The 50234-nt window shown below is 73.9% G+C and carries 47 protein-coding genes, 1 pseudogene and 1 riboswitch; of the genes and pseudogenes, 14 read left to right on the top strand and 34 right to left on the bottom strand.

What is annotated here, in order from left to right:
- From AB0B76_RS34545 to AB0B76_RS34520, 6 genes and pseudogenes are all read right to left on the bottom strand, one after another.
- Nucleotides 1-1644, bottom strand: a pseudogene (locus AB0B76_RS34545) (hypothetical protein); the annotation flags it as partial.
- 35 nt (nt 1645-1679) lie between these two features.
- Nucleotides 1680-3038 carry a GH1 family beta-glucosidase gene (locus AB0B76_RS34540; protein WP_360383232.1) on the bottom strand — a complete coding sequence of 453 codons (1359 nt, stop codon included), beginning with the start codon at nt 3036-3038 and terminating at the stop codon, nt 1680-1682.
- A gap of 22 nt (nt 3039-3060) precedes the next feature.
- Nucleotides 3061-4203 carry a sugar ABC transporter permease gene (locus AB0B76_RS34535; protein ID WP_360383230.1) on the bottom strand — a complete coding sequence of 381 codons (1143 nt, stop codon included), beginning with the start codon at nt 4201-4203 and terminating at the stop codon, nt 3061-3063.
- The gene (locus AB0B76_RS34530; protein ID WP_360383228.1) at nt 4200-4946 is read right to left on the bottom strand and encodes an ATP-binding cassette domain-containing protein; all 747 of its coding nucleotides are present in this window, start codon (nt 4944-4946) and stop codon (nt 4200-4202) included. Before AB0B76_RS34530 ends, AB0B76_RS34535 begins: the two co-directional genes overlap by 4 nt.
- Nucleotides 4934-6010 (bottom strand): substrate-binding domain-containing protein, encoded by a 1077-nt coding sequence (locus AB0B76_RS34525; protein ID WP_360383226.1) that lies wholly within the window; start codon nt 6008-6010, stop codon nt 4934-4936. Before AB0B76_RS34525 ends, AB0B76_RS34530 begins: the two co-directional genes overlap by 13 nt.
- Before the next feature lie 78 nt (nt 6011-6088).
- Complete coding sequence (locus AB0B76_RS34520) at nt 6089-7333, bottom strand: ROK family transcriptional regulator (protein WP_360383224.1); 1245 nt, start codon at nt 7331-7333, stop codon at nt 6089-6091.
- A gap of 103 nt (nt 7334-7436) precedes the next feature.
- Here AB0B76_RS34520 and AB0B76_RS34515 point away from each other — a divergent pair, with 103 nt between their 5' ends.
- From AB0B76_RS34515 to AB0B76_RS34500, 4 genes are all read left to right on the top strand, one after another.
- Complete coding sequence (locus tag AB0B76_RS34515; RefSeq protein ID WP_360383223.1) at nt 7437-8681, top strand: ricin-type beta-trefoil lectin domain protein; 1245 nt, start codon at nt 7437-7439, stop codon at nt 8679-8681.
- A 19-nt stretch (nt 8682-8700) separates the two neighbouring features.
- Nucleotides 8701-8865 carry a hypothetical protein gene (locus AB0B76_RS34510; RefSeq protein ID WP_360383221.1) on the top strand — a complete coding sequence of 55 codons (165 nt, stop codon included), beginning with the start codon at nt 8701-8703 and terminating at the stop codon, nt 8863-8865.
- Between the two features lie 121 nt (nt 8866-8986).
- A complete protein-coding gene (locus tag AB0B76_RS34505) occupies nt 8987-9376 on the top strand; it encodes a hypothetical protein (protein ID WP_360383219.1) in 390 nt (129 codons plus the stop codon).
- Complete coding sequence (locus AB0B76_RS34500) at nt 9369-10229, top strand: hypothetical protein (protein WP_360383218.1); 861 nt, start codon at nt 9369-9371, stop codon at nt 10227-10229. The genes AB0B76_RS34505 and AB0B76_RS34500 overlap by 8 nt, the downstream gene beginning before the upstream one ends.
- 12 nt (nt 10230-10241) lie before the next feature.
- Here the strand turns inward: AB0B76_RS34500 and AB0B76_RS34495 are convergent, their stop codons facing one another.
- The 5 genes from AB0B76_RS34495 to AB0B76_RS34475 form a co-directional block, all read right to left on the bottom strand.
- Nucleotides 10242-10742, bottom strand: coding sequence for a nuclear transport factor 2 family protein (locus AB0B76_RS34495; protein WP_360383216.1), 501 nt, complete (start codon nt 10740-10742; stop codon nt 10242-10244).
- On the bottom strand, nt 10735-11607 hold the full coding sequence (locus tag AB0B76_RS34490; protein ID WP_360383214.1) for a TIGR03619 family F420-dependent LLM class oxidoreductase: 873 nt from the start codon (nt 11605-11607) through the stop codon (nt 10735-10737). The genes AB0B76_RS34495 and AB0B76_RS34490 overlap by 8 nt, the downstream gene beginning before the upstream one ends.
- Before the next feature lie 50 nt (nt 11608-11657).
- Nucleotides 11658-12614 (bottom strand): ribonucleotide-diphosphate reductase subunit beta, encoded by a 957-nt coding sequence (locus AB0B76_RS34485; RefSeq protein ID WP_360383378.1) that lies wholly within the window; start codon nt 12612-12614, stop codon nt 11658-11660.
- A 122-nt stretch (nt 12615-12736) separates the two neighbouring features.
- Nucleotides 12737-15022: a ribonucleoside-diphosphate reductase subunit alpha gene (locus tag AB0B76_RS34480; RefSeq protein ID WP_360383212.1), complete on the bottom strand. Its 2286-nt coding sequence runs from the start codon at nt 15020-15022 to the stop codon at nt 12737-12739.
- A 138-nt stretch (nt 15023-15160) separates the two neighbouring features.
- Nucleotides 15161-15369, bottom strand: a riboswitch (cobalamin riboswitch).
- 55 nt (nt 15370-15424) lie between these two features.
- Complete coding sequence (locus AB0B76_RS34475) at nt 15425-17683, bottom strand: DPP IV N-terminal domain-containing protein (RefSeq protein ID WP_360383210.1); 2259 nt, start codon at nt 17681-17683, stop codon at nt 15425-15427.
- 177 nt (nt 17684-17860) lie between these two features.
- Here AB0B76_RS34475 and AB0B76_RS34470 point away from each other — a divergent pair, with 177 nt between their 5' ends.
- The gene (locus AB0B76_RS34470) at nt 17861-18580 is read left to right on the top strand and encodes a helix-turn-helix domain-containing protein (RefSeq protein WP_360383208.1); all 720 of its coding nucleotides are present in this window, start codon (nt 17861-17863) and stop codon (nt 18578-18580) included.
- On the opposite strand, the gene AB0B76_RS34465 is transcribed toward AB0B76_RS34470, so the two are convergent.
- Both AB0B76_RS34465 and AB0B76_RS34460 read right to left on the bottom strand, forming a co-directional pair.
- Entirely contained in the window at nt 18567-19661 is a 1095-nt protein-coding gene (locus AB0B76_RS34465) for an AI-2E family transporter (RefSeq protein ID WP_360383207.1), read from the bottom strand. The two genes, AB0B76_RS34470 and AB0B76_RS34465, sit on opposite strands and share 14 nt — an antisense overlap.
- Before the next feature lie 28 nt (nt 19662-19689).
- Nucleotides 19690-20430, bottom strand: coding sequence for a dienelactone hydrolase family protein (locus tag AB0B76_RS34460; RefSeq protein ID WP_360383206.1), 741 nt, complete (start codon nt 20428-20430; stop codon nt 19690-19692).
- A 57-nt stretch (nt 20431-20487) separates the two neighbouring features.
- Here AB0B76_RS34460 and AB0B76_RS34455 point away from each other — a divergent pair, with 57 nt between their 5' ends.
- Entirely contained in the window at nt 20488-21495 is a 1008-nt protein-coding gene (locus tag AB0B76_RS34455) for a helix-turn-helix domain-containing protein (RefSeq protein ID WP_360383204.1), read from the top strand.
- Here AB0B76_RS34455 and AB0B76_RS34450 read toward each other — a convergent pair.
- The 3 genes from AB0B76_RS34450 to AB0B76_RS34440 are packed head-to-tail and all read right to left on the bottom strand — an operon-like array spanning nt 21472 to nt 23793.
- Nucleotides 21472-22275 (bottom strand): MerR family transcriptional regulator, encoded by an 804-nt coding sequence (locus AB0B76_RS34450; RefSeq protein WP_360383203.1) that lies wholly within the window; start codon nt 22273-22275, stop codon nt 21472-21474. The two genes, AB0B76_RS34455 and AB0B76_RS34450, sit on opposite strands and share 24 nt — an antisense overlap.
- A gap of 18 nt (nt 22276-22293) precedes the next feature.
- The gene (locus AB0B76_RS34445; RefSeq protein WP_360383201.1) at nt 22294-23055 is read right to left on the bottom strand and encodes an ABC transporter permease; all 762 of its coding nucleotides are present in this window, start codon (nt 23053-23055) and stop codon (nt 22294-22296) included.
- Nucleotides 23056-23064: 9 nt separating this feature from the next.
- A complete protein-coding gene (locus tag AB0B76_RS34440) occupies nt 23065-23793 on the bottom strand; it encodes an ATP-binding cassette domain-containing protein (RefSeq protein WP_360383199.1) in 729 nt (242 codons plus the stop codon).
- Between the two features lie 69 nt (nt 23794-23862).
- Between AB0B76_RS34440 and AB0B76_RS34435 the strand changes: the two genes are divergently transcribed.
- Nucleotides 23863-24714 (top strand): NAD(P)H-binding protein, encoded by an 852-nt coding sequence (locus AB0B76_RS34435; protein ID WP_360383198.1) that lies wholly within the window; start codon nt 23863-23865, stop codon nt 24712-24714.
- On the opposite strand, the gene AB0B76_RS34430 is transcribed toward AB0B76_RS34435, so the two are convergent.
- The 5 genes from AB0B76_RS34430 to AB0B76_RS34410 all read right to left on the bottom strand — a co-directional run bounded on the left by AB0B76_RS34430 (nt 24707) and on the right by AB0B76_RS34410 (nt 28111).
- Nucleotides 24707-25438: an SDR family oxidoreductase gene (locus tag AB0B76_RS34430; protein WP_360383196.1), complete on the bottom strand. Its 732-nt coding sequence runs from the start codon at nt 25436-25438 to the stop codon at nt 24707-24709. The two genes, AB0B76_RS34435 and AB0B76_RS34430, sit on opposite strands and share 8 nt — an antisense overlap.
- Nucleotides 25435-25734, bottom strand: coding sequence for an antibiotic biosynthesis monooxygenase (locus AB0B76_RS34425; RefSeq protein WP_360383194.1), 300 nt, complete (start codon nt 25732-25734; stop codon nt 25435-25437). Before AB0B76_RS34425 ends, AB0B76_RS34430 begins: the two co-directional genes overlap by 4 nt.
- 36 nt (nt 25735-25770) lie before the next feature.
- Nucleotides 25771-26658: a TIGR03620 family F420-dependent LLM class oxidoreductase gene (locus tag AB0B76_RS34420; protein ID WP_360383192.1), complete on the bottom strand. Its 888-nt coding sequence runs from the start codon at nt 26656-26658 to the stop codon at nt 25771-25773.
- 40 nt (nt 26659-26698) lie between these two features.
- On the bottom strand, nt 26699-27892 hold the full coding sequence (gene nhaA / locus AB0B76_RS34415) for a Na+/H+ antiporter NhaA (RefSeq protein ID WP_360383190.1): 1194 nt from the start codon (nt 27890-27892) through the stop codon (nt 26699-26701).
- A 75-nt stretch (nt 27893-27967) separates the two neighbouring features.
- A complete protein-coding gene (locus AB0B76_RS34410) occupies nt 27968-28111 on the bottom strand; it encodes a hypothetical protein (RefSeq protein WP_360383188.1) in 144 nt (47 codons plus the stop codon).
- A 61-nt stretch (nt 28112-28172) separates the two neighbouring features.
- Here AB0B76_RS34410 and AB0B76_RS34405 point away from each other — a divergent pair, with 61 nt between their 5' ends.
- Entirely contained in the window at nt 28173-29267 is a 1095-nt protein-coding gene (locus tag AB0B76_RS34405; protein WP_360383187.1) for a hypothetical protein, read from the top strand.
- A 54-nt stretch (nt 29268-29321) separates the two neighbouring features.
- On the opposite strand, the gene AB0B76_RS34400 is transcribed toward AB0B76_RS34405, so the two are convergent.
- Nucleotides 29322-30278 (bottom strand): MBL fold metallo-hydrolase, encoded by a 957-nt coding sequence (locus AB0B76_RS34400; protein WP_360383185.1) that lies wholly within the window; start codon nt 30276-30278, stop codon nt 29322-29324.
- A gap of 74 nt (nt 30279-30352) precedes the next feature.
- A complete protein-coding gene (locus AB0B76_RS34395) occupies nt 30353-31225 on the bottom strand; it encodes a serine hydrolase (protein WP_360383183.1) in 873 nt (290 codons plus the stop codon).
- Nucleotides 31226-31249: 24 nt separating this feature from the next.
- Here AB0B76_RS34395 and AB0B76_RS34390 point away from each other — a divergent pair, with 24 nt between their 5' ends.
- The 3 genes from AB0B76_RS34390 (at nt 31250) to AB0B76_RS34380 (ending at nt 33759) form a co-directional block, all read left to right on the top strand.
- A complete protein-coding gene (locus AB0B76_RS34390; protein ID WP_360383182.1) occupies nt 31250-32233 on the top strand; it encodes a LysR family transcriptional regulator in 984 nt (327 codons plus the stop codon).
- Nucleotides 32234-32305: 72 nt separating this feature from the next.
- Nucleotides 32306-33046, top strand: coding sequence for a glycosyltransferase family A protein (locus AB0B76_RS34385; protein WP_360383180.1), 741 nt, complete (start codon nt 32306-32308; stop codon nt 33044-33046).
- A complete protein-coding gene (locus AB0B76_RS34380; protein WP_360383179.1) occupies nt 33043-33759 on the top strand; it encodes a polysaccharide deacetylase family protein in 717 nt (238 codons plus the stop codon). The genes AB0B76_RS34385 and AB0B76_RS34380 overlap by 4 nt, the downstream gene beginning before the upstream one ends.
- Nucleotides 33760-33762: 3 nt before the next feature.
- Here AB0B76_RS34380 and AB0B76_RS34375 read toward each other — a convergent pair whose 3' ends face one another.
- On the bottom strand, nt 33763-34527 hold the full coding sequence (locus AB0B76_RS34375) for a BTAD domain-containing putative transcriptional regulator (RefSeq protein WP_360383178.1): 765 nt from the start codon (nt 34525-34527) through the stop codon (nt 33763-33765).
- Nucleotides 34524-34724 carry a hypothetical protein gene (locus AB0B76_RS34370; protein ID WP_360383177.1) on the bottom strand — a complete coding sequence of 67 codons (201 nt, stop codon included), beginning with the start codon at nt 34722-34724 and terminating at the stop codon, nt 34524-34526. The genes AB0B76_RS34375 and AB0B76_RS34370 overlap by 4 nt, the downstream gene beginning before the upstream one ends.
- A gap of 187 nt (nt 34725-34911) precedes the next feature.
- Between AB0B76_RS34370 and AB0B76_RS34365 the strand changes: the two genes are divergently transcribed.
- Nucleotides 34912-35682 carry a LuxR C-terminal-related transcriptional regulator gene (locus tag AB0B76_RS34365; RefSeq protein WP_360383176.1) on the top strand — a complete coding sequence of 257 codons (771 nt, stop codon included), beginning with the start codon at nt 34912-34914 and terminating at the stop codon, nt 35680-35682.
- 82 nt (nt 35683-35764) lie between these two features.
- Nucleotides 35765-36634, top strand: a complete 870-nt coding sequence (locus AB0B76_RS34360) for a hypothetical protein (RefSeq protein WP_360383175.1) — start codon at nt 35765-35767, stop codon at nt 36632-36634.
- 11 nt (nt 36635-36645) lie between these two features.
- Here the strand turns inward: AB0B76_RS34360 and AB0B76_RS34355 are convergent, their stop codons facing one another.
- The 8 genes from AB0B76_RS34355 to AB0B76_RS34320 form a co-directional block, all read right to left on the bottom strand.
- Nucleotides 36646-37530 (bottom strand): ROK family protein, encoded by an 885-nt coding sequence (locus tag AB0B76_RS34355; RefSeq protein WP_360383174.1) that lies wholly within the window; start codon nt 37528-37530, stop codon nt 36646-36648.
- Nucleotides 37531-37543: 13 nt separating this feature from the next.
- A complete protein-coding gene (locus AB0B76_RS34350; protein ID WP_360383375.1) occupies nt 37544-38185 on the bottom strand; it encodes a 4'-phosphopantetheinyl transferase superfamily protein in 642 nt (213 codons plus the stop codon).
- Nucleotides 38185-39891, bottom strand: a complete 1707-nt coding sequence (locus tag AB0B76_RS34345) for a bifunctional diguanylate cyclase/phosphodiesterase (protein ID WP_360383173.1) — start codon at nt 39889-39891, stop codon at nt 38185-38187. The genes AB0B76_RS34350 and AB0B76_RS34345 overlap by 1 nt, the downstream gene beginning before the upstream one ends.
- Before the next feature lie 61 nt (nt 39892-39952).
- Nucleotides 39953-40756 (bottom strand): SAM-dependent methyltransferase, encoded by an 804-nt coding sequence (locus AB0B76_RS34340; protein ID WP_360383172.1) that lies wholly within the window; start codon nt 40754-40756, stop codon nt 39953-39955.
- A 100-nt stretch (nt 40757-40856) separates the two neighbouring features.
- Nucleotides 40857-44831 carry a tetratricopeptide repeat protein gene (locus tag AB0B76_RS34335; RefSeq protein WP_360383170.1) on the bottom strand — a complete coding sequence of 1325 codons (3975 nt, stop codon included), beginning with the start codon at nt 44829-44831 and terminating at the stop codon, nt 40857-40859.
- Nucleotides 44828-45238 (bottom strand): hypothetical protein, encoded by a 411-nt coding sequence (locus tag AB0B76_RS34330; RefSeq protein WP_360383169.1) that lies wholly within the window; start codon nt 45236-45238, stop codon nt 44828-44830. The genes AB0B76_RS34335 and AB0B76_RS34330 overlap by 4 nt, the downstream gene beginning before the upstream one ends.
- A 51-nt stretch (nt 45239-45289) precedes the next feature.
- Nucleotides 45290-46231 (bottom strand): NAD(P)-dependent oxidoreductase, encoded by a 942-nt coding sequence (locus tag AB0B76_RS34325; RefSeq protein ID WP_360383168.1) that lies wholly within the window; start codon nt 46229-46231, stop codon nt 45290-45292.
- Between the two features lie 61 nt (nt 46232-46292).
- A complete protein-coding gene (locus tag AB0B76_RS34320; protein WP_360383167.1) occupies nt 46293-47195 on the bottom strand; it encodes a LysR family transcriptional regulator in 903 nt (300 codons plus the stop codon).
- 84 nt (nt 47196-47279) lie between these two features.
- Here AB0B76_RS34320 and AB0B76_RS34315 point away from each other — a divergent pair, with 84 nt between their 5' ends.
- Nucleotides 47280-48005: an alpha/beta hydrolase gene (locus AB0B76_RS34315; RefSeq protein ID WP_360383166.1), complete on the top strand. Its 726-nt coding sequence runs from the start codon at nt 47280-47282 to the stop codon at nt 48003-48005.
- A 360-nt stretch (nt 48006-48365) separates the two neighbouring features.
- Here AB0B76_RS34315 and AB0B76_RS34310 read toward each other — a convergent pair whose 3' ends face one another.
- Nucleotides 48366-49466, bottom strand: coding sequence for a hypothetical protein (locus tag AB0B76_RS34310; protein ID WP_360383164.1), 1101 nt, complete (start codon nt 49464-49466; stop codon nt 48366-48368).
- Between the last annotated feature and the right edge of the window lie 768 nt (nt 49467-50234).

Below are 50234 nucleotides of genomic sequence, written 5' to 3'. Positions count from 1 at the left end.
CCAGTCGTGCCAGTCGCCGTGCCACCAGGCGCTGTAGACGCCGCCGTCGTCGCCGACGGCGAAGAGGTCCATCTGGTCGGGGTTGCGGGAGTTGACCGCGATCGGGGTGCCCTGGCTGAAGGTGCGGGTGCCGATGCGGAACCAGTCGTGCCACTCCCCGTGCCACCAGGCGCTCCAGAGGCCGCCGTCGTCGCCGACGGCGAAGAGGTCCATCTGGTCGGGGTTGCGGGACAGCACGGCGATCGGGGTGCCCGGGGCGAACGTACGGGTGCCGATCCGGAACCAGTCCTGCCACTCGCCGTGCCACCAGGCGCTGTAGACGCCGCCGTCGTCGCCGACGGCGAAGAGGTCCATCTGGTCGGGGTTGCGGGAGTTGACGGCGATCGGGGTGCCCGGGCCGAAGCCGCGGGTGCCGATGCGGAACCAGTCGTCGTGCCACTGCCCGTTCCACCAGGCGCTGCGCACGGCGCCGTCGGCGGCGACGGCGAAGAGGTCCATCTGGTTCGGGTTGCGGGACAGGGCGGCGACCGGGGCCCCAGCGCGAAAGACCGCCGGCTGTACCCCGACCGGCGGCTCGGGCTCGCCGCCGGCCCCGGCGGCCGCCCGGCGCTGCTCGATCACCAGGCGCAGCCAGTCGAGCAGCCCCTGGTAGGCCGGGTTGCGCGCGGCGAGCTGCTCGGCGAACGGCAGCAGGTCCAGCACGGCCCGCAGCGCCTCGACCGGCGGCAGCAGGCCGGAGACGACCGCGACCTCGGTGATCAGCTCGGCGAGCAGCGCGTCGGGGGCGGCGGGGGCGATCGCGAGGTGCCGCCGGACCGCCTCCCGGGCCGGCGGCTGCGCCTCGGCGTGCTGCCCGGACGCCTCGAGCCGCTGCGCGAACACGACGAGCGCCCACGCGAACCGACCCTGGTAGTCGAGGTTGCCCGGGTTGCGGGCGGCGAGCGCGGCGGCGGACGGCAGCATGGCGCGGATGGCCTCGGCCCCCTCGGCCGCCGGCAGCTGCCCGGAGATGACCGCCAGCTGCACGATCATCTCGAAGATGAGCGCGTCGGACGCGGCCGGGGCGAACTGCAGGAACCGGGCGATGGCGGCGCGGGCCGGCGGCACCGACTCGTCGTGCTGACCGGCCGCCTCCAGGCGCTGCGACAGCACGACAAGCGTCCACGCGTACCGGTACTGGTATTCGGCATTGGCCGGCTCGCCGGCCACGAGCCGCTCCGCGACCGGCACCAGGCCGCGCAGCGCCGTGGCCGCCTCCGCCGGGGGCAGCTGCCCGGAGATGACGGCGACCTGCACGAGCATGTCGAACGCCAGCCCGGCCGGCGTGTTCGGTCCGAGGCCGAGGAACCCGGCGATCGCGTCCCGGGCCGGCTGGACCGAATCGTCGTGCCGGCCGGCCGCCTCGAGGCGCTGCGAGAGGACGACGAGAATCCACGCGTACCGGTACCGCATGTCGAGGTTGCCCGGGTTGCGGGCGGCGAACCCGGCCGCGTACGGCGTGATGGCCTGCATGGCGGCGACGCCGTCGGCGGCGCCCACCTGCCCGCTCAGGACGGCCACGTCGACGACGAGGTTGAACAGCCGCGTGTCGTCCGCGGTCGCCGCTTCATCGATCAGTGCCTGGATGCTTGCCGCCGGATCCATCCCCGCTCGCCCCCTGTCAGGTCATGCGCGCTTCCTCATGACGGATGCGGCCGGAGGGGGTCTGATACGAGGCCGTTGTCGCGGATGACGCCGGCGTACCAGTGGGCGCTGCGCTTCGGCCGGCGCGACTGGGTGGGGTAGTCGACGTAGTAGATGCCGTAGCGCACGCCGTAGCCCGAGGCCCACTCGAAGTTGTCGACGAACGACCACGGGAAGAAGCCGAACAGCGGCACGCCCCCGTCCAGCGCCTCGTGGGCCGCGCGGAGGTGGCCGTCGAAGAACGCGATCCGCTCGTCGTCGGCGATCTCCCCGTCGGGGCCCGGGTAGTCGTGCAGGGCCAGGCCGGTCTCGGTGACGACGAGGGGGAGCGGCGTGTACTCCTTCGCGACCCGCCGCAGGATCTCGGTGAGGCCCTCCGGGTGCACGCCGATGCCGGTCACCGTCGGGTGCTCGGGCGGGACCCGCAGCCAGCCGCGGTCCGGGTCGGCCGGGTCGGCGCGGGCGTGGTGGCGTTCGTAGTAGTTGATGCCGAAGAAGTCCAGCGGCGCCGCGATCGCCTCGAGGTCGCCGTCGCGGACGAAGCCGAAGTCCGTGACCGGGGCGTAGTGCGCGGCGGCGTCGCCGGGGTAGGCGCCGCGGAACAGCGGGTCGAGGTACATCCGGTTCTCGTGCAGGTCGAGGCGGCGCGCGGCGGCGAGGTCGGCCGGGTCGGCGCTCGCGGGGTGCACGGAGGTCAGGTTGCAGGTGATGCCGACCTGCCCGCGCACCCCGCCGGCGCGCAGGGCCGCGACGGCCCGGCCGTGGGCCAGCAGCAGATGGTGTACCGCGGTGACGGCGACCCGCTCGTCGCGCAGCCCGGGGGCGTGGCGGCCCTCGAGGTGCCCGACGACGGCCGCGCAGTAGGGCTCGTTCAGCGTGAGCCAGTACGGAATCCGGTCGCCGAGGCGTTCGTGCACGGTGGCCGCGTAGTCCGCGAAGTGCTCGGCGGTGTCGCGGTTCGCCCAGCCGCCGCGGTCCTGCAGGGCCTGGGGGAGGTCCCAGTGGTACAGCGTCACCATCGGGGTGATGCCGCGCTCCAGCAGCCCGTCGGTGAGCCGGTCGTAGAAGTCCAGGCCGGCCGGGTTGACCGCGCCGGCGCCGGACGGGAAGACGCGGGGCCAGGCGACCGAGAAGCGGTAGGCGCCGACGCCGAGCCCGGCCAGCAGGTCGAGGTCGTCTCGCCAGCGGTGGTAGTGGTCGCAGGCGATGTCGCCGGTGTCGCCGCGCCGGACCGCGCCCGGGGTGTGGCTGAACGTGTCCCAGATGGACGGTCCGCGGCCGTCCTCGGCGACGGCGCCCTCGATCTGGTACGCGGCGGTGGCCGCACCCCACAGAAATCCGTCGGGGAAGCGCATGGTTGTGCCTTTCTGCGAGGAGCTACTCGGCGGAGCCGCGGGCGAGGCGCCGGCGGCGGCCCACCGCGTCGAGCACGACGGCGACGACGAGGATGACGCCGGTGGCGATGTTCTTCACGGCGGCCGGCTCGCCGAGCAGGTCGAGGCCGTTCTGCACGCTGCCGACGACGAGGGCGCCGAGGATCGCGTGGGAGATGCGCCCGCGGCCGCCGAAAAGGCTGGTCCCGCCGATCACGGCCGCCGCGATCGCATTGAGCTGCAGGGTTCCGCCGCCGAGGGCGTTGGACGCGGAGAACTGCCGGGACGCCTCGACGACGCCCGCGAGCGCGGCGATCGCCGAGACGAGCACGAAGACGACGACCACCGTGCGCGCGACCGGGATGCCGGCGCGGCGGGCCGCCTCCCGGTTGCCGCCGATCGCGGTGACGTGCCGGCCGAACGGGGTGCCGGTCATGAGCACGCCGGCCGCCCCCGCCAGCGCCAGGAGCAGGACGAAGACCCAGGGGATCCCGAAGTACGAGTTCAGCAGCCACGTCACGGCGCCGACGAGCACCGCCACGGCCGCCACGGCGATGACCTCGGCCCGCGCGGGCGGGTTGGCCAGGCCGTGCCGGGCGCGGCGCCGCCGCCGCAGGGCCCGCAGGCCCGCGAAGCCGGCGACGACCAGCAGCGCGAGCACCCAGCCGAAGCCGGGCACGACGTAGCTGGAGGCGATCGAGCGGATCGCGGTGTCCCGGATCGGGATCTGCCCGCCGTCGCCGACGAGCGCGAGCTGCACGCCCTGCCAGACGAGCAGGCCGGCGAGGGTGATGATGAACGACGGGATGCCGGCCGCGGTGATGACGACGCCGTGCAGAAGGCCGATCACCGCGCCGGCGAGCACGGCGGCGGCGATGGCGAGCCACGCCGGCGCCCCGTGGTCGGCGATCAGCCGGGCCAGGACCGCGGCGCTGACGCCGGCGACCGCGCCGACCGACAGGTCGATCTCGCCGAGGACGAGCACCAGCACCATGCCGACGGCGAGGGTGCCGAGCACCGCGATCTGCAGCAGCAGGTTGGACAGGTTGCGCGCGGACAGGAAGTTGTGGTTGAGCGCCTGGAACAGCGCCCACACCACGACCAGCCCGACCAGGACCGTGGTGGTCCCGCTCGCCCGGCGGATCATGAGCGGCTCCCGGTGATGGCGGCGACCACGTCGTCGGTGGTGTCGGCGCCGGGTCGGAACTCCCCGGCGTTGCGGCCCAGGCGCAGCACGCTGATCCGGTCGGCGACGGCGAACACGTCGGCCATGTTGTGGGAGATGACCACGACGGCCAGCCCGCGGTCGCGCAGGCGGCGGATGAGGTCGTACACCATCGCCGTCTGCGCCACCCCGAGCGCCGCGGTCGGCTCGTCGAGCAGCACGATCCGGGAGCCCCACAGCGCGGCCCGGCTCACCGCGATCGCCTGCCGCTGCCCGCCGGACAGCGCGGAGACCGGCTTGTCCAGGTCGGGCAGGTGGGCGGCGAGGTCGGCGATGACCCCTGCGGCGTGGGCCTGCATCGCCTCCCGGTCCAGCAGCGGCGAGTACCGGCGGCGCCGCTCCCGCCCGAGGTACAGGTTGGCGGTCACGTCGAGGTTGTCGCACAGGGCCAGGTCCTGGTAGACGGTCTCGATGCCCAGCGCCGAGGCCTCCTTGGGCGTGCCGACGGTCACCGGCTCGCCGTCGAGCAGGATCTGCCCGGCGTCGATGCGGTGGGTGCCGGCGATGGCCTTGACGAGCGTCGACTTGCCGGCGCCGTTGTCGCCGACCAGGGCCACCACCTCGCCGGCGGTGGCCGTGAAGCCGACGTCGGTGAGCGCCGCGACGCGCCCGTACCGCTTGACCACGCCGCGGAGCTCGAGGGTCGGGGGATCTACAGGCTGCACTTGTCCGCCGCCAGTCCCGCGCAGATCTTGTCCTTCGTGCTGTACCCGTCCTTGATCACCACGTCGGCGATGTTCTCCTTCGTGACCGCGACCGGGTCGAGCAGCAGCGCCGGGACCTTGCCGGTGCCGTTGTCGACGGTGCTCGTGGTCAGCCCGGTGACCGCGGCGGCGTCGCCCTTGGCCAGCGCGACGGCGATCTTCGCGGTCGCGGTCGCCTCGGCCCGGATCGACTTGTACACGGTCATCGACTGGTTGCCGGCCAGGATGCTGCCCAGGCCCGCGTCGGTGGCGTCCTGGCCGGTGACGAGGACCTTGCCGTTGAGCTTGCGGGCGGTGAGCGCGGTGATGACGGCGTTGGCGAGCCCGTCGTTGGGGGCGACGACGCCCTGGACGTTGTCGGCGAGCTTGGTCAGCCCCTGCTCCATCGCCTGCTGGCCCTTGGCCGGGTCGAAGCCGGGCGTGTCGGACTCGTAGCCGAGCTTGAGCCGGCCGGACTGGAACGCGGGGTCGAGGATCTTGTGCGCACCGGCCTTGAACTCGCGGCCCGGGGCCGAGGTGATGTCGCCGTTGATCATCGCCACGGTGGCGCCCGGCGGCAGCTTGTCGAGCAGGAACTGCCCCTGCAACTCGCCGACCTTCTCGTTCTGGAACGAGACGTACGCGGCCGGCACCGCGCCCTCGATCGCCCCGTCGTAGGCGATCACCCGGGCCCCGGCGGCGTCGGCCTTGGCGACGATCGACGCGCCCGCCTCGGCCGTGAACGGGCTGACCACGATCACCTTGGCCCCGTTGGTCAGCGCCGACTCGGCCTGCTGCAGCTGGACGGCGGCGTCGCCCTGGGCGTTGCCGGCGATCACCTTGATGTTCGGGTCGATGGCCTTCACGGCCTCCTCGAAGTACGGCTTGTCCTTGCTCTCGAAACGGTCGGCGCAGGTGGAGCAGGGCATCAGGAAGGCGATGGTGAGGTCCTTGCCCGGGTTGCCGGTGTCCTGGGTGGCCGGGGCGGCCTGGGTGCAGGCCGCGGTGGCCAGGACGGAGGCCAGGACGAGCAGTCGTCGCAGCATTGGGTGTCCTTTTCTGGGGTGTTTTCGGGTGTACGGCACCACGCCACCGGCATAGCGGCGGCGGGAGGGTGTGCCGGGTCAGCGCAGGCGCTCGACGCCGGCGCCGGTCTCGATGAGCTGGCTGATCGGCAGGGTGGCGGCGCCGCGGACGGCGGCCTCGGGGCCGAGCTGGGAGCGCACGAGGACGACCTCGCCGCCCGGCTGGGCGAGCGAGTCGGCGCGCACGGCGACCTGGAGCTCGTCCAGCAGCTCGGCGGCGATCCGGTCCCCGAACCAGCCGCCGACGATGATCTTCTCGGGGTTGTAGAGGTTGACGAGGTTGGACAGGGCGAGCCCGAGGTGGCGCACCAGGCCGTCGATGGCCCGGTGGGCCGCGGGATCGCCGCCGCGCCACGCGGTCAGGATCGCCTCGACGCCCTCGGTCTCGCGGCCGAGCCACGTCTCGTCGGGCCCGCGCCATTGGTTGAGGACCGCCGAGGCGCCGACGAAGGTCTCGACGCAGCCGGCGCGCCCGCACCGGCAGTGCGGGCCGTCCAGGCTGATCTTCGTGTGGCCCCACTCGCCGGCGCTGCTGGACGAGCCCCGGTAGAGCCGGCCGTCGGTGATGATGCCCGCGCCGGCGCCCTCGCCGATGAGCACCATGACGGCGTGCTCGGCGTCGCGGGCGGCGCCGTACCAGGCCTCGGCCTGGGTGGTCGACTTCGCGCCGTTGTCGATGTACACCGGGATGCCGGGTCCTTCGCCGCGCCCCTTGCCGGGCCCGTCGCGGTCGCCGCCCCCCAGCTCGTTGCCGAAGCCCGCGAAGTCCGCGCCGTGCCAGCCGACGACCTCGGCGTGCACGAGCTGCCGGTCCTCCTCGACGATCCCGGGGACGCCGAGGCCGAGCCCGACCACGTCGGCGCCGCCGACGCCGAGCTCCGCGAGCATCGAGGCGACCTGGTCGGCGATCGCCGTGCGGGCCTCGCCGACCTCGATGCGGCGGCTCTTGAACGGGTACACCCGGGCGGCGAGGCGATTGAGCCCGAGGTCGAACACCTCCACGCCGATCTGGGTCTCGCCGACGTCCGCCCCGACCACGAGCCCGGCGTCGTGGGCGACCCGGACGATGGCGCGGCGCCGGCCGCCCTCGGAGTCGTGGAAGCCCTCCTCGCGGACCGTGCCCTCGGCGAGCAGCTCGTTCATCACGTTTGTCACGGTCGCGGGGGAGAGCCCGGTCGCCGTGCCGACCTCGCTGCGTGAGGTGGGTCCGTTGAGCCAGACGTGCCGCAGGATCAGCGCGCGGTTGCGCCGCCGCACGTCCTTGACCGAAGCCTTCTTCGCCACCGTTGCTCCAACCGTTGGTTCAATGGTTGTTTTATAGTCTGAAAAAAGTGGCCACGCAAGGGTCCCGCCGGCCAACGGCGCCGGGTACTGGCCCGCCTTCTGGATGCTCGGCGCCCCGCTGCGGGCCGGCGTGCCGTGGCCGGGCTCGGGCGAGATCGACGTCATGGAGGACATCAACGGCCGCAGCTCGCTCTTCAGCACCCTGCACTGCGGCGTCAACCCGGGCGGCCCGTGCAACGAGAGCACCGGCCTCGGCAGCGGCGAGCGCGGCTGCCCCGGCTGCCAGACCGGGTTCCACGACTACGCCGTCGAGGTCGACCGCTCGGTGTCGCCCGAGCAGATCCGCTTCTACTTCGACGGCGGCAACTTCTTCACGCTCAACGCCGGCCAGGTCGACGCGACGACCTGGTCCAACGCCGTGGACCACCCGTTCTTCATCATCTACGACCTCGCGATCGGCGGCGGCTTCCCGGACGCGTTCGGCGGCGGCCCCAACGCGTCGACCGTGTCGGGCGCGTCGCTCGTGGTCGACTCGGTGGCCGTGTACAACAAGGGCCCGGGCGGCGGTTCGAGCGGCACCGGGTACAACGTGCTCGGTCCGGGCGGCAAGTGCGTGGACGTCGCCGGCGACGACACCGGTGGCAACGGCGCGGCCGTGCAGCTCTGGGACTGCCAGTCGTGGGCGGTCGACCAGCACTGGGTGCTGAAGAACAACGGCACGCTGCAGACCCTGGGCCGGTGCCTGGACGTCGCCGACGCCTCCACCGCGGGCGGCGCGAAGCTGCAGCTGTGGGACTGCCACGGCGGCGCCAACCAGCAGTGGCGCACGACCCCCGGCGGAACGCTCGTGAACGTCGGCTCGGGCCGGTGCCTGGACTCGCCCTCGGGCAACACCGCCAACGGGACCCGGCTGCAGATCTGGGACTGCAACGGCTCGGGCGCGCAGGCGTTCCCGTACAACGGCGGCGCCTCCAACATCGTCGGCCCGGCCGGCAGGTGCGTGGACGTGGCCGGCGACGACACGGGCGGCGACGGCGCGGCCGTGCTGCTGTGGGACTGCCAGGACGCGGCGCGCGACCAGAACTGGAAATGGACCGGCTCGGCGCTGACGACGCTCGGCAAGTGCCTCGACGTTGCCGGCGGCGGAACCGGCAACGGTACCGTCCTGCAGCTGCACGACTGCACGGGCAACCCGGCCCAGGTATGGGTCGACGGCGGCAACGGCACCCTGCGCAACCCGCAGTCGGGCCGGTGCCTGGACACCCCGGGCGGCGCCACGGCCAACGGGACGCGGCTGCAGATCTGGGACTGCAACGGCAGCGGCGCGCAGACGTTCCGCAAGTCCTGAGGTTTGAGTACGACGACTCATGACCGTCGGGTTCACCGCGGCCTGGACCGTCACGGCGGCTGCCGCCGACGAGACGGGCCTGTTCGCCGTCGGCGCCGTGCTTGTCTTCCTCGGCCTCGCCGCCGGCACCGCGTCGGTGTCGGCGGCGATCTGGGCCGTGCGCCGGTCCCGGCGACCGGGGTGAACCGCGCCGCCACTCGCCCGTGCCGTCGGGCCGCCGCGCGCTACTGAGGCCGGCGTTCACCCGGAACGTGTTCGGTGTGTCGGCGGATACCCGCCGCGGCGGGGGCGTGGTGCACTGAGTCGTGGGCAACGAGGTGCATCTCTACACGTCCGGCGCGGACCCGTATGTGCTGCAGCTGGGCGACGTCGCGTTCTACATCCACCAGGGCGCCCCCGATGCGCCCACGCCGCCGGTGACGACGCCGCCGGCCGCGCCGGAGATCTTCCGGCCTACGAAGCTCAGCGAGCCGTACGCGAACTATATCGTCGCGCCGATCCACGCCCGCGACCTCAGCCGCATCCTGCTGGCGCAGGACTCGGCGAGCATCGATCTCGGCGTCGCGGTGGGCGGGCCGGAGGCCGGCGGGCAGCTGCGGGCGGTGCTGGACGTGCTCAGCGAGTACGACGCGGGCGGGGTGTCCGTGCACGTCGTGGACATGGACACGGTGCGGGACGCCGACGGCGATGGCTGAGGAGTCGACGGGGCTGTCCGGGGCCGCCGACCGGCTCCGGGAGTCGGCGAAGTGGGTGACCGTCAGCCTGGCCGCGGTCGGTGGCGTCCTGGTGGCCGGCCTGCAGCTCAGCGACCTCGGTCAGCTCGAGGTGGGCAGCGACCGGTTCGTGCTGGCCATCGCCGGCGGCGCCGTCGCCTTCGCCGGCGCGGTCATCGTGCTGTACGCGACCAGCTCCGTCCTCACCGGCTCGTCCGTCAGCCTGAACTCCGTCGCGCGGCGCACCCCGGCCGGCGCGGGGCACGTCGTCGACGACCCGACGCTGCTGAACGGGCACGCGGACGTCGCCGCCCTGCGGACCGAGTACCTCGCGGCCGTCGACGAACGGCGCACGACGCTGCGGGACCACCTCGCGAGCCCGGCCGACGCCGACCGGCGCGCGAAGGCGCAGGCCGCCGACGCGCGGGCGGTGGCCGTGAGCGAGGTGACGCAGGCGCTGCTCCGGGTCGTGTCGTACGAGAACCTCGCGCACCGCTGGCGCGTCGCCGCGCCGTGGATCGCCGTGGGCGGGGCCCTCGCCGCGGCGGGCGTCGGCTGCTACGCCTGGAGCGCGAACCCGCCGGCCAAGGCGGTGGCGAGCGCGGCGGTGCCGAACGTGCTCACCGCCCCGGCCGCCAAGCGGCTCACCCTGACCGCGCAGGGCGTCGAACAGCTGGGCAAGGCGCTCGGGTCGTCGTGCGACACCAAGCAGCCGATCAAGGTCCTGGTGCTCGACACGACCGCCGCCGGCCCCGACGTGGTCACCGACCAGCTGCCGCCCTGCGCGCGCGTCCGGTTCATCCTGGGCGCGGACTGGGGCACGATCGGCGACTGACCCCCGGGGGCGTCAGGCCGGGCCGGGGTCGACCGCCTCGCGGAGCAGGTCCCGGGCGGTGGTGTCGCCGTCGAGCTGGCGGTTGACGCGGTGGGTCACCTGCCAGCCGTGCTCGGTGCGGACGAACTCCCAGCGGTTGACGCCGGTACGCCAGATGCGGAAGCTGTCCGTCGCCTCGTCGCGCAGGACCAGCTGCGAGTAGGCGGTGGCCACGGCGCGGTCGCCCTCCACGTGCAGGTGCGGCAGGCCCTGCAGGTGGGCGGCGCCGGCGTGGATCAGCCGCTGGTGCAGCTCGCCGGTCACCATCTCCGCGATGGCCGCGCGGCCGTGCAGCACCGCCGGGAACGTGTCGTACACGCCGTTGTCGGTCCACAGCCCGGCGGCCGGCGCGGCGGACCCGCTGTCCACGGCCGGCCCGTACGTGGCGAGGATCTGCATGAGGGCCAGCCGGTCCTCGAGGTCCTGGACGCGGCGCTGCAGCTCGGCGAGCGCGTGGCCGGGAGGCTCAGTCATGCGGTACCCCCGGAAAGAACTGCGGGAAGATCTGCTGGAAGGCCTCGAGCTGTTCGACGCAGTGCCCGGCGTCGCGGTGGCGCAGGACGATGTTCAGCATCGTGGCCCCGGCCGCGTGCGACTCCTCGACGTGGCGGCGCGCGCCGCCGGGATCGGCGATCGGGTCCAGCGGCGGCGGGTTGAGGATGACGTCGAAGCCCGCCGGCCGCTCGACCGCGGCCAGCATGGCGGCGATCCGCTCCGGCGGCAGGCCGAAGGGGACCCACGCGTCGCCGAGCTCGACGGCCCGCCGCAGCGAGCGCGGGGTGTACCCGCCGATCCACAGCGGCACCCGGCGCCGCGGCGCGTGCGGGTCGATGCGGAAGTCCCGGAACCGGTGGTGCGTGCCCTCGTACTGCGGGAGCGGCTCGCCCCAGGCGGCGCGGATCGCCCGGATCGCGTCGTCGGCCGCGGCGCCCCGGCCCTCGAAGTCGGCCCCCAGCAACGCGAACTCCTCGCGCAGGCTGCCGACCCCGAGCCCGAGGACGACCCGGCCGCCGCTGAGCAGGTCCAGGGTGCCGTAGCTCTTGGCGATCGCCAGCGGGTGGTGGTACCCGAGGACGAGCACGTGGGTGGCGAGCCGGATGCTCGTCGTGCGCGCCGCGAGGAAGCTCAGGGTGGCCAGCGGGTCCCAGTACGTGCCGCCGGCGCGCGCGGCGATCCGGTCCGGCACGCCGACGTGCTCGCTGCAGGTGAGATGGTGGTAGCCGAGCCGGTCGGCCGCCTCGGCGATCCGGACGAGCTCGGCCGGCCCGGCCCCGGCCTCCCAGTCGCTGCTCTGCCCCGGGGGCCGGAAGACGACCGGGCTGAGAATGCCGCACCGCATGCGGCGAGGCTACCAAGCGCTTGCTTGATTAGGAAGACACGCTCGCGGGGTCAGAAGTCGTCGTCGAAGGTCACCGTGCCCGTCACGCCGTGCTGGTAGGCCGAGACCCGGCGTTCGAAGAAGTTGGACAGTTCCTGGACGTCCTGCAGCTCCATGAACGCGAACGGGTTGCGGCTGCCGTACAGCGGCTCGATGCCCAGGGTCGCCAGCCGGCGGTCGGCCACGTGCTGCAGGTACTCGCGCATGTCCGTCAGGGACAGGCCCGAGACGCCCTGCTCCAGCAGGTCCGCGGCGAACTGGACCTCGCACTCGACCGCCTCGGCCAGCATGTCGCGCACCTGCGCGGCCATCGTGTCGTCGAACAGGTCCGGCTCCTCGGCGCGGACGGTGTCCACGACGTCGAAGGCGAACGCCATGTGCATCGACTCGTCGCGGAACACCCAGTTGGTGCCCGAGGCGAGGCCGTGCAGCAGGCCGCGCGAGCGCAGGTAGTACACGTACGCGAAGGCGCCGTAGAAGAACAGGCCCTCGATGCACGCGGCGAAGCAGATGACGTTGAGCAGGAAGGCGCGCCGGTCGTCGCGGGTCTGCAGCGAGCGCAGCGCGAAGACCGAGTCGATCCACTTGAAGCAGAATGCCGCCTTGCGCGCGATCGACGGGATGTTGTCCACGGCCGCGAAGGCCGCGAAGCGCTCGGCCTCGTCGGGTACGTAGGTGTCGAGCAGGTTCAGGTAGAACTGGACGTGCACGGCCTCCTCGAACAGCTGGCGCGAGAGGTACAGCCTGCCCTCCGGCGAGTTCACGTGCTGGTACAGGTTCAGCACGAGGTTGTTCGCCACGATCGTGTCCCCGGTGGCGAAGAAGGCGACCAGCCGCGAGACCAGGTGCCGCTCGGCCGGGGTCAGCCGGTCCAGGTCCGGGCGGTCGCTGTGCAGGTCCACCTCCTCGACGGTCCACGTGTTCTTGATGGCGTCCTTGTACCGGTCGAAGAAGCGCGGGTACCGCATGGGCCGCAGGGTCAGGTCCAGGCCGGGGTTCAACAGGCGCGACGGCACCTCCGCAGGCTCCGGTACCGGCGCGAGAAGGCTGAGCCTCTGGTGAGCGGCCCCTCCGCTGCGCTCCGGGCCGCTCACTGGCAGGCCTCGCACGACTCGGGGTTCTCCAGGGAGCAGGCCACCGCGATGAGCGGGACCGTCGCCTGCTGGATGCGCGTCGCCGGGCGGGAGCGCAGGTAGTAGGTGGTCTTCAGGCCGGACTTCCAGGCGTGCAGGTACATCGAGGAGAGCTTGCCGATCGTTGGCGCGCTCATGAACAGGTTCAGCGACTGCGACTGGTCGATGTACGGCGCCCGCGCGGCGGCCAGGTCGATCAGGGCGCGCTGCGGCAGCTCCCACGCGGTTCGGTACAGGTCGCGGACGTCGGCCGGCAGCTCGCCGATGCCCTGCACCGAGCCCTCGGCGCGCTTGATCTGCTCGCGGACCTCCGGCGTCCAGAGGCCGCGGGTCTTGAGCTCGCGCACCAGGTACGAGTTGATCTGCAGGAACTCGCCCGACATCGTCTCGCGCTTGAACAGGTTGGACACCTGGGGCTCGATGCATTCGTAGCAGCCGGCGATCGAGGCGATGGTCGCGGTGGGCGCGATCGCCACGAGCAGCGAGTTACGCAGGCCGTTTTCCGCGATCTGTGTGCGCAGCGCGGCCCAGCGCTCGTCATCCGTGGTAACGCCCCACAGGTCCGGGTGCAGCACGCCCGCGGCCGCTCTGGTCTCGGCGTACGCCGGGTGCGGGCCGAACCGCGCGGCCAGATCCGCCGACGTCTCCAGTGCGGTGAGCAGAATTTCCTGCTGCACCGCTGTGGACAACGCCCGCGCGGCCTCCGAGTCGAACGGTAGTTTCAGCGCGAAGAAGGCGTCCTGCAGGCCCATCAGGCCGAGGCCGACCGGCCGCCACCGCGGGTTGGACGCCCCCGCCTGCCGCGAAGGGTAGTAGTTGATGTCGATGACGCGATCGAGGAAGACCACGGCGGTGCGGACCGTCTCCCGCAGCCGCTCCCAGTCGACGCCCGCGGCCGTCACGTGCGCGCCGAGGTTGATCGAGCCGAGGTTGCACACGGCGGTCTCGTCGTCGCTGCTGACCTCGAGGATCTCGGTGCACAGGTTCGACAGGTGGATGGTGTTGCGCGGGCCGCCGGTCTGGTTCGACAGGGCGTTGGCGCGGTCCTTGAACGTCATCCAGCCGTTGCCGGTCTGGGCGAGGGTGCGCATCATGCGGCCGTAGAGATCGCGGGCCTTGACGGTGCGCACCGCCTTCTTCTCGGCCGCGCGGTAGGCCGCGTCGAACGCCTCGCCGTAGAGGTCCGGCAGCTCGGGGGCGTCGGTGGGGTCGATCAGCGACCAGTCGCCGTCGGCCTCGACGCGGCGCATGAACTCGTCCGGCACCCAGTTGGCGAGGTTGAGGTTGTGGGTGCGGCGGGCGTCCTCGCCGGTGTTGTCCCGCAGCTCCAGGAACTCCTCGACGTCCGGATGCCACGGCTCCAGATACACGCACGCCGCGCCCTTGCGCCGCCCGCCCTGGTTCACCGCGGCGACACCCGCGTCAAGCGTCTTGAGAAAGGGCACGATGCCGTTGGATATCCCGTTGGTGCCGCGGATGAGTGCGCCCCGCCCGCGCACGCGCGACCACGAGATCCCGATGCCGCCGGAGAACTTCGACAGCCGCGCGACCTGGTGGTAGCGCTCGTAGATGGAGTCGAGCTCGTCCCGGGGCGAGTCGACGAGGAAGCACGACGACATCTGCGTGTGCCGGGTGCCGGAGTTGAACAGCGTCGGGGAGCTCGGGAGGTAGGCCAGGGAGGACATGAGGCGGTAGAACCCGATCGCCTCGCCCGGGGTCTGCGACAGGCCGCAGGCCACGCGCAGCAGCCAGTACTGCGGCGTCTCCACGACCAGGCGGGCCTCGGGGTGGCGCAGCAGGTAGCGGTCGGCGACCGTACGCAGGCCGAAGTACTCGAACCGCAGGTCCCCGTCGAGGTCGACGGCGTCGTCGAGCTTGCGCGCGCTCGCTGCGACGAACGCGGCGGTGTCGTCGCCGATCAGGCCGAGCTGGTGGCCGTAGCGGATCGACTGGCTGAAGCTCGCGACGCCCTGGCCGCGCACCTCCTTGTCCACGTACGCGGCCAGCAGCCGCGCGGCCAGCCGCGAGTACTGCGGCTCCTCCCCGATGAGCTCCGCCGCCGTCTGGATCGACAGCTTGTCCAGCTCGGCGGTGCTCGCCCCGTCGTACAGCCCGCTGATCGTGCGGGTCGCGACGCGCAGCGGGTCGACCTCGTCCAGGTCACCGGCCCACCGCTCGACCGCGCGCACGATCTTGTTCACGTCAACGGCCTCGGTGTCGCCGTTGCGCTTGCGTACCTGCATCCGCGTGCCCTTTCTCGCCTCAGGTCGGAGGGCCGAAGGAGCGCGCGGAGACGCCGCCGGGACCCCTGCGGCGGCATGCGGCCAGGGTCCGGCTCGTGGCGTCGGCCGTCCCGCGCGGCCTTCGACCGCCGCGCACCGGGCGGTGCGCGGCGCGCTGGCAGGTCTTCGGACTCGTGGGCGCCGAGCGCATGCCTACTGACCGTCGCTTCCCAGGCCTGATCGGGCCCAGTGCACATGACGGCGATCGTTCCCACTGACCGCTGCGGGGCAGTCCCGGACTCGCACCGGGTTCCCTCTTGCCTCGGCCGCCCTGGGCGGGCGGCCGAACCAGCTGTGGTCATCACTATATATAGGGCCGCCCGAGAATTGGAAACACCAGATGTCGTGTCGGCGTGTCGCGGCTCAGGCGAACATCTCGGCGAGCATCTCCGGGCCGACCGGGATGGCGGCGGGGCGGTAGGCGGGCGGCGGGGTGCCCATCAGCTCGCGCACCAGGAAGTCCCAGCAGCGCTTGCGCACGTACGCGAGGCAGTCCAGGAACGTGTGCTCGGCCCCGGGCACGATGAGCAGCTCGAAGTCCTTGTCCGCGGCGATGAGCCGGTCGGCCAGGCGCAGCGTGTGGTCCGGATGGACCTGGTCGTCGAGCTCGCCGTGGACGAGCAGCAGCGGGCCGGCCAGCCGGGCGGCAAGGTCCACATTGGACGTCCGGGCCCAGGCGTCCGGGTCGTCCGCGCCGTCGTAGGACTCCACGAAGCCGGCGTTGAAGCAGCGGGCGTCGTGCGAGCCGGCCAGCGCGACGCCGGCCCGGTACACCTCGGGGAAGTCCAGCATCGCCCGCGCCGCGGCGAACCCGCCGCCGGAGTGCCCGAACGCGCCGACCCGGTCGAGGTCCATCCACGGCCGGTCTGCGGCGAGTTGCCGCAGCGCGGCGACGTGGTCGGCCAGGCCCCCGGCGTCGCCGAGGCGGCCGTAGGAGGCGTCGTGGAAGGCCTTGCCGCGCCCCGGGGTGCCGCGCCCGTCGAGCGCGACGACCACGAACCCGAGCGCGGCGAGGGGCTCGGCGTCCAGGCCCATGCCGCCGGGGTCGAAGCCGGGCTCGACCCGGCCGACCTGCGGGCCCGGGTAGAGGCTGTCCACGACCGGGTAGCGGCGCGCGGGGTCGAAGCCGTGCGGGCGGTACAGCACCCCGTAGACGTCCGTCACGCCGTCGGCCGCCTTGACGCGGAAGCGCTCGGGCGGGGTCCAGCCGGTGGCCTCGAGCCGGGTGATGTCGGCCCGCTCGAGCTCGACCAGCACGCGCCCGGTCCAGTCGCGGACGGTGGTCACCGGCGCGGTGTCCACCGTGGACGCGCTGTCGACGAAGTACCCCCGGTGCCCGGGCAGCGTCACGACGTGGTCGAGCTCGTCGTCGGTGAGCCGGGCGAAGCCGGTGCCGTCCAGGCCGGCCCGGCACACGGTGCGCCGGTACGGGTCGGCCTCGACGAGGCCGGCGGCGGTGAAGTACACCGTGCGCTCCGCCTCGTCGACGTGCAGGATCTGCCGCACCGACCAGGGCCCGGAGGTGACCCGGCCCAGCGGCGCGCCGGTGTGCCGGTCGTAGCGGTACAGGTGGCCGGAGCCGTCACGCTGGGAGTACCACAGCACCTCGTCGGCCAGCACGCGCACGATCGGCGGCTCGTAGGCCCACTGGTTGGGCTCCACCCGGGTCGCGCCGGCCTCGCTGAGCACGGTGGTGACGGCGCCGGTGGCCGGGTCCAGGCGGTGCAGCGCGAGGGTGTGGCGGTCGCGGGGCTGGCCGAGGAAGTACACGGCCGAGCCGTCCGCGGCCCACCAGGCCCACTTGATCATGATGGGTGACAGCTGCGGCATGAGCAGGGGCTCGGTCTGCGCGCGGACCACCGTGCCGGTCGCGACGTCCAGCACCACGAGCTCGGCGAGCGGGAGATGCTCGTCGCCGGGGTAGGCGTACCGCTGCGGGTGCGTGCGCGGCGGGCCGCCGTCGGCCGGCCGGGCCTCGACGAGGTGGGTCTCGCGCACGTGGCGCTCGTCGGTGCGGTGGGCCAGCACCCGGCTCGAGTCCGGCGACCAGGCGGTCGCCGGCGGCAGGTGCGGCAGGCCGATCTTGCGCAGCAGCGTGGCGTTGCCGGTGCTTTCGGGGCCGCTGCCGTACCCGTAGTGGGCCTCGCCGTCGGTGGTCAGCGCCCACTCGCGGCCGTCGGCGCGGGAGCGGGCCCACAGGTCGTGCCCGCGCCGCGACACCGCGACCGTCCCGTCGGGCGACGGCACCTCGAGGGGGCTGCCCGGCGGCGTGAACGTGGCCCGCTCGCAGGCGTAGCCGTCCAGGTCGCAGCGCCAGTACTCGCCGAGCGCGAAGAACTCCACGGCGTCGCCGGCGGGCACGATCGCCGCGAACGGCAGCGCCTCCGGGTCGACCGGCTGACCGGCCGCCGCGGCCAGGGCGGCGGCGAGCCGGTCGTGGTCGAAGAAGGGCTCGCGGATGCCCGCGGCCGGGTCGACGCGCAGGAAGTGGCCGTTCGCGGTGTACCAGAACCCGCCGTCGACCCACTGCGGCCTGATCTTGTCACCGGCGACGAGCTCGCCGGGGTACGCCGGGCGGCGCAGGAGTTGTTCGGCCGTCCGGTAGTGCTGCTCGGTGCTCATGTCCGCCGTCCCCGTCCTCGTGGTTTCTGACAGCGGAAACGCTACGTTGCGTTCATTGATTGGGCAACGACAGCTCCACATAATCGCAGGTCACGGCCGCAATTTCATTGCGACGGCTGAGTAATCAACGCAACGGCCGTTGCGTTGACTGGGCGGTGAACGCTAAGCTCGCCCACGGTGACGAGGCGGAGGGAGACCGCGGTGCGGCTCAGCCAGCAGGACCGGCAGCAGATCGCGCTGGGCGTGGCCGAGGGGCTCGCCTACGCGGAGATCGCCCGGCGCCTCGCCCGGCCCACGTCGACGATCACCCGCGAGGTGATGCGCAACGGCGGCCCCACCGCCTACCGCGCCGAGCCGGCCCACCGGGCCACCGAGCAGCGCGCCCACCGGCGCCGGCCGACGGCGCCGCGCGGTCCGCGGCCGGAACCGCCCCGCGGCCGCGACGCCGGGGCCGTGCGCGACTACGAGGAGCGGTTCACGACGTTCCTGATGCAGTCGGGGCTGCCCCGGATGATGGCCCGGGTCCTGACCTGCCTCTACACCACCGATGCGGGCAGCCTCACCGCGGCCGGGCTCGTCGCGCGCCTCCAGGTCAGCCCGGCGTCGGTCTCCAAGGCGGTCGCCTTCCTGGAGCGCCAGGGCCTCGTGCGCCGCGACCGCGACGAGCGGCGCCGCGAGCGGTACATCGTCGACGACGACGTCTGGTACCAGTCGATGATGGCCACCGTCCGCGCCAACGCCCGCCTCGCCGAGACCGCCCGGCAGGGCGTGGAGGTCCTCGGCCCCGACAGCCCGGCCGCGGCCCGGCTGGCGAACATCGCCGACTTCGTCGACTTCGTCGGCGAGAGCATCAGCCGCGCCGCCGAGCAGGGCCGGGAGATCCTCAGGAAGGACTAGCCGGGGTACGGTCCTCGCCGACCGTCGCCGCGGGCTTGAGGCCGCCGCGGTGGGTGTCCCAGACGTCGCGCACGATGATCTGGATCATCCCGGCGACGGGGATGGCCAGCAGCGCGCCCAGGATGCCGGCCAGGTCGACGCCGGCGAGGATGGCGATCAGCACCGTGAGCGGGTTGAGCTTGACCGTTCGCGAGAGGATCACCGGCTGCAGCAGGTGGTTCTCCAGCTGCTGGTACACGACGAAGAAGACGATCACGATGATGCCCGCGGTCGTGGAGTGCACGAACCCGGCCACGGCCGCGACCACCGCGCCCAGCGTCGCCCCCACCAGCGGGACCAGGTCGGCCACCGCGACGAACACGGCGATCAGCCCCGCGAACGGCACGCCGGTGAGGAGCAGCACGACGTACGTCAGCAGGCCGCAGATCACACTGATGAGGAGGTTGCCGCTGATGTACCCGGTGATGGTCTTCGCGCAGTCCCGCCCGACCCGGCGGACGCGCTCGGCGCGTTCGGGCGCGAACAGCGCCAGGAACGTGGCGAGGACCTTCGGCGCCTCGAGCACCATCAGGTACGACAGCACGAAGATCGTCACGATGCCGGCGACCGTGCTGGCCGCCGAGCGGGCGAAGGCCAGGGTGCCGCCGCCCAAGCTGCGCACGTACTGCTGGATCTGTTCCCGGTGCTGCTGCATCCACTGCAGCACGTGGAACCGCCGCAGCACGTCGCCCACCGGCCCGCGCCCGGCCCGGGCGTCCGCGATCAGCTGCGGTGCCTCGTCGGCGAACCGGGCCCCCTCGTGCACCAGCGGCGTGACGAACAGCGCGACGAGCCCGCCCAGCAGCACGAAGACGGCGAGGAACACCACGAGCGTGGACAGCCAGCGCCGGCACCACGTCACGTGCCGCTCGACCCAGTCGGCGAGCGGGTGCAGGGCGGTGGCGAACAGCGCGGCGACGACGATCCACACCAGCACCTGGCGCATCTGGTACAGCAGCAGCAACGCCAGCCCCGTCGCGAGCACCATCGCGATGACGATCGCCGTGATGCGGGCCACCGAGCGGTTGTCCGAAGCGGGCATGCGGTCCCCGTGCCCCGCCGCGACCGCGTCAAACGAGGAACGCCGCCAGCCGGCGCCAGACGTCGTCCACCGTGTCCGGCCGCACCTCCCGATCGAGGTAGTGCCGCTCGAAGAACCCGTGCGGCGCGCCGGGATAGACGACGAGCTCATGCGGTACACCCGCCGCAGTCAAATGTTCGTCGAACGCCCGGTGGACGGCGGCCGGAACGACTTCGTCGGCGCCGCCGAAGAGCCCGAGCACGGGGACCCGCACGCCGGCGACGAACGCGTCGGGCAGCGCCGGCTCGCGGCCCAGGTCACCGGTCCACGGGTAGAACGCGACGACGCCGGCGACGTCGATGCCGGTGGTACCGGCCAGCAGCGCGGTGGCCCCGCCGAGGCAGAAGCCGAGCACGTAGGGCCGGCCGCCGAGACGCTGCACCGCGGCGGCCACGTCGAGCAGCATCGCGTCGCGGAGGAGCCGCTGCTGGTGCGGCAGGTAATCGAAGCCGCCGTCGCGCGCGGGTGACGCGGTCGTGCGGCCGTAGTAGTCGATCGCGAGCGTGGGGTGCCCGAGCCCGGCGAACCTCCCCGCCAGCTCGCGGTAGAACGGGTCGAGGCCGCCGGCGTCGGGCAGCAGGACGATCGCGGGCCCGGCCGGTCGCTCGGGCCGCGCCAGGAACGCGGCCACCCGGCTGCCGTCGGCGGCGGTCAGCTCGAGCTCGGCCCCGCGGACCGGATGCTCCTCGCCGGGCGGCACGGGCACGAGGTCGCTCTCGTCGTAACACATGCCCGCAGTTATCGCAGCCTCCCGCTCGCGGGCCAAAACGATGTAGCGTTGTGCTTCATGATCAGGTACGAGCTGGGCGGCCCGGACCTGGGCGACGTCCGGTTCGCGGTGTCGCCGCTGAACGAGCTCGTCCTGTCCCTGCGCGCCTGGCGGCACCCCGGCCTCTTCCCGCTGCACCTGCCCTGGCTGCGGGATCTGGCGTCGGTACGCGACCAGCTCGACGACGCCGTCCTGCTCGCGCTCACCAACGAGCGCGGCTGGACGCCCGACTTCCTCAGCCCGCGCCCGCACTCGCCGCTGACCCGCCTGGACGACGAGCTGGCCCGGCTGGCCGGCACCGACCCGGCCGCCGTGCGGCGCGACCTGCGGGCCGTGCACGGGACCACCCCGCTGCCGCCGCCGCTGCGCGGCTCCGGCCCGCGCGTGCTCGCCCGCATCGTCGCCGCGCTGCGCGACTACTGGCAGCGATGCTTCGCGCCGCACTGGCCCCGGATGCGGGCGCTGCTCGAGGGCGACGTGACGTACCGGGGCCGCCGCCTCGCCCAGGGCGGCCCGGCGGCGATGTTCGCGGAGCTGTCGGGCACCGTGCGCCTCGCCGGCCGCGTGGTCGAGGTCCGGCTGCCGAACGCCGAGGTGCGCTACACCCGGGTGGTCACCGACGGCCTGACCCTGGTTCCGACCCTGTGGACCTGGAACGCGTCGGCCCCGATCGCGCCGGAGGAGCCCCCGATGATCCTGTACGCGGCGCGCGGCCTGGCCACCCTGTGGCAGCCGCAGACCCTGCCCGCCCCGGGCGCCGTCGCCGAGCTCATCGGCGCCACCCGCGCGGGCCTGCTGCAGCACCTGGAGACGCCGGCCTCGTCCACGGAGCTGGCCTCGCGCCTGGGCGTGACGCCGTCGGCCGTGAACCAGCACCTGCGGGCCCTGCACGCGGGCGGCCTGCTCATCACGGCGCGGCACGGGCGGTCGGTGCTGTACCGCCGCTCGGACCTCGGCGACCGGCTGCTCGGGCTGAGTACCGAAACGCCGTCACCAGGTCCCTCAGCTGCCCGCCGGACCGGTTGAGGTCCTCGGCTCGTCCAGGCGCTCCAGCCGGGTCCAGCTGGCCCAGCCGCGCTCGCGCATCAGGTCCAGCATCCACTCCGCGCGCGGGTCGGACTCCACGGCCAGCGCGTCCAGGAGGTGGAACGGCAGGTCGTCGTGGGTCGTGTCGCGCGGGTCACCCTCGCCGGCCGAGCGGGCCTCCTCGAGCATGGCCGCCATGATGTCGGCGGCCTCCGCCAGGCGCGGGTCGCCGCGGTCGCCGCCGGTCTCGAAGAGGTCGGAGAAGAGCCGGTACAGCCGCACCACCCGCGGGTTGTCGAGCTGGGCCATCTTCGCCGGCATGATTGCGCCGATGTACTCGGGCCAGCGCGCCGAGACCAGGATCCACCCGTCGCGCTCGCCCGCCACCAGCCGCTCCGACGCGCCGATCGCCCGGAGCCGGTCGAGGTACGCGATCACCGACGGCGGGAGGGCCAGGCTGTCGCCGGCCGCGAGCTGCGCGATCTGCTTGCGGCTCGTCTCCAGCCGCTCGATCTCGTCGCGCAGGTGCCGGTCGATCCGCTCGATCGCCCCGGCGAAGGCCGGGGCGTCGGCGTCGAGCATCTCGCCGATCCGCGCCAGCGGCACGCCGGCGTTGGCGAGGGTGCGGACCCGCACGAGCGCGACGACCGCCTTGGCGCCGTACCGCCGGTAGCCCGACGCGTCCCGCTCCGGCTCGGGCAGCAGTCCGATCTGGTGGTAGTGCCGCACCGCCCGCACGGTGACGCCGGCGTACGCCGCCAGTTGACCGATCGTCAGCATGCCCGGTCCTCGCCGTCGTCAGGAGATCCTGCGACGGTACGTGACGTTCGCGAACACGTAGGCCACGACGAGGATGCCGGCGCACCAGGCGAGCGCGACCCAGATCCCGGTGCCGACCGGCTGCCCGGTGAACAGGTCGCGGACCGCGTCGACGATCGACGTCACCGGCTGGTGCTCGGCGAAGGCGCGTACCGGGCCGGGCATGGTGCCGGTCGGCACGAACGCCGAGCTGATGCACGGCAGGAAGATGAGCGGGTACGCGAACGCGCCCGCGCCGTCGACGGTCTTCGCGGTCAGGCCGGGGATCACGGCGATCCACGTCAGGGCCAGGGTGAACAGGGCGAGGATGCCGGCCACCGCGAGCCAGGCCCCGACCCCGGCGCCGGAGCGGAAGCCCATGAGCAGGGCGACGCAGATGACGACCACGAGCGAGATGACGTTGGCCACCAGCGAGGTCAGCACGTGCGCCCACAGGACGCCGGACCGGGCGATCGGCATGGACTGGAAGCGCTCGAAGATCCCCGACCTCATGTCGGTGAAGAGCCGGAACGCGGTGTACGAGATGCCCGAGGCGATCGTGATGAGCAGGATGCCCGGCAGCATGTAGTTGACGTACGGGACCGCGCCCGTGTCGATGGCGCCGCCGAACACGTACACGAACAGCAGCATCATGGCGATCGGCGTGATCACGGTCGTGATGATGGTGTCGAGGCTGCGCGTGACGTGGCGCAGGGTCCGCCCGGCGAGCACGGCGGTGTCGCCCAGGAAGTGGGTGGCCATTGTCGCTCCTTATTTCCCGGCCGTGGCGTCGCCGACGACCGCGAAGAAGATGTCCTCGAGGGTGGACCGCCCCTCGCCTCGTTTGAGGTCTTCCAGGGTGCCGTCGACCACGATTCGACCCTCGTGGAGGATCGCGATCCGGTCGGCGAGCTGTTCGGCCTCGTCCAGGTACTGGGTGGTGAGGAGCACCGTCGTGCCCCGGCCGGCGAGCTCCTTGACGGACTCCCACACCTCGGCGCGCGCCTGCGGGTCCAGCCCGGCCGTCGGCTCGTCGAGGAAGATGACCGGCGGGTTCCCGATCAGGCTCATCGCGATGTCGAGGCGGCGGCGCATGCCGCCGGAGTACGTCGCCACCCTCCGGGCGCCCGCCTCGGTCAGCGAGAAACGCCGCAGCAGCCCGTCCGCGATCGGGCCCGGGCCGTCGAGGTGGCGCAGCCGGGCGATCAGCACGAGGTTCTCCCGCCCGGTGAGGATCTCGTCGACCGCCGCGAACTGCCCGGTGAGGCTGATTGACGCGCGCACGTCGGCGGCCTGCGCGGCGACGTCGAAGCCGTTGACCCGGGCCGTACCGGCGTCGGCCCGCAGCAGCGTGGACAGGATCCGGATGAGCGTGGTCTTGCCCGCGCCGTTGGCCCCGAGGAGGGCGAAGATACTGCCCGGCGCCACGGTGAAGTCCACGCCGCGCAGCACGGGCAGCTGCCGGTACGACTTCTCGATGCCCTGCACGTGGATGCTCATGGCGGCAAGCATGGAGGGTTGACGCTGCGTCAGGGTCAAGCCGTGCTAGGCAGAAGGATGCGGATTCTGATGACCGGGGGCACCGGGAACGTCGGCCGGCTCGTCGTGGAGCAGCTCGTCGCGGCGGGCGTGGACGTGCGGGTGATGAGTCGCAGGCCGCGCCCCGACCGGCCCGGCGGCGTCGAGGTCGTCCCGGGCGACCTGGCCGAGCCGGACAGCCTGGGCCCGGCGCTGCGGGGCGTGGACCGGATGTACCTGTTCCCGTACGCGGCGACGGCGCCGCAGGTGGTCGCGCTGGCCGCGCGCGCGGGGGTCCGCCGGATCGTGACGCTGTCCTCGGGGGCGGTGACGACCGGGTACGACACCAACTTCCACCTGCCCGTCGAGCAGGCGGTGGAGGCGTCCGGCCTGGAGTGGACGCACGTGCGGCCCGGCGAGTTCATGCTCAACACGCTGTGGCTGTGGGGGCTGTCGATCCGGGCCGAGCGGGTGGTGCGCGACCCGTTCCCGGACTGGGCCGGCCACCCCGTGCACGAGCGCGACATCGCCGACGTGGCCACCGTGGCGCTGCTGGGGGAGGGGCACGAGCACAGGGCGTACACCCTGAACGGCCCGGCCTGGATCAGCCGGCGCGAACAGATCCAGTCGATCGCCGGCGCGATCGGGGCGGACATCCGGCTCGAGGTGGTCACGCCGGCCAGGGCCCGTGAGCTGTACCTCGCGCAGGGCGGCTTCGCGGCCGCCTCGGCCGACTTCCTCACCGGCTTCGAGTCGTACTCCGGCGTCGACGAGCCGGTCGTCGACGAGCCGGTCGTCGACGCGCCGGCCGACACCTCGCTGACCACGGCGCAGGACGTCACCGGCCGGCCGGCGCGCACGTTCGCCGCGTGGGCCCGCGACCACGCCGGCGACTTCAGGTGAGCTGCTGGCCGCCGTCGACGTCGTAGGTCGCGCCGGTGAGGGCCGTGTTCGTCATGAGGTGTACCGCCAGGGCCGCCACGTCGCCCGGGCCGACCACGCGGCGGATGGGCAGGTGCGCGCGCAGCTCCGCGCGGCGCACGTCGAGTTCGTCGCCGAGCAGGCGGGCCGACAGGTCGGTGTCGACGAACCCCGCGGCGATGAGGTTGACCCGCACCGGCGCGAGCTCGAGCGCCAGGTTCGCCACCAGCGCGGGCATCGCGGCGGTGAGGGCGCCCGACAGCAGCTGGCCGGGGCCGGGACGGCGGCCGCCGGTACCACCCATGAACAGCAGCGTCCCGGACGGGCGGATCTTCCCGGTGACGGCGCGGGCGAGGTGCAGGGGCAGCCACAGGTGCTCGTCGACGAGGCGGCGGGCCTGCTCGAGGTCAAGGTCGGCCAGGCGCGTGTAGTAGTTGCCGCCCACGGTCACCATGACGTGGTCGACCGGCTCGGCCCGCTCGGCGAAAAACCCTTGCAGGGACTCGGGATCCGTGACGTCGAAGGCCGCGACGCCGGCGGCGTCGAGGTTCGCCGCGGCCCGGGCGAGGCGGTCCTGGTCGCGGCCGACGAGCAGCACGTCGGCCCCGGACGTGCTGGCCTGGCGGGCCGTCTCCAGGCCGATGCCGCCGCTGCCGCCGAGCACCACCACGGTCTGCCCGGACAGCGGGGCGCTGCCGCCCGTCACCCGAACCCCTGGACCGGCTCGACCATCTCGACGCGCCGGTGCACGGCCCAGTGCTCGGCCTCGGTGAGCAGCCGCCGGGTGTGCGCCTGCCGCCGGTGCTCGTCGAGCGCCTCGTCGTCGCGGTAGAGCTCATAGACGACCCGGGCGAGCGGCTCGCCGGCGACGTGATGCATGGTGTACGCGATGGCGCCCGGCTCGCTCGCCCGGACCGCCGCGCTCGTCTCGGCCGCGAGCCGGTCGAACGCGCGGGCCGCTTCCTCGTCGCGCAGGTCGAATCGCACCAGGAGTCCCAACACGGTTCCGAGCGTAGGGCGGCCGGAGGTACCGTCGCCTCACCCCAAAAGCGGTGCGAGCTCCTCGAGCTGGCGCAGGGTGTCGTTGGGGCCCTCGCCGAGGGGCTGGACGAGCACGTGGTCGGCGCCCGCGTCGTGGTGGGCCTTCACGCGCTCGACGATGTCCGCGGGGGTGCCCCAGGCGACGATCGCGTCGACGAGCCGGTCGCTGCCGGCTCCGGCCAGGTCCTCGTCGGCGAGCCCCAGGCGGCGGAGGTTGTTGACGTAGTTCGGCAGCTGCAGGTACCGCACGGTGTGCCGCCGCGCCACCTCGCGCGCCACCTGCGGGCTCGTCTCCACGACCACGGCCTGCTCGGGGATGAGCAGGCGGTCGGGGCCGAGCGCGGCGCGGGCCTCGGCGGTGTGCTCGGGCGGCACGAAGTACGTGTGCGCGCCGTCGGTGCGGTCGGCGGCCAGCTCCAGCATGCGCGGGCCGAGCGCGGCGAGCACGACGGGCAGGGCGGCCGGGGTGTCGCCCAGCGCCGTGAGGTACTCGCGCATGCGCTGCAGCGGATGACGGTACGACTGGCCGGACTGCTCCACCATCGGCGCGTGGCTGACGCCCAGCCCGAGGACGAACCGCCCCGGCCAGGCATCGGCGAGCGTGGCCGCCGCGGCGCGGGCCGTGCTGCCGTGGCGCGCCCAGATGTTCGCGATCCCGGTGCCGGCCACGATCCGCGAGGTGGCGGCCAGCCACACCGCCTCCTGCGCGAAGACGTCGTTGGCCCCGACGACCTCGCCCTGCCACACCGAGCGGTACCCGAGCGCCTCGATGCGGGCCACCACCTCGCGCTGCACGGCGGCGGGCTCCCGCTGCACCGTGTTGGTCCACACCCCGACGCCGCCGAGGGCCTGCCTGATCGCCGTCACACGCTGCGGTACCGACATACCGGCATTCTTCCCGACCGGCGGCCGAACATGCGCGGCATCACGCCGGCGGGGCGCGGCGGCGGTACCGGGCCGCGCGGACCGACAGGATGGCCGCGGCGAGGACTGTCGCGATCGCGGATCCCGCGAGCACGCCGCTCTTGGCGTCGTCGAGCAGGCGCCGGCTGCCGTAGGACAGCTCGGCCATGAGCAGCGAGACCGTGAAGCCGATCCCGGCCAGCTGGGCCAGGCCCACGATGTCCCACCAGCCCAGCTCGGGGCTGAGCTCGGCCGGCGTGAGCGCCGCGGTCAGCCAGGCCCCGCCGGCGATCCCGGCGACCTTGCCGGCGACGAGCCCGAGCACGATCCCGACGGTGACCGTGTCGCCGAAGGGGCCGGCGGTGCGGAAGGTGACTCCGGCGGCCAGGAAGGCGAAGACGGGCAGGACCACCGCGGCGGTGACGGGCCGCAGCAGGTGCTCGGCCCGGCGGCTCGGGTCGGTCGCCTCGCCCGGCAGGGCCCGGGTCCGCATCAGCAGCCCCAGCGCGGCGCCGGCGATCGTCGCGTGGACCCCGCTCTCGTGCGTCAGAACCCAGACCGCGACCGCCAGCGGTACCGCGACCGCCGACCCCGGCACCCGCAGCGCCCGCAGCCACGCCGCGGCCCGCCCGGTCTGCAGCAGCCCGAACACGGCGAGCAGGCCCAGCGCGGCCACGAGCGGCGGCCAGCTCACCCCGGCGGCGTAGAACACCGCGATCACGACGATGGCGACGAGGTCGTCGACGACGGCGAGGGTCAGCAGGAACGTACGCAATGCCGGCGGGATCCCGCGGCCGACCAGGGCCAGCACGGCGACGGCGAACGCGACGTCGGTGGCCATCGGGATGCCCCAGCCGGCGGCGGCCTCGCCGTGCCCGGCGTTGACCGCGGCGAACACGAGCGCCGGGACGACGACACCGGCCAGGGCGGCGGCGATCGGGAGCAGCGCCCGGCGCGGGTGGCGCAGCTCGCCGTGGACGAACTCCTGCTTGAGCTCGTTGCCGACGAGGAAGAAGAACACCGCGAGCAGCCCGTCGGCGGCCCACACGGCCAGCGGCAGGCGCAGATGCCAGGCGGCCGGCCCGACCTCGGTGCCGCGCAGCGTCTCGTAGGCCGCGGCCCACCGCGAGTTCGCCCAGACCAGCGCCGCGACCGTCGCCACGAGCAGCAGCACGCCCCCGACCACGTCCCGGCGCAGCGCCGCAGCGACCTTCACCGCCGCCATCCTACGGTCGGGACCAGCGGCTTTCGCTCACTCGCACCGCGCCACGGGTGGCCGTCCGCGGATGAACTACGCCCCGCCGCCGCGCGCCGGCAGGAGCCCCTCGATGGCGGTGAGGAAGGTCTCGGCGACCAGGGCCGGGTCGAACAGGCAGCCGGCGGCCATGGCGCCGTCGCGCAGCATGACGTAGTGGCGGGCGGTCGGCTCCGGCACCGCCTGAGCACGGCCTCCGGCGGGACAATGCGAACCGCGGACATCGACTACGGTGACGTCCGTGACCTATCCGCCGAACGGTGAACCCAGCCACAACCAGTACTACGGCGCCCAACCGGCGCCGTCCGGGCCACCGACCGGTGCCTTCCCGGGCCAGCCGGCCGCGCCCGGCTACCCGCCGCAGTACGGGGAGCCGGCCGCGCCGGGCTACCCGCCGCCGCAGTTCGGGGAGCCGGCCGCGCCCGGCTACCCGCCGCAGCCGCAGTACGGGGCGCCGCAGTACCCGCCGCCGACCGGCGCTTTTCCGAGCCAGCCGCCGGGGCCGCCGCCGACCGGGGCTTTCCCCGGCCAGCCGGCCGCGCCGGGTTACCCACCGCAGTACGCGCCGCCCCCCGGGTACCCGCCGCAGCCGCCGCCCACCCAGTCCTGGCAGGCGCCCGGGCCGCCGCCCGGCGGACCGCGCGGCACGCTGCCCTGGGTGCTGATCAGCGTGATCGCCGGCGTCGTGGTCCTGGCCCTGGTCGGCGGCGTGCTGGCCATCCGCCAGCTGACGAGCTCCGACGACCCGGAGACGCCGGGCGCCCAGTCGGCCTCGACCACGGGCGCGACCACCACCGGCCCCGCCCTGCCGACCAGGGCCCCGACGAAGGGCGCCACCCCGACCAAGGCGGCCGCGCCGGCGAAGTACGCCGCGCCGGGCGACCTGTGCTCGTCGGACCTGACCGCGCTCGGCCCGTACGCGGCCAAGAAGGAGAAGTCCACGCCGAACGTGCGCAAGACCGGCGACGTCGCCCGCTCGGACTGCGACTTCGACCTGCGCATGTCCTCCGGCGTGAAGGTGACCTTCGGCATCAAGACCCAGGTGTACGCGACCGCCGACGACGCGAAGGACTACTTCGACGTCGGCTACGACGCGGACAAGAAACGGTTCTTCGACGCCGACCTGAGCGGCCTGGGCGAGCAGTCGTACGGCACCAACCGGGACTGGGACATCGGCTCGAAGACCAGCGACTACACGATCCGCCTGGTCGACAGCAACCTCTACTTCTCCGTGAGCCTGGTGACCTTCGGCACCAGCTTCGTGCCGAAGGACCAGCTCAAGCCGAAGGTGATCGACGAGGCCAAGGCGCTCATCGCCAAACTGCCCAAGGCCTGACGCCGTCCGCGCGGCCGGGGGAAGCGCCCGTCGTTTCCCCCGGCCGCGGGGGCGTCAGAAGGTGTACGGCGTGTCGTACTCCGGCATCAGCACCCGGGCGCGCGGCGAGGCCTGGTGGATCGCGGCGACGAACGCGTCGAGCTTGGCCTGGTCCGAGGCGGCCACCGCCGGCGGGTTGTGCAGCGGGGTCTCGAAGTTGTCCCAGTGCACCGGGACGACCACCCGCGGGTGGTCCAGCGCCGTCAGCAGCCGCGCGGTGTAGTCGTGCACCACGCCGCCGGACGGCAGGGCGACCATCGCCACGTCCGGGGCCAGGCCGGTGAGGTTGCGCTCGACGAAGTCGCTGCCGCCCATGAAGAAGACCTTCGGGCCGCCCGCGATCGTCACCTGGTAGGCGAGGGTGTCGCCCTCCGGCAGGTCCGCGATCGTCTGCGGGGCCGGCGGCTGGGCGACCCGCACGCCCGGGAACGCGAGCGAGTAGGCGGCGTTGCGGCTGTGCAGCGCCGCGACCACCTCGACGGTGTAGTCGCCGAAGTCGAGGTACTCGCCGCCCTTGACCGGGATCGCCTGGCCGCCCGGCACGCCCGAGGCGAGCGCCAGGTGGTAGGCGGTGAGGGTGCCCAGGACGCGGACGCCGGCGACGGTCTTCGCGATGTGCGGTACGTCGTTGAAGTGGTCCCAGTGCGTGTGCGTGACCAGGACCGTCTCCGGCCGGCCGATCCGCGGGCCGATCGCGTCGGGGTCGGCCCGCAGCGGCGTCGCCGGGTCGAACGCGCCCGTGAACAGGCCGGTGGGGTAGCGCGTGAGGTACGGGTCGACGAGGACCGTGCGCCCGTTGACGTCGATGCGCCAGCCGGAGGTACCGAACCATCGGAATGTGCCGTTGCCGGAGCGGTCGGCGGCCGGGTCGGCCGCGGCCCGGCCGGCGGCGGCGAGGCCGGTGGCCACGGCGGTGCCGGCGACGGCGGTGCGGATGAGGGCGCGGCGGTTCAGATCACGAGTTTCGATCATGGCGACCACCCAAGCACCGCGCCGCTCGGGCTGTCCAAGACCAAGGCCCGGCACGGCCCATATCCGAGTGGATATCAGCGCTGGTCACGCAGCTCGGAGACGGCGGCCGCGGCGGCCCGGCCCAGGGCCGTGTCGACCTCGATGCGGGGCGCGCGGCCGCCGCCGGTGACGAAGACCGCGATTGCGTAGCGACCGCCGTCCGGGTACTCCGCGACCCCGATCTCCATCGCGAGCCCCGGCAGCGTGCCGGTCTTGCCCGCGACCCGGACCTCGGCCGGGAACCCCGACCGGAGCCGGGTCCAGGACAGCTGGCGGGCCATGAGGTCGCGGACCGCCGCGCACGCCGCGGGCGGGCCGGCCTCGTCGCGCCAGACCAGGCGGAGCAGGCGGGTCATCTCCTCGGGGGTGCTCGACGTCGTGCGCCGCGGGTCGAACACGCGCAGCGCCGCCACCCGCTCCGGCGGCAGCGTCGGGAACAACCGCGCGAACTCGGCGTCGTCGCGGGCGCCGATGTCGGCGAACATCGACTCGAGCATCTCCCGGGGGCCGCCGACGACCCGGGTGCGGTGCAGGCCGAGCTCGGCGGCGAGCAGCGCGAGCAGGTCCGGGCCGCCGAGGCGGCGCAGCAGGACGTCGGCGGCGCTGTTGTCGCTGACGGACATGGCGAAGTACGCGAGGTCGCGCAGGGACAGCTCGACGTCGTCGGCGCATCCGGCGGTACCCCAGCCGCCGAAGCGGTCGCCGGCGCCGATCACGACACGCTCGGCCGGGTCGAGGGCGCCGGCCGCGACCTGCCGGGCGAACTCCAGCACCAGCAGGACCTTGACGATCGACGACAGCACGACCGGCTCGCCGGCGCCCACGCCGACCGCCCGCCCCGAGTCGATGTCGCACGCGTGCAGCCGGCCCCGCACCCCGGCCGCGGCGAAGGTCTCCTCGATCAACATAAGGTCAACACTAAGGTCGACTCCATGGCCGACCTGTCGAGGCACCTGCGGTACTTCCTCGTCGTCGCCGAGGAGCTGCACTTCAGCCGGGCCGCGGAGGTGCTCGGCATCGCCCAGCCGCCGCTGAGCCAGGCGATGCGCCGCCTGGAGCGCGAACTGGGCGTGACGCTGTTCGACCGGCTGCCCCGCGGTACCGAGCTCACCGCGGCCGGCCGCGCCCTGCGCGACGAGGCGCCCCAGTTCCTGGCGGCCGAGCGGCGCCTCCGCGCGCTCATGCACAGCATCCGCGACGGCGACCTCGGCACCCTGCGCGCCGGGGTGCCGCCGGAGACGCCCGCGGCCGCCCTCGGCGAGATCCTGCGCCGCCTCGGCGAGCAGGCCCCCGGGCTGGACGTCGACCTGCAGGAGCTGACCACCGCCGAGCAGCTCGACCTGCTGGCCGCGGCGCGGCTGGACGTGGGCCTCGTGCACCACCCGGTCGACGCGGCCGACCTGCGCCGCGGACCGGTCACCCGGGTGCGCCTCGGCGTCGTGCTGCCGCGCGTCTCGCCGCTGGCCCGGCTGGCCGAGCTCACCGTGGACCAGCTCGCCGGGCAGGGGCTCGTGGTGTTTCCGCGGGCGACGGCGCCGCAGTGGTACGACACCCTGATCGGCGCCTGCCGGGAACTCGGGTTCGTGCCGTCGCGGGTGCGCCACGCCCGCAATCCGGAGTTCCTCTGCGGCCTCGTCCTGGCCGGGCTCGGGGTGGGCCTGGAGCGCGAGGACGCGGTGCGGCGCGAGCCGCGGGTCGCGTGGCGGCCCCTCGCGGGCGACCCGCTGTGGCAGGAGACGTCGGCGGTGTGGCCGCGGCGCGCCCCGCACCCGGCGGCGGCGCGGTTCGGCGAGCTGGCCGGCGCCGTGCTGGAGACCCGTGCCGACGTGCCCGGGCGCATCCTGGGCGCGCCGGGCCCGTGGTCGGTGGTGTTCGACCGCGCGAACACGGATGGCGTCAGCCGGAGGCCGGACTAGGGGGAAAGCCCCCGATGGAATTCGGGGGAGATCCGGATCGTTTCGAGCCGTCCGGAGGTCGAGACTCTTCCCATGACTGACAGGCCCAGGTTCAGCATCGTCATTCCGTGCTTCAACGAGGCGGCCTACCTCACCGACGCCCTCCTCTCCCTGCGCAAGCAGGACTTCGAGGGCGAGTTCGAGGTCGTCGTGGTCGACAACAACTGCACGGACGACACCGCCGGCATCGCCCGCGACTTCGGTGCACGGGTCGTGACCGAGCCGGTGCCCGGCGTGTGCAACGCCCGGCAGCGGGGCACGGAGGCGGCGCTCGGCGAGATCGTGGTCTCGGCCGACGCCGACACGGTCTACGACCGCGACTGGCTCAGCCGCATCGACGCCCGGTTCCGGGCCGACGAGGGCGTCGTCGCGGTCGTGGGGCCGTGCCGGTACGCCGACGGCCCGCGCTGGGGCCAGACCTACGGCCGGATGCTGTTCGGCGCCGTCAACGGCGTCTACAAGATGACCGGCCGCGCGGTCTACGCGAGCGCGACGAACATCGCGTTCCGGCGCGAGGCCTGGACCGGCTACGACACCACCCTGACCCAGGGCGGCGACGAGCTCGACCAGCTGCGCCGCCTGCGGCCGCAGGGCCGGATCGTCTACGATCACGGCAACCCGACCTACACCTCGGGCCGGCGGCTCAGCCGTGGACTGACCTACAACCTCTTCGTGAGCCTGCCCGTGCACTACGTGCTGACCTACGCCGTGAACCGCGCCGCGGGCCGCCGCGTGCTCGGCCAGGCCCCGGCGTTCCGGGAGACGTCCCGATGATCGTGCTCGCGGTCCTGACCCTGGCGGCGGCGCTGGGCGTGTCCTACTGGCTGCTGATGTCGCCGTTCGCGCCGTCTTCGCGGCGGTACCCGTACCACGCCCCCGCCGCCGAGAAGGTCGTCGCCCTGACCTTCGACGACGGGCCCAACGAGCCGTACACCTCGCAGATCCTCGACCTCCTGAAGGCCAACGACATCCGGGCGACGTTCTTCCACGTCGGCCAGTGCGTCGAGCGCCACCCGGAGGTCGCGGTGCGCGCCCTGGACGCCGGCCACGTGCTGGGCAACCACTCGCTGAGCCACCGGTTCGGCACCTACCTGCGGCCGCGGGCCTTCGAGCGCGAGGTCGAGCGCACCCAGCACATCCTGGAGGGGGTCACGGGCCGCACACCGGCCCTGGCCCGCACGCCGTGGCTCTGGCGCCAGCCGGCCCTGCTGCGCATGCTGCGCCGCCGCGGGCTGCACGCCGTGGCGGGCGAGTTCGTCCACGCCCTCGAGGTCTTCCAGCCGTCGGGGGTACGGATGGCCCGCCGCGCGATCGCCAAGACCCGCCCGGGCTCGATCCTCATCTTCCACGACGGCTTCGACAGCCGCGGGGGAGACCGGACGCAGACGGTGGTCGCGGTGCGCGAGACGATCGCGGGGCTGCGGGCGCGGGGGTACCGCTTCGTGACGGTGGACGAGCTGCTCGGCGTGCCGGCGTACCAGGCGTAGCCGTCACTGTGGGACAGGGGCGCGCAGCCGGCCGATCTGGGCGCGGCGGCGCGGGACCGGGAGGCGGCGGATCAGGTCGGCGGCGGGTTCGGCGCCGAGCTCCGAGCGCAGCAGCGCCCGGTACGCCTCGTAGCTGCGCCGGGCCTCGACCCAGTTGCCCTCGGCCAGGTGGGCCTCGATCAGGGCCCGCTGCGCGCTCTCCCGCAGCGGCTCCGCGCCCACCGCCGTCAGCGCCGCCTCCACCGCCTCCGCGCAGCGCGACGACGCGCGCAGGCGCTCGCTCACGGCCTCGATCGCGTGCAGCATGCGCTGGCGCAGGCGTTCGCGCTCCATGAGGAGCCAGTCGTCGTACCAGCCGGGCAGCAGGTCCAGGGCGTCGCCCCACCACGGGGCGATGACGAGGTCGGCCGGCTCCTCGGTGCGCTGGATCAGGCGGGCCGCCCAGGCGTTGATCACGCTCAGGTCCACGGTGACCGCGCCGGACACGCACAGGGTCCACTTGTCCGCGTGGATCAGCTCGACCGGCAGCGTCCGCAGGCGCCACAGGGCCGAGCGCAGGTTGCCCGCGGCGCGGGCGTCGTCGCCGGTGGGCCACAGGGTTCCCGCGGCGCAGCGGCGCTCGATGCGGCCGGTCCGCAGCGCCACGAACACGAGCAGGCGCTTGCTGCCCTCCGGTACCTCGTAGCGGCGGCCGCCGAGGCTGAGACAGGGGCCGCCGGCCAGGTGCAGGACGGGGGTTCCGGCATCGGCGAGCACACTGATCGTCACCGGCTCGCCTCCTCCGCGAAGTGCTCGAGGAACTCATGGACGGCGGCGGTCGCCGCTTCCACGTCGGGCAGCCGCCGGGACTCCTCGGCCGTGCGAGTGTCGATGTCCGGGTTCATGAGCACGGTGATCAGCAGGCCGGACGGTTGCCGTTGCACGCGGAGCACGCAGACGCCGGTACGGTTGGCTGGCATTGGCATGGCCCCAGCCTCGCCGGTCATCGTCACCGCACCGTGCTGCGCCGCCCCCCGTATGCTCGCAGACTCCCGGGCGCGGCGACATACGACGTGTCACGTAGCCCGACCGGCGGACCTCGATAGGCTGAACGTCTAGACGAGGAGCCGACAGTACGGTCGAGTCCGGCTCCGCGGCCGAGATGCTGACAGTATGGCGGCGCTGTCGGCACGCGACTACGAGCGGATGCTCGACCTCGTCATGTGCGCGATGGTCGACATCGACGAGGGTCGCTCGGCGTGGCAGCGGGTCTGCGTCGAGCTGGGCGGGTCCGTCGACGCCGCGCTCGCCGGGATGTTCGACATCGGCTGGCCCGAGGGCGTCGCGCGCCGGCGGATGGTCTGGCCCGCCTGGGTCGACGAGGTCGCCATGACCAACGGCGACTCCGCCGCGCACCCGCTGGTCCGGCACTTCGGCCTGCGCCGCGCCTGGCGTACCCGCACGCTGCGGGACGTGCCCGACGACTGCGGCTGGCTCACCGCGCCGCGGTACGCCGCCGCCCGCGAACAGCTCGGCGACGTCACCGAGCACGTCGGCGTGCCGCTGTCCGTCGTGCGCGGCGGGTTCCGCTTCGTGGCGCTCGGGCGCCCGGACACCAACTTCACCGACCACGAGCAGGCGTACCTCTCCCGCGTCCAGCCCGTGCTCGCCCGGCTCGACGGCCACCTGGAGACCGTCGTGCGCTGGCGGGGCGCGAACGGCACCGGCAGCGCGCCCAGCGCGCTCGAGGAGCACCGGATCACCCCGCGCGAGCTGACCGTGCTGGCCCTGTTCGCCGACGGCCTGACCATCCCCGCGATCGGCCGCCGGCTCGGCATCTCGCCGCGGACGGTGACCAAGCACCAGGAGAACCTGCAGCGCAAGCTGCGCACCCGGGACCGGCTCACGACCGTCCTGCGGGCGCAGCGCCTCGGCATCGTCTGACCGGGGCCGCCTTCTCCGGTGACGCCCGGGTGACGCTCGGGCCCCACGCTGGGTCCGGAAAGTCTCCCTGGAAAGGCCGACCATGCTCATCACCGAACTCGCGCTGGTCGCGGACACTCCGAACGTGACCGGCTCACAGCTCAACCGCGTCGCCGCCGCGCTGCAGAAGCAGGCGATCCGTGACTTCGCGCCGATCTGGGACATCGTCGCCACGATCGACGGCTTCGAGCGCCTCGAGGACGTGCCGATCGGGTACTGGCCGATCATCGTCCGCGACGACATCGACGCCCCGGGCGCGGCCGGCGTCCACCTGGACCGCAACGGCCAGCCGTTCGCGCTCGTGCAGGTCGGCGACAGCTGGTCGCTGACCGCCAGCCACGAGATGCTCGAGATGCTGGTCGACCCGTTCGGCAACCGGCTCGTCGCCGGCCAGTCGCCCAAGCCGGACCAGGGCCGCGTCGAGTTCCTCGTCGAGGTCGCCGACCCCTCCGAGGACGCGCAGTTCGGGTACACCGTCAACGGCCTGCTCGTCTCGGACTTCTTCACGCCGCAGTTCTACGACCCGGTCGCCGCCGGCGGGGTGCGGTACACCTTCGGCGGTCACCTCACCGGCCCGCGCCGCATCGCCAAGGGCGGCTACCTCAGCTGGCACGACCCGATCAGCGACCACTGGTGGCAGCAGATCTGGTTCGACACCGACGAGCCGCAGTTCCGCGACCTGGGCCGCCTGACCGACCGCGCGGGCAGCCTGCGCTCCGCGATCGACGCCCGCACCCAGACGGCGCTGCGCATGGCCCGCGAGGGCGCCGGGTCGGCCCAGCTCACCTCGGCCCGCGAGCTGACCGCCCAGATCAAGACCACGACCGGCTCCCGGGCCGGGGACCTGCGCCGGCAGATCCAGGACATCCGCGACGCCGGCGCCACCGAGGGGGTGTGGGTCGACGTGCCGTAGTACCGGGCCGGTCAATCGGCGGCGCGGGCCAGCAGGAGCGCGCCGTGCAGGGAGGAGACGGCCCCGAGCGTGGCCGCCCGCACCGGGGCCGGGGGATGGCCCGGCCGGCCCAGGGCCGCGCTGCGCTCGGCGACGGCCGGCACGAAGCCCGGCAGCCCGGCCGCGAAGCCGCCGCCGATCAGCGTGAGCGACGGGCGGAACAGCTCGCCGAGGCTCACCGCGGCCGCGGCCAGGGCCGCCGCGCTCTCCTGCACGGTGGACACCGCCCACGCCGCGCCGGCCGGCCAGGCCTCGCGCAGCTCGTCGAAGGTGACCGGGGCGCCGCGGGCCGCCGCCGCGCGCCGTAGCGTCGACGCGCCCGAGGCGATGGCCTGCAGGCAGCCGGCCCGGCCGCAGTCGCAGCGGGGTCCGGCGCGGTCGACCAGGATGTGCCCGACCTCGCACGAGCCGCGCCCGGGCCCGGGGCACGGGCGGCCGCCGACGACCGCGCCGCCGCCGATGCCGGTACCGACGCCCAGGTAGACCACGTCGGCGCAGCCGGCCGCGGCGGCCTCGGCGATCGCCGCGAGGTCGCCGTCGTCGGCCACGCGCACCAGGGCCGGGCCGAACCGCCGGTCGAGCGCGGCCCGCAGGTCCAGCCCGGTCCAGGCCGGACGGGTGGGCCAGGCGGTCACGCGGCCGGCGCCGTCCAGGGTGGCCGGCATCGCCACGCCGACCGCGCGGACGACGTGATCGCCGATGAGCGTGCGGGCGTGCCCGTGCAACCGGGCCAGGTCGTCGTCCGCTGTGGACGAGCCGGGCCAGGCGAAGCCGGCCTCGCGGGGCGGTTGCCCGTCCGGCTCCAGGCGCAGCGCCACCTTGGTGCCGCCGACGTCGATGCCGAGGACCGCGCTCATCGGGGGCCGGCGTTCACCGGGGGGCGGGCAGGGCGATCGCCGTGAGGACCAGCCCCGAGCGGGCCAGCCACCGGCCGTCGAGGCGGCTCATCGGGCCGGGCACGAGCAGCCGGGCCGTGAACGCGCCGGCCTCGGCGTCGATGGTGATGTCCGCCTCCGTGAAGTCGAGCCAGCGCCGCGCGAGCGGGTACCACGTCTTGTACACCGACTCCTTGGCGCTGAACAGCAGCCGGTCCCAGCGCACCTCCGGCCGCGCCAGCAGCAGCGCGCCGATGCGGTCCACCTCCCCGGGCCGGGCGATGGAGTCGAGGACGCCCTCGGGCAGCGGCTCGTCCGGCTCGGCGTCGACCCCGATGGAGGCGAGATCGCGATCGCGGGCGACAACGGCGGCACGGTACCCCGCGCAGTGCGTGATGCTGCCCACGACGCCCGGCGGCCACAGCGGCTCCCGCTTCGGGCCCGACAGCACCGCCACCGGCGGCTCCCCGAGGCCCAGCAACGCCTGCCGCGCGCAGTGCCGGGCGGTGGTGAACTCCCGCCGCCGCTTCTCGACCGCGCCGGCGACCAGGCGCTCCTCCTCCGGCCACAGCTTCGCGTCGGGAGGGTCGCCGGTCACCTCGAAGGCGCTGGACGCCGCGGGCAGGATCTCCTCGATCAAGACGTCGCGAGCCGTTCGGTGATGTGCTCGGCCGGGGCGGGGCGGCCGAGATGGTACCCCTGGCCGGTGTCGCAGCCGAGCTCCAGCAGGCGCCGGCGCTGGGCCTCCGTCTCGATGCCCTCGACGGTCACCGCGAGGCCCAGGTCGCGGCCGAGCTTGATCATGGCGGTCAGCACCGTCTGGTCGGGGCCGTCGGCGGCGTGGCGGCCCTTGAGGTAGCCGGCGAAACAACCCGCGATCTTGATGGTGTGCACGGGCAGGTTGCTGATCTCGGCCAGTCGGCAGTTGCCGGTACCGAAATCGTCGAGTGAGATCCGCACGCCCATGCGGGCCAGGCCGTCGAGCGTGCCCAGCCCCTCCGGGTCGAGCAGGACGTTCTCGGTGACCTCCAGGTGCAGCAGGCCCTCGGGCAGCCCGGTCTCGTCGAGGATCGCCCGCACCATGGCCGGCAGGCCCGGCCGGCGCAGCTGCGCCCCGGCCACGTTGACGCTCACGAACATCGGCCGGTCGGGGTCGGCGGCGCGCCACGCGGCGGCCTGGACGCAGGCGCGGCGCAGGACGTCCTCGCCCAGGGGCACGATCAGGCCGGTGTGCTCGGCCAGGTCGATGAACCGGCCCGGCATGATCACGCCGTGGACCGGGTGCCGCCACCGCACCAGCGCCTCGGCGCCGGCGAGGTGCCCGGTGGCCAGGTCGACGAGCGGCTGGTACTCCACCGCGAACTCGCCGCGGGTGAGCGCGTCGGGCATCTCCGCGCTGAGCGCGTGGCGGGCGCTCTCCTCGGCGGCGCGTTCCGGGTCATAGACCATCCAGTGCCCGCGCCGCTCGCGCTTGGCCCAGGCCAGGGCCTGCTCGGCCGCGCCGAGCAGGGCCGCGGGGTCGGTGTCGGCGGCGGCCTGCTCGACGACGCCGACGCTGGCCCCGATCGGCAGGTTGTACCCGTTGTTGATCGGGAACGTGTGCGCGATCGCGGCGAGCGCCTCGTCGGCAGCCTTCGTCACCTCGTCCGGGCCGGTGGTGTCGGCCACGAGCAGGACGAAGGTGTCGTTGTCGAGGTGCGCGGCGAAGTGCCCGGCGGTGCGGGCGAGCCGGTCGAGGCGGTGCGCGACGGTACCCAGCACCTGGTCGCCGCTGCGGTAGCCGAGGCTCTCGTTGACGGTCCGGAACCGGTCGAGGTTGATCAGGCACAGCCCCAGCCGGCGCCGCGGATGCCCCTCGAGAGTGTCGCCGAGCTGCCGCAGCAGCGCGTCGCGGTTGCGCGGGACGGTGTGGGTCCGCACGGTCAGCGTGCGCTTGGCCAGCTCGGCGCGCCGCAGCTCCTCCTGGGCCGCGACCGTCTGGTCGATGAGGGCGCCCGTGAAGCCGGTCGCGACGGCGCCCAGCAGCTCGTCGAGGCGGGCGCGGGCGTCCGGGCGGAGCATCCGCACATCGGTGAGGAAGCGCCGCCCGATGAGCATCGTCGTGCCGCCGAGCAGCTCCGGCGTGGCGATCCCGGCCGCCACGAGGTCGGCGCCGAGCTGCCGCCCGGGGGCGGCCGCGAACGGCTCGGCGTGCAGTGCCTCGGCGAGCCGCCGCGCGAACCGCTCGAGCAGGGCGTAGACCTCTTCGCGGCTGTGGCGCAGCACCGTCTGGCCGGTGACGACACGGGTCCAGGCCCGGGTGAACGCGTCGATGCCGGCCGTCCGGCCATCGGACGGGATCACGCCGCTGATTATGGTCCAACGACAACGCTGAATGCCAGCGCCACGCGGACGCAAAGCCGATCTACGGTTTGCGGCCGACGGCCGCGAGCACCTCCGGCCGGGGCTCGGTGCCGCGGTCCTCGGGCTCGGGGTGCCAGTCGGTCACCGGTACGACACCCGGCGCGACGACCTCCAGCCCGTCGAGCAGCCCGCGGATCTGCTCCGCGCTGCGCAGGTGCAGCGGCGTCGAGGTGCGCTGGTACACCCCCTTTACCGCATCGGCGTCCTCCTCGTGCTGCGGCGGCGGCGAGCCGTGCGAGATCGCGATGAAGCTGCCCGGCTTCACCGCCTCCCGGAACCGGCGCACGATGCCCGCCGGGTCGTCCTCGTCCGGCACGAAGTGCAGCACCGCGATGAGCATGACCGCGACCGGCTCGGTGAAGTCCAGCAGCCCGCTCACCGCGGGGTGGCGCACGATGTCGTCCGGGCGGCGCACGTCGCCGACCATCACGTCGGCGTTCGGGTTGCTCGCGAGGATCGCGCGGCCGTGCGCGACGGCGACCGGGTCGATGTCGACGTACATCACCCGGGCCCCCGGATCGGCCTGCTGCGCCACCTCGTGGACGCTGGCCAGGGTCGGGATGCCCGAGCCGACGTCGAGGAACTGGCGCACGCCGCCGGCCACCAGCCGGCGCACCGCCCGGCCAAGGAACGCCCGGTTGGCCAGCCCGATCTGGCGCGCGTTCGGCGCCATCGACACGACTCGCTCGACCATCTCCCGGTCGGCCGCGAAGTTGTGGAACCCGCCCAGCGAGTAGTCGTACATCCGCGCCGCGTTCGGCACGCTGATGTCAATGTCCTCCGGTGCCCACTCCGGTCGCGTCATCGCCGTACCGCACCCCCCATGTCGTCGTCAGCGCCGTCATATTATGGCCACATGGCCTCAGACGCCAGGCCCTGAAGACCTTGAATTTCCGGCCCGACGATCAATCGACGCTGTCGACCATACCGATGCGGCGGAGGATGCGGTCCGCGTCCCGGTGGCCGGCCGCGCCCGCCGGGTCGCCGAGCTCGTCCGCGCACCGCGCCGCGCCCGCGAGCGCGCGGGCCCGCTCCAGCGGCGACCCGACCGCGACGGCCAGCGCGAGGGCCCGGTGGTGCCGCGCGCGGGCGCCCTCGGCGTCGTGCCCGCGCAGCAGCAGGCGGCCCTGCAGGTTGAGGACCTCGGCCTGCCCGCGCCGGTCGCCCACCCGCTCGTAGGTGTCGAGCGCGGCCGCGAGGTCGGCCGCGGCCGCGTGGTCGTGCCCCTGGGCCAGCCGCAACGCGCCGAGGGCGGCCCGCACGTACGCGGCCCGGTGCGGCTCCCCGGTGGCGCGGGCCCGGGCCAGGGCCGTGTCGAGCAGCCGCTCTGCCTCGTCGAGGCGCCCCGCCTCGCGGTGGACCACGGCGAGCTCGCACAGCATGCCCGCATACGGCTCCGGCTGGAGCCGGCGGTACCCGTCGTGCGCCTGCCGCAGCCACTCGGCCGCCCCGTCGAGGTCACCGGCCAGGCGCCGCTGCACGCCGAGCTCGAACTGCGCGGACGCCTCGCCGAACGGGTCGCCGACGGCCCGGAAGATCTCCAGCGCCGCCTCGCCCAGCGCGCTTGCCCGCGGCAGGTCGTCGAGCAGCCGGCGGACACCGGCCAGGAAGCAGCGCGCCCAGCCCTCCCCGGCCCGCTCACCGCGGGCGACGCGGAGGTCGAGCGCCCGCTCGAGCGCCCGCAGCGCCGCGCGGTACCGCGACGCCCCCTGGTGCGCGAGGCCGAGCTGGGTGAGCACCCACGCCTCGGACGACCGGTCGCCCGTCGCCCGGCAGCGCCGCAGCGCCCGGTTCAGGTCCCGCACCGCCGCGGGGTAGTCGGCCCGCGCCAGATGCTGGTTGCCCCGCTCCGCGATCACCCGCAACTCGACGGTTCCCGTGGCCCCCGGCAGCGCCCGCTCGAAGGCGTCGGCCGCACGGTCGTGGTCCCCGCCCGTCCGCCACACCACGCCCAGGTCGCACTCGACCTCGGCCGCGTTGGCCCGGTCGCCGGCCGCCGCGAACCGCGCGCCCGCCTCCCGCAACAGCTCCACCGCGCCGTCCCGGTCGCCGCCGCCGAGCCGCACCTGGGCGAGCTGCCGCCCGCTCCACGTCTCGCGCGCCGCGTGGCCCAGCTCGGCCGCGATCAGCCGGGCCTCCGCGAACGCCTCGCCCGCCTCCGCCCACCGGCCCATCGGCAGGCACAGCAGCCCGAGCTCGGCCAGGGTCTCGCCCAGGCCGGTGCGGTCGGCGAGGCGGCGGCGCACGTCGAGCGCCTCGCGCAGCTCGGGCGCCGCCCGGGCGTACTCGCCGAGCAGGCGCAGGACGACCCCGTGCTCGTGCAGCGACCAGCCGAGCGCGGCCGCGTCGTCGAGGTCGCGGCGGACGGCGACCGAGCGCGCCAGGGCCGCCTCGGAGGCGGGCAGGTCGTCAAGCAGCCGCCGGACCACCCCCAGCTCCGCCGCGGCCCATCCGGCCTGGCGCCGGTTGTCGGACCGCGTGCCCGCCTCGACCGCCCGCTCGAGCGCGATGGCGGCCTCGGCCGGGCGGCCCGACAGCCGCAGCACCGTGGCGAGGCGGCCGGAGGTGCCGGCCTCGTCGTAGAGGTTGCCGTTGTCGCGGTCGATCGTCGCGGCGCGCTGCAGCGCCAGCCGCGCCTCGTCGTACCGCCCGGCCGCCCGATGGGCCTCGCCGAGCGCCTTGAGCACCTGCGTCTCGGCCCGCCGGTTGCCCAGGTCCTCGACGATCGCCAGCGCCTCGCGCAGTACCTCGGCCGCGCCGGCGTGGTCCCCGCCGCCCGTCCGGGTCTCGCCGAGCTGCCGGAGCAGGTCCGCCTCCACGCTGCGCTCGGCCAGCTCGCGCGCGGTGCCGAGGGCCGTCTCCAGGTGCGCCGTCGCGGCCGCGTGCTCGCCGGTCGCCGACAGCGCGGCCGCGAGCTGGCCCTGGAGGTCGGCCTCGCCCAGCCGGTCGCCGAGGCGCCGGCGGACGGCGAGCGCGCGCTCGAAGAGGGGCACCGCCGCCGCCGGGTCGCCGTGGAAGCGCCGCAGCACGCCCCAGGCCCGCAGCGCCGTGGCCTCGCCGGCGTGGTCGCCCGCGGCGCGCCGGCCCTCCACCGCCTGCTCCAGCTCGGGGTCGCCGTCGAACTCGCGGCTCACCGCGAGCCGGACGGCGCGGATGATGTTGGCGGTGAAGACCTGCCCGGCCGCGTTGCCGGTCTCCTGCCTGATCGCGAGCGCCTGTTCGAGCGTGGCCAGGGCGGTGCCCGGGGCGCCGGTGAGGGCCTGGACGACGCCGAGCTCGTGCAGCGCCCACGCCTCCACCTCACGCTGGCCGAGTTCGCGGTGGATGAGTACCGCCGCCTCGAAGTTCTCCCGGGCCGCCGGATAGTCGCCGAGGCGGCTGCGGAACGAGCCCAGCTGCCCGAGCGCCCACGCCTCGTTCTGGCGGTTCCCGCGGCGGCGGGCGGCGGTGTTGTACCGCTCCACGAGCTCGATCCCGAGGGTCAGCGGCCCGTCCAGGTTCACCACCGTGACGCAGCTGTACGTCAGGTCATCCGCCCGCTCCGACCAGCCGCGCTCCTCGGCGCAGCGCAGGGCGGCCAGCAGGTTGCCGCGCTCGGCCCGCATCCAGGCGGCGGCGCCGGCGAAGCCGAGCAGGTCCGGCGCGTCGGGCGGGGCCGTGCTGCCGGTGCGGATGCTGTACCCGCTCAGCTGGTCGCTGGCCAGGGCGGCCAGCGCCTGGTAGTGCGCGAGGAGCCGCTCGACGGCCGGGTCGCCCTCGCCCGGCTCGGCCTTCGCCCGCAGGTAGCGCCCGACGAGGTCGTGCAGGCCGTACCGCTGATGCCCGAACTGCTCGAGCAGCCGGTGGGTGTGCAGCTCCCGGAGCCGGCGGTGGGCCTCGTCGAGGGGCAGGCCGGTCAGCGCGGCGACGGCGGGCGGCCCGATGTCGCCGCCGGGCGCGATGCTGAGCAGGCGCAGCACCGCCTGCCGGTCCGCGCCGAGCCGCGCGTACGACAGCTGGAACGCCGATGCGACGCCGACGGTACCGTCCTCGAGGTGCGCGTCGATGCCCGCCAGCCGGTCCCGGGCCGACTCCAGGTCCGCGAGCAGGTCGCGGACGTGCCCGGCCTCGGCGTCGGCCCCCGCGGCCACGATGGTGATCGCCAGCGGCAGCCGGCCGCACAGCCGCACCAGCGCCTCGGCCGCGGCGTGCTCGTCGGCGCGCAGCGGGCGCGGATGGACGCGGGCGAACAGCGCCACGGCGTCGGGCACCGGCAGCGTGTCGACGGTCAGCAGGGTGGCCCCGTAGTCCCGGCGCAGCCCGGCCAGGCGCTGCCGGCTGGTGACGAGCACCAGGCACGACGCGGCCCCGGGCAGCAGCGCGGCGATCTGCCGGACGTCGGCCGCGTTGTCGAGCAGCAGCAGCATCCGCCGCCCGGCGACCAGGTCCCGCCAGGCCGCGGCCCGCTCGTCGGTCGCGGCCGGGATCTGCTCCGGGGGTACCCCGGCCGCGGCCAGCAGCACCGCCAGGACCTCGGCGGGCTCGGCCGGCTGATGGTCGGCGCTGTGCGCGTGGAGGTCGACGAAGAGCTGCCCGTCGGGGTACCGGTCGGCGATCCGGTGCGCGACCCGCAGGGCCAGGGCGGTCTTGCCGACGCCGGGCATGCCGTCGAGGGCGCAGATGCTCGCGGTACCGTCGGCGATGCCCGCCAGGATCCGCTGGATCTGCTCGTCCCGGCCGGTGAACGTGGCGATGTCGGCCCGCAGCGTCCGCATCCGCGGCGGCGGGGGAGTCGCGGCCGCCACGACGATGTTGTACTGGTCCCCGGCGAACTGGTTGAACGTGCCGCCGAACGACTGGCCCGTGAGGGTGACGCCGGGCTCGCGCGGCGCCCCGCTCATGGCCGGTGGTCGTGGTAGTGCTGGTCGCCCACGAACTGGTTGAAGGTGCTCGTGCCGTGCGCCTCGCCGCGCATCGTGACGCGGCCGATCGTGACCTGGGCCGAGGCGGCCGGCGCCGGGACCCGTTCGAGCAGCGCCCGCAGCTCGTCGCCGGCCTCGGGGTGGTCCATCAGCAGCTCGAGGGCGCGCGCCTGCCAGATCCGCACCAGCGCGTCCTCGACGTCGGCCCGGCCGGCCCGCCGCGCCCCGGTCACCCGCTCGCGCAGCGCGTCGAGGTCGGCGGCGATCGGGTCGTCGCGGCGGTACCGCCGCCAGACGGCGACGACGCCCGCGTGCGCCCGCGACCACTCGTGCGTGGCCATCGCCGCCACGAGCGCGGCGCCGAACGAGGTAACCACCGGATCCACGTCACTCACGATACGTGGCCGCGGCCACTACGCATCGGTACGGCTCGGTGGTTACCGCGGCACGACGTTGCGCAGGGCCGCCCCGGTGCGCAGCGCCGCCAGGTTCTCGGCGATCAGCCCGGCCGCGCCGATCGGCCGGCCGCCGGCGGCGTGCGGCGTGATGATGACGTTCGGCTCGTCCCACAGCCCGGATCCGGCCGGCAGCGGCTCGGTCTCGAACACGTCGAGCCCCGCCCCGGCCAGGCGCCGGTCCCGGATCGCGGCGAGCAGCGCCGCCTCGTCGACCGTCGAACCACGACCGACATTTATCACCCAGGCGTGGGCCGGCAGCAGCGCGAGCCGCTCGGCCCCGAGCGCGTGCCGGGTCTCGGCGGTGCCCGGAAGGATCATGACCAGGACGTCGGTCGCCGGCAGTACCGCCGGCAGGTCGTCGGCGAGCAGCACGGGCACGCCGCCGCGTTCGCCGCGGTGCCGTGCGATGCCCGTGACGGTCGCGCCGAGCGCGGTGAGGTGCGGCGCGAGCGTGGCCGCGATGCCGCCGAACCCCCAGATCGTCACCCGGGCCCCGCGCAGGGTCCGGAAGGTGCCGGCCGGGGCCACCGGTTGCAGCCCGCCGAGCTCCCCGGCCCACCGGTGGCCGACCTGCGCACGGATCACGAGGTTGAGCCGGCGCGCCGCGGCGAGGATCAGCGCGAGCGCGTGCTCGGCCACGGGCGTGTCGTGCAACGTCTGCCCGGCGGTGATGACGACGCCGGGGTCGAACCCTGCCGCGAGTACCGCGTCCGGCCCGGCGGCGAGCGTCTGCACCCAGCGCAGCCGTCGCAGCCGCCGCGCCGAGTCGAGCAGTTGGTCGGCCGGGTTGCCCCAGACCACGAGGGCTTCGGCCTCACAATGCTCGCCGGGCACCGGCCGGTCCACGGCGTACCCGACGGCGACGACATCGGACGGCAGCTCGACGTCGAGGTCGATGCTGCTCGGCAGGAGCAGTTTCATGCCCTCGAACCTACGGCCCGTTCTCCTGCGTGGTGGTGGCGGCCGGGACTCTTCGGAACATTCATTCGCGTCGGTACCGGGCCGTGACCTCGGTCGCGAGCTCGATCGCCCGGGCCGCGAGCGGGGACTGGGTGCGCCCGGAGGGCCAGAGCAGGTAGATCTCGCGCGGCGGGAACGCCGGTCGCAGCTCGTGCACGGCCAGCGTCTCGCCGGCGCCCCCGAGCGTTTCGGCAACGCCCTCGAGGACCAGCCGGGGCAGGACCGCCGAGCCGATGCCGGCCCGCACCATCGACAGCACGGCCTCGTTGCTCGTCGTGCGGAACACGTTGCGGGGCCGCACGCCGGCGCGGGCGAACGCCTCCTCCACCCGGGGCTGGTCGCACACGGCGGGCCACGCCACCATCGGCGCGTCGTGCAGCGCGCGCAGGGGCACCGGGCCGTCGGGGAAGGCGCCGCGGCGGGCGACGAGCGCGTACGGGTCGTCGAGCAGCTTGCGGTGCTCGACGTCCCCGGCGACCCGCCCGTCGAAGAAGACCAGGTCGAGGTCGTCGACGCGCGGCGGGTCCGTCTCCTCCTCGAACAGGCGGATGTCGCAGTCGGGGTACTCCGCGCGCAGCCGCCGCACGAGCCGCGGCAGGATCACGGTGGACAGGCTCTGGAACGTGCCGATGTCCACGCGGCCCTGGCCGGCCCGGAACCGGTCGAGGGCGTCGGCCATGGCCCGGGCCCGGCTCAGCAGTTCCCGGCCGTGGGCCAGTACGACCCGCCCCAGCGGGGTGATCGTCACCGGCCGCGGCCCGCCCGGCCGGTCGAACACCGCGCCGCCGACGGCCCGCTCCAGCCCGGCGACCTGCTGGCTCACGGTCGACTGGGTGTACCCGAGCCGCGCCGCCGCCCGTCCGAACGACCCCTCCTCGACGATGGCGGCCATGGTGGCGAGATGGCGCAGATCGACGTCCGTCACGTCGCCATTCTATCGGCTAATACGATCGCTTTGATCGGAACCAATCGTTTTTCAGCATGCTTCGCCGCGGTTAGCGTGACAGGCATGACCACTTTCGTACTGATTCACGGGGCGGGGGACTCCGGCTGGTCCTGGCACCTCGTGGCCGCCGAGCTGCGCGCCCGGGGCCATGACGTGGTCGCCCCCGACCTGCCGGACGCCGAGTCGGCCGACCTCGACACCTACGCCGCTGCGGTGGTCGCGGCCACCGGCGACCGTCCGGACGCGATCGTCGCCGCGCACTCGTTCGGCGCGTTCACCGCGCCGCTGGTGGCCGACCGGCTCGCGGCCCGCGCCCTCGTCCTCGTGGCCGGGATGATCCCCGCGCCCGGCGAGCGGCCCGCGGACTGGTGGGCCAACGTGGGCTACCAGGATGCGGTACGCGCCCAGGCGGCCCGGGACGGCGGGCTGACCGGCAGCGACGATCCGTACGTCTGCTACTACCACGACGTGCCCCGGCCGCTCGCCGAGGAGGCCCTCCGCCGCGAGCGCGCACACCCGTCGGAGCCGGCCTACGCGCAGCCCTGGCCGCTGGACGCCTGGCCCGGGGTACCGACGAGATTTGTGCTTTTCCGGCAGGACCGGTGCTTCCCACCGCAACTGTTCCGGCGGCTGGCCCCCGAACGGCTGGGCGTCACGCCCGACGAGCTCGACGCCGGCCACTGCGGCGCACTCAGCCGCCCGGCGGCGCTGGCCGACCTCCTGCACAGCCAGGGCTCCTCCTCGCTGCGCTCGTCGGCGCCCCGGCCGTCAAACCGCGCCGGCCGATGACCGGCCCCTCCGCTCCGCTCCGGACCGGTCATGCGTAGCGGCCCGCGGTCGGCGATCTGGCTGCCGCTCTTCGACGAACTGGCCGATCCCGTCGCCGTCGCGGGCCTGGCCACGGCGGCGGAGGAGGCCGGCTGGGACGGGTTCTTCGTCTGGGACCACGTGCGGTGGCGCGCGCCCGTGAGGTCGGTCGCCGGCCCCGCTGGTGGCGGCGGGCGCGACGTGGCTGCTGACGGCGTTCGAGCCGGGGGCGCTGTCCCTGAACCACGTGCGCGGTGTGGTGCATGACGGGCCTTAGCTTGATCTTCAACCTCGTCGTCGGGGTCGTGGCTTGGTTGTGGTGGTGTTCTTCCTCGATGTCTGCTACTTCGCCGTTCCGCTGCTGGCAGCCCATTCCACGGGCGCCGAGGTGTAATGCTGCAGCAGCTCAACCATCTCCACGGCCGGCATCGTCCGCCGTGGCATGGCGACGATGGCGATGGGTGAGCCGTACTTCTTGATGTTGCTCCGCATCAGCGCCCGACGCACCGCGCTCAGGTGCGCGAGGTGCCGTTCGGGGTCATCGACGATCAGCGTGACCACCCGGGCCTCGGCGGCTTGCGGCGAACTGGCCGTTAAGCTGCCATTCGACAGCGGGCGTACCCGGATCGCTCGGACGTCGGCCCACAATCCGCTCGTGCGCTGTGCGGGTATCTCCCACCCATCGGGCGTGAACCGTGCGGCAACCGGCCGGCGCAGGGCCGGACTGGCCGCGTACAGGATGGTGGCGAGCGCGAGGGTGTAGACCACGGCGAGGACCGTGACCAGGGTCGCGAGTATCGGCGGACTCGAACCGTGCCAGACAAGGACGACGAGCAGCCATAACACCAGCGCCATGGCCAGCAGCATGGCGAGGCTGACCAGGACACGACCGCGCCGCAACGTAACCTCACGCACCCCGGTGCCGGCGGGATCCGCCATCGGGCGAGCCAACGGTTCGGGGACCGGAACCTGGGCGTGGTACGGCACGGTGAACCCGGATTCGGCAGCGGCGGTGACCCACGCCGACTGGCCGGGCGTCGGGGTCAGCGACCCGAGCCGGGCGGCCTCCATCCCGAGCAGGCCGCTGGCGTGCAGCCGCTGGTATCGCCGACCCCAGGTGAGCAGGCCCGCGATTCCGCCGAGGGTCGCGACGAGTATCAGAGCCATGACGACGTCGACAGTCCGTGGCGAGGCGCGTGACGCGACCAGTGCCGCGGCGATCGGGATCAAGACGGCGACCAGTGCCACCGGCACCAACAGGCGTACGATGCGTAGTCGCTTCGCTACCGTCCGGCCGTACCCGGCGGCGGCCCAGGCGACCCCGACGTCCGAGGGCGCGACACCGCGGCTCGCGGCCGCGACGGCGTCCTTCCGGGCCTGCACGCTCAACGCTCGCCAGGCCCGGCCTGCGTGCCGGCCACGCGGAATCTCGAGCTCCACCATGACTCCCCGAAGTAGCTGTCACATCGTTCGGTCTACCGCGGCGACGAACCGCCGCAAGGAGGACCGCAACGTAGGCTAGCCCTAGGCAGCGGGATGATCGATCAAGGGCTGCGGCCCTGATCAGTCGGGGTCGATATCACCCGACCCTCAGGTTAAAGATCAAGGTGCGCCACGAACGCTGAAAGGGGCTCTACGTAGGAGAGTTTTCTGAATGCGATGCTGTGCGAGGGATGAAGGATTGGCCCTTCGATGTCGTCCTGTGGGGGAGGGCATCAAACCACCGTATGCGGCGTTAGCCGAAGACTGTCGTCGTGAGCGATACGGAAAAGGCGTCCGCTGAGGCGTCAGGTAGGGATCAGGAAGACGGTGCGCAGTCCCGGAAACGGGATCGCTGATGACGTGTCGTTATTTAATTCAAGTGACATCGAAACCGGACGTTCTTGTGCGTCCGCGATCAGTCTGGCGGGAGCCCACCGACTGGCCAGACGGTGTCCGGCATGGAGGCGACGTGAGCCTGATCTGCGGCCTTCGCACGGAACGTGGGAAGGCGTGCCCCGATATTGCCGCCCTGGTCGTGGCGAGAGGGAGCGGCCCAAGCAGCAGAACCTGCGAGGGCTTGAGTACCGATGCGGGGCGCGTCGGCGGACCGGCTTGTAGTAGCGATGAAGACCCTGCTGGGCGCGGTGGGGTCGGAGCGAAGGGGCCGGGTCATCCGTGGCTTGTTCGTGTGGCCAACCGGCATCCGGGAGGAGCCCCATGGACGAGTTG

The sequence above is a fragment of the Dactylosporangium sp. NPDC049140 genome (assembly GCF_040648435.1).
Note: the sequence above shows the minus strand (reverse complement) of the source record. Positions and strands in the feature narration are given on the sequence as shown.

What these genes read in the sequence shown, in the direction of transcription:
- AB0B76_RS34420 (WP_360383192.1), bottom strand. Translation starts at nt 26,658, where the DNA reads ATGTCGGTACCGCAGCGTGTGACGGCGATCAGGCAGGCCCTCGGCGGC.
- AB0B76_RS34335 (WP_360383170.1), bottom strand. Translation starts at nt 44,831, where the DNA reads ATGAGCGGGGCGCCGCGCGAGCCCGGCGTCACCCTCACGGGCCAGTCG.
- AB0B76_RS34535 (WP_360383230.1), bottom strand. Translation starts at nt 4,203, where the DNA reads ATGATCCGCCGGGCGAGCGGGACCACCACGGTCCTGGTCGGGCTGGTC.
- AB0B76_RS34395 (WP_360383183.1), bottom strand. Translation starts at nt 31,225, where the DNA reads ATGTTGATCGAGGAGACCTTCGCCGCGGCCGGGGTGCGGGGCCGGCTG.
- AB0B76_RS34315 (WP_360383166.1), top strand. Translation starts at nt 47,280, where the DNA reads ATGACCACTTTCGTACTGATTCACGGGGCGGGGGACTCCGGCTGGTCC.
- AB0B76_RS34325 (WP_360383168.1), bottom strand. Translation starts at nt 46,231, where the DNA reads ATGAAACTGCTCCTGCCGAGCAGCATCGACCTCGACGTCGAGCTGCCG.
- AB0B76_RS34340 (WP_360383172.1), bottom strand. Translation starts at nt 40,756, where the DNA reads ATGACGCGACCGGAGTGGGCACCGGAGGACATTGACATCAGCGTGCCG.
- AB0B76_RS34365 (WP_360383176.1), top strand. Translation starts at nt 34,912, where the DNA reads ATGGCGGCGCTGTCGGCACGCGACTACGAGCGGATGCTCGACCTCGTC.
- AB0B76_RS34480 (WP_360383212.1), bottom strand. Translation starts at nt 15,022, where the DNA reads ATGCAGGTACGCAAGCGCAACGGCGACACCGAGGCCGTTGACGTGAAC.
- AB0B76_RS34450 (WP_360383203.1), bottom strand. Translation starts at nt 22,275, where the DNA reads ATGCTGACGATCGGTCAACTGGCGGCGTACGCCGGCGTCACCGTGCGG.
- AB0B76_RS34370 (WP_360383177.1), bottom strand. Translation starts at nt 34,724, where the DNA reads ATGCCAATGCCAGCCAACCGTACCGGCGTCTGCGTGCTCCGCGTGCAA.
- AB0B76_RS34495 (WP_360383216.1), bottom strand. Translation starts at nt 10,742, where the DNA reads ATGACTGAGCCTCCCGGCCACGCGCTCGCCGAGCTGCAGCGCCGCGTC.
- AB0B76_RS34310 (WP_360383164.1), bottom strand. Translation starts at nt 49,466, where the DNA reads ATGGTGGAGCTCGAGATTCCGCGTGGCCGGCACGCAGGCCGGGCCTGG.
- AB0B76_RS34440 (WP_360383199.1), bottom strand. Translation starts at nt 23,793, where the DNA reads ATGAGCATCCACGTGCAGGGCATCGAGAAGTCGTACCGGCAGCTGCCC.
- AB0B76_RS34445 (WP_360383201.1), bottom strand. Translation starts at nt 23,055, where the DNA reads ATGGCCACCCACTTCCTGGGCGACACCGCCGTGCTCGCCGGGCGGACC.
- AB0B76_RS34380 (WP_360383179.1), top strand. Translation starts at nt 33,043, where the DNA reads ATGATCGTGCTCGCGGTCCTGACCCTGGCGGCGGCGCTGGGCGTGTCC.
- AB0B76_RS34490 (WP_360383214.1), bottom strand. Translation starts at nt 11,607, where the DNA reads ATGCGGTGCGGCATTCTCAGCCCGGTCGTCTTCCGGCCCCCGGGGCAG.
- AB0B76_RS34485 (WP_360383378.1), bottom strand. Translation starts at nt 12,614, where the DNA reads ATGCGGTACCCGCGCTTCTTCGACCGGTACAAGGACGCCATCAAGAAC.
- AB0B76_RS34465 (WP_360383207.1), bottom strand. Translation starts at nt 19,661, where the DNA reads ATGCCCGCTTCGGACAACCGCTCGGTGGCCCGCATCACGGCGATCGTC.
- AB0B76_RS34355 (WP_360383174.1), bottom strand. Translation starts at nt 37,530, where the DNA reads ATGAGCGCGGTCCTCGGCATCGACGTCGGCGGCACCAAGGTGGCGCTG.
- AB0B76_RS34435 (WP_360383198.1), top strand. Translation starts at nt 23,863, where the DNA reads ATGACCGGGGGCACCGGGAACGTCGGCCGGCTCGTCGTGGAGCAGCTC.
- AB0B76_RS34540 (WP_360383232.1), bottom strand. Translation starts at nt 3,038, where the DNA reads ATGCGCTTCCCCGACGGATTTCTGTGGGGTGCGGCCACCGCCGCGTAC.
- AB0B76_RS34400 (WP_360383185.1), bottom strand. Translation starts at nt 30,278, where the DNA reads ATGATCGAAACTCGTGATCTGAACCGCCGCGCCCTCATCCGCACCGCC.
- AB0B76_RS34525 (WP_360383226.1), bottom strand. Translation starts at nt 6,010, where the DNA reads ATGCTGCGACGACTGCTCGTCCTGGCCTCCGTCCTGGCCACCGCGGCC.
- AB0B76_RS34510 (WP_360383221.1), top strand. Translation starts at nt 8,701, where the DNA reads ATGACCGTCGGGTTCACCGCGGCCTGGACCGTCACGGCGGCTGCCGCC.
- AB0B76_RS34515 (WP_360383223.1), top strand. Translation starts at nt 7,437, where the DNA reads ATGCTCGGCGCCCCGCTGCGGGCCGGCGTGCCGTGGCCGGGCTCGGGC.
- AB0B76_RS34390 (WP_360383182.1), top strand. Translation starts at nt 31,250, where the DNA reads ATGGCCGACCTGTCGAGGCACCTGCGGTACTTCCTCGTCGTCGCCGAG.
- AB0B76_RS34500 (WP_360383218.1), top strand. Translation starts at nt 9,369, where the DNA reads ATGGCTGAGGAGTCGACGGGGCTGTCCGGGGCCGCCGACCGGCTCCGG.
- AB0B76_RS34460 (WP_360383206.1), bottom strand. Translation starts at nt 20,430, where the DNA reads ATGTGTTACGACGAGAGCGACCTCGTGCCCGTGCCGCCCGGCGAGGAG.
- AB0B76_RS34360 (WP_360383175.1), top strand. Translation starts at nt 35,765, where the DNA reads ATGCTCATCACCGAACTCGCGCTGGTCGCGGACACTCCGAACGTGACC.
- AB0B76_RS34385 (WP_360383180.1), top strand. Translation starts at nt 32,306, where the DNA reads ATGACTGACAGGCCCAGGTTCAGCATCGTCATTCCGTGCTTCAACGAG.
- AB0B76_RS34455 (WP_360383204.1), top strand. Translation starts at nt 20,488, where the DNA reads ATGATCAGGTACGAGCTGGGCGGCCCGGACCTGGGCGACGTCCGGTTC.
- AB0B76_RS34475 (WP_360383210.1), bottom strand. Translation starts at nt 17,683, where the DNA reads ATGAGCACCGAGCAGCACTACCGGACGGCCGAACAACTCCTGCGCCGC.